Origin of the sequence: Xenorhabdus sp. TS4 (genome assembly GCF_014467265.1) — a bacterium.
Lineage (GTDB): Bacteria > Pseudomonadota > Gammaproteobacteria > Enterobacterales > Enterobacteriaceae > Xenorhabdus > Xenorhabdus ehlersii.
The window spans coordinates 1-57,671 of sequence record NZ_NKHQ01000082.1 but is presented as its reverse complement, the minus strand read 5'-3'; the positions used below and the strand labels follow the sequence as shown (position 1 = coordinate 57,671).

Below are 57,671 nucleotides of genomic sequence, written 5' to 3'. Positions count from 1 at the left end.
ATAAATTTAATTTGGCTGGTATCTAATTACTGGCTAAATCTATTTATCGTTAGTTTGGTTTTAATATCTGACGGTAACCTATTGCAAATATCACTCTATTGGAGTACTAATAGGGTGATTTTTATTTTGACTCGGGGCGTTCTTTACTGAACTGAGAAGTACCCGTATTACCTGATCTGGATAATGCCAGCGTAGGGAAGTCATGGTATCTCTTATTCCGATACCGCTTTTCTTTAGCTGGTGGTAGGAATCACCATAATGAGAATTAACTCACTGACTATCGCAGGAACCGATCCTAGCGGTGGTGCCGGCATCCAGGCCGATTTAAAAACCTTTTCCGCGCTTGGGGCTTACGGTACGACAGTTGTTACTGCGTTGGTTGCACAAAATACACTGGGCGTACAATCCGTTTATGAGCTTGATCCCCTTTTTGTTGCTGCTCAGTTAGAATCAGTACTTTCAGATGTCAGGATAGACAGCACCAAAATTGGTATGTTGTTGAATGCAGCCAATATCGCTGTAATAGCAGAGTCGTTTCATCGTTATCCTATTCCCTACATTGTATTGGATACAGTCATGGTGGCGAAAAGCGGTGATCCCTTGTTATCACCGGAGGCCATTACCGCAATGGTAGAGCAATTGCTGCCACTTGTTTCTCTGATCACCCCTAATTTGCCGGAAGCGGCAGCCATATTGAACAGTGATCTTGCTAATACTGAAGATGAAATGTTACAGCAGGGCAGAGCATTACGTTCAATGGGATGTCAGGCGGTTTTATTGAAAGGCGGACATTTGAATAATGAGGAAAGCCCGGATTGGCTTTTTACCCCGGAAGGGGAGTGGCGTTTTACCGCACCCAGAATAAATACATGGCATACTCATGGGACTGGTTGTACTTTATCTGCGGCACTTACTGCATTGCGTCCACGTTATTCTGATTGGCAAAGTACGTTACCGGTTGCCAAAACATATTTACAAAATGCGCTGATACAGGCGGATAGTTTGCAAGTTGGTCATGGCATTGGACCCGTCCACCATTTTCATCAATGGTGGTGAATTTTTGGATAATGGGGATGCAGAGATCCCCATTTTGAACGTACTAAATCTAATTGATTAGGCGATGGTAATTTTCTTATCGAGATAAACATCCTGTACGGAGTGGATTAACTCAACGCCCTCTTTCATCGATTTCTTGAACGCCTTGCGGCCAAGGATCAATCCCATCCCTCCGGCACGTTTATTGATAACGGCAGTGCGGACAGAATCACTTAAGTCATTGTTCCCAGAAGCACCACCTGAATTGATTAATCCAGCGCGTCCCATATAACAGTTAGCAATTTGATAACGAACGAGATCAATCGGATGTTCGGTGGTCAAATTGCTATAGACGCGTTTATCCGTATGCCCAAATCCAATAGCAGTATAACCACCATTAGTTTCAGCCATTTTTTGTTTAACGATATCGGCCCCGATCGTTGCAGCCAGGTGATTTGCCTGGCCGGTTAAATCGGCGCTGGTGTGGTAATCAACCCCATCTTTCTTGAAAGCGGAATTACGCAGATAAGCCCACAACACAGTGACCATGCCGAGTTCGTGAGCACGTTCAAAGGCGGCTGAAATTTCTTCTATTTGGCGGCGTGATTCGGGCGATCCATAATAGATTGTTGCACCTACCGCAACTGCACCCATGTTAAATGCCTGTTCGACACTGGCATACAAAGTTTGATCATATTGGGCGGGATAGGTCAAAGTTTCATTGTGATTAAGCTTAACCAGAAACGGGATCTTATGAGCATAACGGCGAGAAACAGACGCCAGGACACCGTAAGTAGAAGCAACACAATTACAGCCTGCCTCAATCGCCAGTTCAACGATATTTTTGGGATCAAAATAGAGAGGATTGGTAGCGAAAGAAGCGCTGGCGGAATGTTCAACCCCCTGATCTACTGGCAAAATTGAGAGATAACCCGTACCGGCCAAGCGTCCATGATTCAATAAGGTTTGCATGGAGCGAAGAACAGTATTGGGGCGGTTATTTTCGAGCATGACTCTATCAACGAAATCTGTACCTGGAAGATAGAGATTTTCACGTGGAATGGTATTACATTGATGTTCCAATAAACTCTCTGCGTCTTTTCCTAACAACTTAACGATATCAGTCATGATTAACTCCAGTTTGCAAAAGGCGCTACTGATTGTTGTTTATATTTGAGCTGATCACAAGGCAAGTGGAGAGGGAAGCAGCAGTGGATCGCTTCAGTTAATACAAATATTGCTAAAATTTAACCATTTTATATGACTATAAAGTGAAATAATATTTATCTGGTGTGGTGATAAATATTGAAGTTATTCAGAAATTGGATAATTTGGTTTATTTTTTCTCAAAATTTCCTTCATTAAACTGAATAAATCCTAACATTATTTATCAAAAGATGGTTTTTTTGATTATTATAAATACGGTTACTAATAAAAGACTAATAGATATCCTGTTAGGATTTGGAAACATTAATTAATTTAATGATTTTTAAAGATGGTTTTTTTATTAATCCTTTGAATTTATTGAATTTTTATTTTTTGCGCAAAAGAAAAGGCCAGCCCAAGGGAGATTGAGCTAGCCAAGGAGGTGGTTCCTAGTCTTACAGTAAAAATTTTTTAGTTCTTTATTTTTCAGAACTGATAATACGAGAAATAAATTAGCATTGATGTGATCTATTTCTAAAAAAATAGATCAATTTCTTTAAAATCCTATTTCGGATTATTTCGCTTGTCATTCATATGGATGAGGTGCTCTGGTATTGCCACCTTTTAAGTTTCGCACAAGTAAAGCATAATCCAGCTTAATTTCTTCAGGAATAGGAAGATAAACGAGATGCCCATCACCCGGCGCAATTTCCACGGCCTGGCCTTTTTTATTTGTCATGGATTCTAACGTGAAGTTAATATTTCCCGATGGAGTCATGAGTTCCAGATGATCCCCGACAAGAAATTTATTCTTCACGGCAACTTCTGCCAGTCCGTTGACTCGATTGCCAGTAAATTCACCAACGAATTGTTGAGTGTCTGATACGGAATAGCCGTATTCGTAAGTTTGGTAGGCATCATGGGTATGACGGCGCAGGAAACCTTCTGTATAGCCACGGTGCGCCAAACCTTCTAATGTGGTCATCAATGTTGGATCGAAGGGTTTTCCAGCAGCAGCATCATCTATGGCACGGCGATATACTTGGGCGGTGCGGGCACAATAATAAAAAGATTTGGTGCGGCCTTCGATTTTCAGTGAGTGAACCCCCATCTTGGTTAATCTTTCCACATGTTCAAGAGCCCGTAAGTCTTTGGAGTTCATGATATAAGTACCATGTTCATCTTCAAACGCTGACATATATTCGCCAGGACGCTTGGCTTCTTCTATCATGAAGACTTTATCCGTTGGTGCTCCCTGGCCCAGTGTTGGTTCAATGTTCTTAACAGGAATAGGGTCATGCATATGGACAATATTGCCAACACTATCTTCCTTGCCTTCCTGCACATTGTACTCCCAGCGACAGGCATTGGTGCAAGTGCCCTGATTAGGATCGCGTTTGTTGATATAGCCCGATAACAGGCAACGACCAGAATAAGCCATACAAAGTGCGCCATGCACAAAAACCTCAAGTTCCATATCAGGCACTTGCTGACGGATTTCAGCAATTTCTTCCAGTGAGAGTTCACGGGAAAGAATGACTCGCGTCAATCCCATCTGTTTCCAGAATTTGACCGTAGCCCAGTTAACCGCATTGGCTTGAACTGAAAGATGAATATCTATTTCAGGAAATGTTTCGCGCACCATCATAATTAAGCCTGGATCAGACATAATCAAAGCATCAGGTCCCATTTCTACGACGGGTTTTAAGTCACGAATAAACGTTTTCAGCTTCGCGTTATGTGGTGCGATATTGACAACGACATAAAAACGTTTGCCTAATTCATGTGCCTCCTTAATGCCTTGTGCCAATGTCTCATGATTAAATTCATTATTACGAACGCGCAAGCTATAGCGAGGTTGTCCGGCATAAATGGCATCTGCGCCATAAGCGAATGCGTACCGCATGTTTTTCAAAGAGCCGGCAGGAGAAAGTAATTCTGGAGTAAACATATTTTTTAACGTTCTCGGTCTGAGTTCAAGTCAGCCCTTACCCGGTCTTGATATCATTACTAAGGGTAAGGTTTAAGGGGGGGGATTTTAACGCCTATTTTATCATTAGCACAAATATATTATGGAAAATACAGAAAGCGCGCCGGGGATACGGCGCGAGTCATTAATTATACCTGCTAATTTTGCTTGGTGAGGTCACGAATACTTTCTGTTGGCCCGATTTTCATGACAGACTGGATAGATTTCTTCATGTTTGTTTCATTGGTATGAGTTTCACTGATAGCGATAATTTGGTGGTTTCGGGCTTTCAGGACAAAATAAGGTTTGCCTGATTTGTTTTTTCTCACTTCATGGCGAGTTTTATCGGGAGAATTAACTTGCACAGAGTGAATACCTTTATTGGCAGCAGCCTTGGTGGTATACATTTCACTGCTCAGAATAATGTCACCGTTTGCCGCCACCAGATTGAAATAAAATTGCCCGTTCTTTGTTTTCTTAAGATCATAATGCCCAGTAGCCATAAGAAATTCTCCTGATTGGGTAATTATCAGCTTAAGTTTAGCTTGAATTTTATACAGTCAAGGGGTTTGATGAGAAAAATTTATCCTCTGTCCCGCTATCTTATAGAACATGATGACTATTTTGTATGAGGCGATTAATTTACAACTACTTCCAAATTGGCTTTTGCACGAATATATTACAGTTTCTCTCAGAGATAACGACACACCGTTGCAATATAACTCGATTAATACAGCCTATTATTAGGAGTTCTCCATGCCTGTAGCTATTTGGGCTCTAGCCATAGCGACATTTGGGATCGCTACAACCGAATTCATTGTCGCTGGTTTACTTCCTGAAATCGCAACCGAATTTAGTATTTCAATACCAACCGCGGGGTATATGGTAACCAGTTATGCGCTTGGTGTATTTGTTGGAGCGCCTGTTCTAATCATATTGGGGGGAGGTATAGAAAGGAAAAAGATGCTTTCCATGTTAATGATATTATTTATTATCGGAAATGCACTGACCACCTTTTCCCCAACATTTTATTTGGCAATTATTGGCCGGATTGTGGCCTCCTTAACCCACGGCGCTTTTATGGGAATTGGTGCAATTATTGCTGCTGAGCTAGTGCCAGAAAATAAAAAAACCACTGCTATTGCATTTATGTTTAGTGGAATGACACTGGCTAATTTGGTTGGCATACCACTTGGAACATGGGTAGGAAAAGCGATTTCCTGGCGTATCACTTTTGCAATAATTACGGTTATTGGCATTATCGCATTAGTTGGGATTTTAAAGTTATTACCTAAATTCGAGCAAAAAGCGCCTGCCAGTATTAAAAAGGAATTGCAGGCGTTCACCAATATCCATGTTCTTTTGGCTATGGGGATCACAGTCTTAGGCCCTGCCGCATTTTTTACGACGATTACTTATATCGCGCCATTGATGATCAATATTGCAGGATTCTCTGAAAGCGCAATAACATGGCTCCTGCTGGTGTTGGGGCTAGGGTTTTTCTTTGGCAATATTGTAGGTGGAAAACTTGCAGATAAGGCGATGATGCCATTGTTATATTGGACGTTAGGACTACAATCCTTAATTCTATTTATCTTCTGGGTTTATGGTGACAATCAGTTCGTTGCTTGTTTGAGTATATTTTTAATGGCAGCATTGGGTTTTGCCACCGTATCGCCAATCCAGCGTTTGGTGATGGATAAAGCTCAGGAGGCTGGTGCACCTAATCTTGTTTCCTCTGTCAATATTGGATTCTTTAATTTGGGTAATGCAGTTGGAGCATGGTTGGGGGGTGTAATCATCGCATCTCATTATGGCTATACCTCCCTCAATCTGGCAGGAGGTTTATTAGCCTCACTGGCATTGTTATTAGCTGTCATTTCAGGTTTGCTTGATGGTAAAAGAACTTTGAACGTTGAAAAAAAGCAATCATAAGCATGTGACGAGAGTTACAGCAGTAACTGGCATGGTTAATGCCGGTTACTGTGTCACATCAAACGACAGATTTCAGCTTCCCAACGATAACCTAATCCATAAATGGAACGGATAAAAGATTTATCCCCATCCAGTTGCTCCAGTTTTCGGCGCAAATTTTTAATATGGCTATCAATAGTACGGTCATTCACAATGCGATGATCGTTATAAAGGTTATTCAATAGTTGATCACGGGAAAAAACCCGCCCTGGTTGGCTGGATATAATTTTGAGCAGACGGAATTCAACCGGCGTTAATTCAAGCGCCTGTTCAAAATAACGCGCCTGAAAGTGTTTTTCGTCAATGGTCAGTGCATTTTGCTCACTGATGATCTCTTTCGGACGGTAACAACGGCGTAAGATTGTCTTTACTCTGGCTATCATTTCCCGCGGACTATAAGGTTTACAAATATAATCGTCAGCCCCAATTTCTAAGCCGAGCAGTCGGTCAATTTCTTCCGTTTTTGCAGTCATCATGACAATCGGGATATCTGAAAATTTACGCAGTTCCCGACAGATCGATAATCCGTCAAGACCGGGCAGCATAAGATCAAGCAAGATAATATGAGGGTGGTATTTTTGCACATGAGCGATGACTTCATCGCCACGTTTGAGCCATTGGGTTTGGTAATCTGCGGATTGTAGATAATCAACCAGTAGTTGCCCCAACTTTGGTTCATCTTCAACGATGAGAACAGTATATTGTGTAAGGTGTGTACTCATTGTGTTTCAAGTTCAGACGATGTAATCAACGGTAATTCTACGTGAATTTTAATACCACCTAAAGGTGAGCTTTCTGCATGAATTATTCCATTATGGGCTTCAACAATGTTATAGCAAATCGCCAACCCAAGCCCTGAACCTCCGCTTGCGCGGTTACGGGAAGATTCGCAACGATAAAAACGTTCAAAAACATGCTGGCATTGTTCAACAGTTAATCCAGGTGCACTGTCCTGCATATCCAATATCCATTTTTGCTGATTTGAATATCCACAAATAATGACCTTTCCATGCTCATTGGTGTAACGCAGGCTATTTTCCAGCAAATTATTAAATAATTGTGTTAGCCGATTTGGATCAGCAAGCAGTATTATGTTTTCTTTTAAATTCAATGCTAACGTGATTTGCTTATCTGCAAAACGACCATGATAATTCGCTACGGAGAATTGCAATAATTCACTGACATTAACAGACTCTTTTCTATAAGCTAGCGAACCACGATTAGAAAGGGATAATAAATGTAGATCGTCTACCAGTTTTGTTAAGGTAGTCACTTCCGCAAGCAAGGAATGGATAGTTTCCTGTGTTGGTTTCCGTACACCATCTTGTAAGGCTTCCAGTTCACCACGCAGTACAGAAAGTGGAGTACGCAGTTCATGGGAGATATCGGCCATATAATCACGGCGCATCTGTTCATTTTTTTCCAGCGTGCTGGCAAGTTGGTTAAAATTCATTGCCAATTTACCGATTTCATCTTTACTGGATGGAACGACACGAATGCTGAAATCGCCTGCCGCGAGTTTATGTGTACCTTCCACTAGCCGCTTAACCGGTCTTAAAAGGCCACGTGAGAGAAGAAAAGTGGCGATTAATGCCAATAGGGTGGAAAAACCGACAATAGCCCAACTGGTGAATTGCTGCTGGTGGGCAAAGCTAATATCAGCCTGACGGGTAATTTTGTCTGATGCACTGACAATTACCCAACCGACAATATTATTTTTATAGGTGACCGGTTCGCGATAACTTTCTATCGGAATATCATTAGAATGTCCGACCAAACGATGCATGTGAGTGTCTACAACCCAAAATTGGGGACGCCAACCATGAGGTTTGGTTTTCTGATGAGGAATGTCACTCTGCTCAATCGTACGGATAATTTGAAATATCGCGCGATCATTCTGGGTCAAAAAATGCCAATTGCCATATTGCTGGTATTGTTCTGTCAATGCTTGTGCCAGCATATTTGCCCTATTTTGGCTATTTTGTTTAATGTAGCCAATAAAGCCATGCTGAAAGCTAAGATAAATGCCCCAATGCATTGTGACCAATACCAGCATACAAGTGGCAAAAATTGCCAGAAAAAGTTTACTGCTGATACCCATTTTTATCCTGAATTTCATTCTGGTTCAGCTAGTTGGGTCTACTATCTGAGATGGTGTTGCTTTGCGATGGCGCCATTTTTCACGCAATCGGTCAAAAAACAGATACACCACCGGCGTGGTATATAGAGTGAGAAGTTGGCTTACCACCAGGCCACCAACAATCGTGATCCCCAGCGGGAAACGTAATTCTGCGCCATCCCCATTGCTCAGTACTAAAGGTAAAGCACCAAACAGGGCGGAAAGCGTCGTCATCATGATCGGACGGAATCGCAATAAACTGGCCTGAAAAATCGCTTCCTGAGCACTGAGTTTACCGTTTCGTTGAGCTTCAAGGGCAAAATCCACCATGATAATGGCATTTTTCTTGACAATACCAACCAATAGCATAATCCCAATCATGGCGATTAGGCTGAAGGGAGTATTGAACAGTTCCAGAGCCAGCAAAGCACCTATACCCGCAGAAGGTAGGGTAGAAAGGATGGTCAGAGGGTGAATATAACTTTCATAGAGTACACCGAGCACCAGATAAACAGTGACTATAGCAGCCAGAATCACCATGAGTTGGGAATTCTCACTCTCTTGAAAATCCTGTGCTGTGCCGGCAAAAGAGCTGCGTACTGCTGAAGGAACACCCAGCTCAGTTATTGTTCTTTCTATTGCACTGATTGCATCAGACAGCGTATAGCCTGGTGCCACATCAAAGGCAATGGTAGAAGAAGCTGAAAGTTCTTGATGATAAACGTCCAATGGTGCATTGGCAGGGCGCCATTGGGCAAAGTAGGAGAGAGGAATGCGTTCTCCTTTGCTATTAAGGACGAACATTTTCGCCAATGCACTGGGATCTTGGTTATATTGCGGTGCAACTTCCATGACCACTTTATACTGATTCAAAGGAGCATAAATCGTGGAAACCTGTCTCTGCCCAAAAGCGTTGTTGAGCAAATTATTTGCTTCGGCAACATTGATGCCTAAACGGGCCATCACATCACGATCATAGGTAATTGCTATTTCAGCGCCTTTAGCCTCTTCGTCTTCATCGGCGTTTACATCCACCAATTGAGGTAATTTTTCCAATGCTTTCTTGACGATAGGACTCCATTTGCGCAGTTCGTCAAAATCATCCGACAGCAAATTAAACTGATAAGTCGATTTACCTCCTTGTCCTCCACTTCTCAGATCCTGAACCGGAACTAAATATAGACGTGCACCCGCTTCATTGGTCAGTTTACTTCTTAAGCGGGTGATAACTTGTTGGATACTTTCGCTACGCTCTTTCAATGGCTTTAGCGAAACGAACATAAAGCCCGTATTGATGCTGTCACCACCAGTAAAACCCACGACATTATCGACGGTTGGATCATCATTGACGACCTGCATAAAGCGTTTCATTTTTTCATGCATGGCCTGAAATGAAATGCTTTGATCAGCAACCACAAACCCTAACATTTTCCCAGTATCTTGTTGCGGGAAAAATGTTTTCGGAATGCTGATATAGAGCCAGATATTCAGGACGATAATGCCAACTAATGTCAACAATACCCAGCGAGTATGATTGAGTATCCATTTCAGTGAACGGGCATAGCCTTGTTGAATTCTCAACAATACCTTACCGAATCCCCGTGCCTGTTTCTGGGCATTTTTAGGTGTGGATTTGAGCAGATGTGCACACATCATCGGGGTTAAGGTCAGTGAAACTAACAGAGAAATCCCAATGGCCGTTGCCAAGGTAACAGCAAAATCCCGGAATAATCTGCCGAGTAATTCATCGATCAATACAAGGGGAATAAATACCGCAATAAGTGATAAGCTCATAGCCAGCACAGTGAATCCAACTTCCCTGGTTCCTTTGAGAGCAGCTTGCATGGGTTTTAACCCTGCATTCAAATGGCGGGAAATATTCTCCAGTACCACAATGGCATCATCGACGACAAATCCGGTGGCAATAGTTAACGCCATCAGAGAAAGATTGTTTAAGCTGAAACCACATAAATACATGGCAGTAAAAGTACCAATCAGCGATACCGGAACGGCAATTGCCGGAATCAGCGTAGCCCGGCCAGAACGTAAAAACAGAAATACAACCAAAATAACCAAGGCAACGGCAATAGCTAATGCACGTTTTACTTCTTGCAGAGAAGCGTGAATGGTCGGTGAACGATCCTGAGCAACGTTTAACTGAATATTGGCAGGCAGAGAAGCTCTCAGGACAGGAAACTGATCACGAATGCGTTGAACGGTAGAGATGATATTTGCACCGGCTTCACGGCGGATAATAAGCGAAATTGCAGACTTATTTCCAGACATGCCTGCTGCGCGGATATCCTCGACAGAACTCTGAACATTTGCAACATCCTGCAATCTGACAGGTGCTCCATTATTATAATGAACAATAATTGAGCGGTAACTGTCAGGTGTTTTCAATTCATCATTGGTGTGTAGCTGCCAAATCTGATTATCGGAATCAATATGACCTGTCGGGAGCCGGACATTCGCATTATTGATGGCATTACTGACATCGTTAAGAGAAACACCTTGATTGAAGAGTGCATTAGGGTTTAGTTCAACACGTATAGCGGGTAATGAACTACCACCGACACTGACTTTGCTGACACCTTCTATCTGAGAAATTTTTTGAGCCAATCGGGTGGAAGCAAGATCATACAGTTGGCCCTCACTATAATTGTCTGAGGTGAGGGTTAAGATCATGATTGGGGCGTCTGATAAGTTAGCTTTATGATATCTTGGCTTGTCTGGCATACCAGAAGGTAACAAGCTTTGAGCGGCATTGATGGCGGCCTGGACATCCCGTGCTGCGCCATTGATATCCCGATTGAGATCGAATTCCAGGTAAATATAAGAACTTCCCAGTGAGCTGGCAGAAGACATCTCTTTTACCCCAGATATCCTGCCCAATGCGCGTTCCAGCGGTGTCGTTACGGAAGACGCCATCGTTTCCGGTGACGCACCGGGCATGGAAGCCTGAACTGTTATGACAGGAAAATCAACTTGTGGCAGCGGCGATACAGGCAGCAGGACAAAACTGAGCGCACCACACAGAGTAATGGCTAAACTCAGCAATGTGGTGGCAACTGGCCGCTGGATAAATAGGGCGAAGAATTTCACAGCGGCTCCTGATGATTAACTGAGGATTTATCCAGCCTTATTTGTTTATCTTTCTTATTGTTTTTATTTCGACGGTAGTGTGCTAACTGATCAAACAGCAGATAAATTACAGGGGTTGTGAACAAGGTTAGGATTTGGCTCATAATCAGACCTCCCACCATACTGACGCCTAAAGGACGGCGCAACTCTGCACCAATACCGGTACTCAACATCAGTGGCAGTGCGCCCAGCAATGCTGCCATGGTTGTCATTAATATCGGTCTGAAACGTAACAGACAGGCTTGGTAAATAGCTTCATAAGGAGTCATTCCTTTTTCCCGCTCGGCGGCCAGAGCAAAATCGATCATCATGATGGCGTTTTTCTTGACAATACCAATTAAGAGAATGATCCCAATGATGGCGATAATATCTAGCTCGTACCCGCCAGCCATCAACGCCAACAATGCGCCAACTCCGGCGGTAGGTAAGGTTGATAAGATTGTGACAGGGTGAATAAAGCTTTCGTACAAAATACCGAGCACGATATACATGGCGACAACAGCAGCTAAAATCAGCCAGAGGGTATTACTGAGCGCGTCCTGGAAAGCCAACGTTGCTCCTTGAAATTGGGTAATGATGTCTTTTGGCATTTGGATCGCTTGTTCTGCCTCTTTGACGGCATTGACAGCTTGTTCAAGGGACGAATCTTTCGCTACGTTGAATGAAAAAGTGGCAGCGGGAAATTGTTGTAGATGGTCGATAGACAAGTTCCCCAGCCGCTGTTCGACGGTGGCAATGGTTTTAAGAGGTACCATTTTTCCATCAGTACCGGTCAGATAAAGATGGTTTATCGCTTCCAGCCCCGATGAATTCTTCGTATCTTGCTCAAGGATAACGCGATATTGATTTGATTGAGTGTAAATAGTCGAAATCAAGCGTTGGCCGAACGCGTTATACAAAGCATTATCTACGGCAGCCATAGAGATCCCAAAACGGCTGGCCATATCCCTATTCACATCAAGGTAAGCCACTAGCCCCTGATTTTGCCAATTGTTACCGATATCTATCAATTCTGGTCGTTGTTTCAGCGCATATTGCAATTTGGGAACCCATATAGCGAGTTCATCAAGTGAAGTCGCTTGCAACGTAAATTGGTATTGCGTGCGTGATATTTGGGTATCAATAGTCAAATCCTGGGTTGGTTGCAGGTACAATTTGACGTCAGGGACTTTAGCAATCCGCGTTTGCAGGCGTGGGATCACCTCGTCAATACGGTCGTCACGCTGGCTGAGTGGTTTCAACGTGATTTGAAGACGTGCATTATTCAATGTTGGATTGTTACCATCGACACCAATAAAGGTAGTGACATTGTCCACGGCAGGATCTTTTAATAACAGAGCCGTAACTTGTCGTTGCTTATCTGCCATTGCATTGAATGAAATGGATTGTGGTGCTTCCAGTGTGCCCTGAATCAGGCCGTTGTCTTGCAAGGGAAAGAATCCCTTGGGGATCATGATGTAGAGTAGGGCGGTCAGAGCCAACGTACCGAATGCGACACCAAGCGTCATCCAAGGGTGATTCAGCACCCGTTTCAGGAAGACAGCATACACGGCAATCATGCGTTCAAAGAAGCGTTCGCACGCCTGTTCGAAGCGATTGTGTTTAATATTAGCTTCGGGTTTCAGCATCCTTGCACACATCATCGGTGTGAGCGTCAATGAGACAACGGCGGAAATTAAAATGGCGACAGCGAGGGTAATGGCGAATTCCCTGAACAACCGCCCGACGATATCCCCCATAAACAGCAGAGGGATCAAGACGGCGATTAGCGAGAAAGTCAGGGAGATAATCGTAAAGCCGATTTCTCCCGCTCCTTTTAGCGCCGCTGCCAGCGGTTTTTCTCCCCGTTCAATGTAACGGGAAATATTTTCTATCACCACAATAGCATCATCCACCACGAAGCCGGTTGCGATAGTTAATGCCATTAAAGTGAGGTTATTGACGGAAAAGCCGCAAAAATACATCACAGCAAATGTACCTACCAGCGAAAGCGGTACGGCAATACTTGGGATCAGGGTTGCCGTGACATTGCGCAGAAACAGATAGATCACCATGACAACCAGTGCAATAGCCAGCAACAGTTCAAATTGAACATCCTTGACTGAATGGCGGATTGAGACCGTACGATCTGTCAGCATTTCCACATTGACAGATTTAGGCAGGCTGTTGATCAAGTCTGGCAACATGATGCGGATATTATCCGTAGTTTCAATAACATTTGCTCCAGGCTGGCGCTGAACATTGATGACGATGGCTGGTTTTTCATTTGCCCATGCGCCCAATTTGCTATTTTCCGCTCCCTGTTCAATGGTGGCGATATCACGTAAGCGAATCGGAGCATTATTTTTATAAGCCACGATTAAATTGCGATAATCATCGATAGATTTCATTTGATCGTTGGAGGATATGGTGATGGAGCGAGTGGGTCCGTCAAAACTGCCTTTTGCCGAATTCACATTGGCTTTCATGATGGCAGAACGGATCACGTCGCTGTCTAATCCTTGTGCAGCCAAAGCCTGTGCGTTCAGTTTCACGCGCACAGCGGGGCGTTGTCCGCCCGCTAAAGTCACCAAACCGACACCACTGACCTGGGAAATACGCTGGGATATGCGCGTTTCTACCATATCTTGCACCTGACTCATTGGCAGGGCATCAGAGGTTACGGCCAGCGTCAATATAGGCGGATCAGCCGGATTGACTTTGCTGTAAATTGGTGGATAAGGCAGATCATCGGGCAATAGATTGCTGGCCGAATTGATCGCCGCCTGTACGTCTTGCTCTGCCACATCCAGAGGCAGGGAGAGCTGGAATACTAACGTGATAACAGAAGCTCCACCGGAACTTCTGGATGACATTTGCTTTAAGCCGGATATTTGACCAAACTGGCGTTCCAGCGGTGCAGTTACAGCGGATGTCATCACATCTGGATTGGCGCCAGGATACAGTGTTACCACTTGAATAGTGGGATAATCCACTTGCGGCAATGCAGAAACTGGCAGCATCCGGTAACCAATTAGCCCAGCCAGCAAGATCGCAATCATAAACAGTGTCGTGGCAACAGGGCGCAGGATAAACAGGCGGGATGGCCCTCCGCCTGTCATTGGAGAATCAGATTGCATCAGGAATTCTCCATCTTACCGTTTGATTGTTCTGGATTTTTCTTATTTTGATCCGCATCGAGTGCTTCGATTGTCAAAGGTTTGACAATCTCAACTTTGGTGCCTTCGGTCAGGTGATCAATACCATCAGTGACGACATGCTCGCCTGCTGACAGTCCACTATTGATGACCGCCAATTGATTATCTTGCAGGCCTGCAACGACCTTATGCTTACTGACTTTGTTCTCTTTATCCACTTTCCAGACGAAATTACCGCTATTTCCCATTTGTAATCCAGCCGTAGGGATCACGACGACATCGCTCAGCGTATTGACTTTCATCTGAATATTGACGAATTGATTAGGGAACAACACATTATTTTGATTATTGAATTGGGCCTTCATCTTGATCGTGCCAGTAGTAACATCAATTTGATTATCGATACTGATGAGTTGTCCTTGTGCTAAGGGCTGCTGATTATTGCGATCCCACGCAATGACAGCCACATTTTTATGATCTTTTTGCGCTTTTAACACAGCACCAATATCGTTTTCAGGCAGGGAAAACACGACATCAATAGGATCGACTTGCGTAATGACCACGATTGGCGTTGCTCCTCCACCAGATATGTAGTTGCCGATATCAATGCGTTTTAATCCGACGCGACCGGAAATCGGTGCTGTAATACGGCTATATGCCAATTGCAGTTTGGCTTCGTCAATATCTGCCTGGTCGGCCTGTAAGCTGGCTTCGCTCTGGCGAACCAAAGAAATTTGTTTATCCAGATCTTGCTGAGAGATAAGTTTGCTTTTCGCCAATTGCTGAAAACGGAGTAAATCCTGTTTAGTGTTGGCTAATGTTGCTTGATCTTTGGCATATTGTCCCTGTGCTCTTGTCAGTTTGACTTGAAAGGAACGAGGATCGATTTCTGCCAGCAAATCCCCTTTTTGGACGTATTGACCTTCATTAAAATGCAGGGCTATTAATTGACCTTCCACCTGGCTGGTGACAGTGACGGTATTTGCCGCCAGAACCGTTCCTAATCCTCCTAAGTAATGGGGTATCGATTTGATTTCAGCCGCCGCTACTTGCACTGGTGGTTGAGCGGGATTAGGTAAACTCTGTTTTGATTCTGAATTCTGAGAGTCACCTGCTGATGAAGGTACGTTGAAGTATTTCCACGCAAAGAAAACTACCCCGACGATCACGGCTAGCACCGCAGCGAGTCGGAAAAAGTAGGAACGGCTTTTATTATTCATTTGCTCGACATTCTCTTAGTGTTATAGCGGTAACCAATCATGCGGCATCTTATGCTAAGTTAGATGCAAGAATATATTATTAGTGTAACCAACAGGAATTCGTCAATAATGAAGAAAATATGGAGGTTATGTCAAAAAGATAATGTTTCTGGTAGTGTTTTTCCATGGTATTTGTGATGAGGTATCCAATAGGGTACAGGGAATTATGTTAAGAGGATTTGTAAAATCGCAAGATAAATCATCACTATGATTAATGACGGCGATTATAAAGACATTATTTATTATTTGTCGCCACCATATAATCGCAGGAACGTCTTTAATTGAATTAAACTAAAAATAGCGTTGCCAATCCCAAAAAGATAAAAAAGCCACCTGTATCGGTAATTGCAGTAATCATTACACTGGAGCCGATGGCGGGATCTCTTCCCAATTTCATCATAATAAACGGGATTAGGACTCCCATCAGCGCAGCCATCAGTAGGTTTAATATCATTGCCATTGTCATGACTCCCCCCATAGCAAGGTCACCATAGAGCAAATAAGTGATGACGCCCATGATCCCTCCCCAAATAATGCCGTTGATAAAGGCAACACCAAGTTCCCTTAATAGCAGATAAGAAAAACTCCCCGTCTGGATTTGATGGAGTGCGAGTGCGCGGACGATCATGGTGATGGTCTGGTTACCGGTATTGCCACCAATGCCTGCTACGATGGGCATTAAAGTTGCAAGAGCAACGAGTTGGGAAATAGTATGCTCAAAGAGCCCGATAACTCGTGATGCCACGAATGCGGTGCACAAATTGATGGCAAGCCATGTCCAGCGGGTTTTGACGGCCTGACCAACCGGAGCAAAAACATCTTCTTCGCGGCTTAAGCCCCCCATGCGGCGAATATTGGTATCAGTTTCTTCACTTAAGGTATCAACAATATCTTCAACAGTCAGGCGTCCCATTAGGCGCCCGTTATTGTCTACCACGGCGGCAGAAATCAGGTCATAACGTTCAAATGCACTGGCGGCATCTTCACCTTTTTGCTCTGGTAAGAAAGTAACGGTATCCGTGTTCATGACTTCGGAAACTAATTTATCCGGTACGTTTATCAGCAAAGCAGTGAGTGGCAGCTCTCCCTGTAGACGATTTTTGCGGTCAATAACAAAGATCTTATCTGTTGTTTCAGGAATGGCGTATCGGGAACGTAAAAAGCGCTGAACGGTGCCGAGTGTAACGTTGCTTCGTACTGTCACGAACTCGAAATCCATCATTTGGCCGATACTGTCTTTGTGGTACTGCAATACTTCTCGGATACGATTGCGTTGGCCCGGCTCTAAATAGGTCAGCAAGCGTCGAGTGGTATCACGGGGAAGATGTTCTGCAATATAAGCTTGTTCATCTACGTGCAGTTTACCGATGGCACGTAACAGCTCAACTTCAGTCATATCCTTGATTAGATTATCCCAAACGGGAATGGAGGCTTCTACCAGAACCTCACCGCGCTGGTTATTGTCGATCAAGCGCCATAAAGCGAGACGTTCATCATAAGGTAAGGCTTCCAGAATGTCGGCAATATCGGCGGCATGTAGGCTGGTCAGCAGCGCGCTGACTTCCTCTATTTTCTCCAATAACTGTTCGTCACTGATTGCTGAATGTTCATCAGCCTGACCTAATAATGTATCGACAAATAACTTATCGTGGGTAAATAGAGAAAGCAGGCGTTGACGAATATGTGCCAGTTTTTGGGAATGCTGGTTGGCAATAGTTGGAGTATCAGGTGTAAAGGTCGATTGTGACATAGTAAACCTTTAAGGCAGAAAATAGGGCTAACAACCGGCGATTGCAATAATATCGCCATAAATTTAACAGCTATTGGGTATTATATTCTGTTTTCGAACCAGTTGGAGGCGTCACCAATTGCTGCTGGGTTTGCTGATGATGCTCCAATGCTGCCATAAATGAATAGATAAAGCGCCCAAAGAAAATAAAGAAGCTGATAAACAGTACTAATTTTATAATTTGAACAGTTTTCTTTTTCTTTTTCATAACGCGATATCGTTAAGTCGATTCCTCTTCAATGTGTAAGTGCCAGCCAGCCACATCATTCCAGTAGCTTTGCTCTTGCTCCAAATCGAGCAACACAAGCGCATTTTGTTTTAGATAGTTTTTAGGTAAGTAGAGCGTCCAATGACTATGATCAGTTTCTAGCTTTAGTGTATCCGGTGTCGTGGTAGCCTGGCGTTGGTTATTCAACAAGGTTGCCAATCGCAATATTTTAAGCATGGGAAGATACTGTTTTTTCTTAAACAGATAGAAGCGGGGATGTTCATGTACTTTAACCGCTTTGCGGTGGTAACGTACTAATGTTGCCAGCAACGATTGCTGCTCTTGGGTAAATCCTGGTAGATCGGTATTTTGCAGGATGTAAGCTGAATGCCGTTGCAATCCACTCAGATTGATGCTTAAACCGACTTCATGCAGCATGGCTGCCCACAGTAGAATGGATTCCAGTTGTGGATGTATTCGTTTGGGATTTTGCTCTGCCCATTGGTCATAAAGGTTTTTGGCGGTACTCCAGACGCGGGCTGCTTGTTCTCGATCGATATTATAGTGTTTGGCAAGGCTTTTGGCAGTTCGTTGGCGAATATCTTGATGGCGGAAACGATCTTCCATTTCATACAGTACACCTTCCCGCAATGCGCCATGAGACAAGCGGAGTTCTTGAATATGTAAGGCATCAAAAATACCGCACAAGATTGATAATCCAGGAACAAAAGTTTGTTTACGGTCATTAGATAATCCAGGCAATTCCAGCGCCTTGAAATTTTTGTATTTCAGGACACGTTTCACCAGCATGTTTAGGCGCTCTGGGGTGATCAGGCCATCTTTCTCACCCAATTCGACCAATAGTTCGTGTATTGCCTTGATCGTTCCCGACGCACCTAAAGCAAAATCCCAGCCTTTTGTCCGAAATTGCCAGACGAGATTTTCCAATTTTTGCGCCGCCTGGAGTCGTGCCTTGCGAAAATTAGGCTCATTAATGATACCGTCTGGAAAGAACTGGCGAGAAAAACTGACACACCCCATACGACGGCTTTCAATCAATAGAGGTTCAAAGTCTTCACCAATGACCAATTCTGTCGAGCCGCCGCCAATATCAATCACCAATTTCCGGCCTTTTTCTGGCTGTGTATGCTCAACCCCCATGAAAATCAGGCGAGCTTCTTCATGACCAGAAATAATTTCAATGGGATAGGGGATAACTTCTTTTGCCTGTTGCAGAAATTGTTGTACGTTGGTCGCTTCACGTAAACTATGCGTTCCCACCAAACAGACATTACCTGCGGAAAAGCCTTGCAATCGCTCAGCAAACAGAGCGAGGCATTTCAGGCCGCGGTTTATGGCTTCTTCGCTTAACTCATTTTTATTGTTTAAACCATCAGCAAGATAAACCCGTTTCTTTAAACGCCCAATAACCTGTAATGCACCGTTTACGATACGGGCGATGACCATGTGAAAGCTATTGGAACCCAAATCAATAGTGGCAATTTCTTGCGGTTTGGGCATTGGGGTATCGTGTTTCAACGGCATAGATCAGGCTCTTGGTTCCGGTTGTTCAAGGTTTTTCAAATAATCATAAACAGCAAGCTGTGCGCGGATTTTACGCTTATTTCCTCGCGGAACATAGCGATTGCTCAATTCCTTATCGATATATCGTGCCTTGACGGTATCACTGAATTGTAGTTCAAGGATATCCATAACTTGTTGTTTTAGCCCGGGGTCGAGCAGACAAACTGCCACTTCAATGCGATAGTCAATGTTACGGGTCATCCAATCGGCTGAAGAAAGGAAAACTTTTTCATTGCCTTTGTTGATGAAAACATAAACGCGATCATGTTCCAGGAAACGATCCACAATACTGGTGACTTGAATGTTTTCACTAAAGCCAGGTTGATTGGGAATCAAAGAGCACATCCCTCGCACCAGAATGCGGATCTTGACGCCAGCTTCAGAGGCATCATACAGGCGATCCACCAACTCCTTATCTACCAGGTTATTGATTTTCAGAGTGATGCCTGCCAATTCACCGGCTTGTGCATTTTCGATTTCCTGAGTAATCAGTTGATTGAGCATAGCCCGCGAATTTTGGGGCGATACCATTAAATTATCAAATGTGACGGGCCGATAAGGGTTTTCAATAAAGTTAAACACTCGGCGAACTTCATTGGTGACTTCAGGTTTAGCGGTCAGCAGAGAATAATCGGTATAGAGCCGCGCCGTTTTTTCGTTGAAATTTCCTGTACCAATATGGGCATAACGGATAATTTCTTCCCCTTCCAGACGCGAAATGATGAATAGTTTTGCGTGAATTTTCAGGCCAGGAGCGGAGAAGATAACATGTACACCTGCTTCAGTGAGGCGTTTCGCCCAATGAATGTTAGCTGCTTCGTCAAAACGTGCCTGCAACTCCACCACGACAGTGACTTTCTTGCCGTTGTATGCGGCGTGGATCATGGAGTCAATAATGCGTGAGTCTTTTGCGACGCGGTAGATATTAATCTTAATCGAGAGCACACTGGGATCGAAAGAAGCCTGACGCAGCAATTCCAGCACATGTTCGAATGTGTGATAAGGATAATAAAGCAGAACATCTCTTTCACGGATAGCGTCGAATCCGTTGCGGAAATGGTCGAACCAAGTATGGCGCAGTCGCGGCATCGGTTTATTCTGGAGATTCCGATTTCCTTCATTGGGGAATTTGATGAAATCTTTAAAGTTATGATAACGGCCACCTGCAATCACCGAGTCATCATTGGATAGCCCCAGCTTGCTACGCAGTAGTTCCACCATTTCGTCAGACATATCACGCTGATAGACAAACCGTACAGGCTCTGCTGTCAGTCGCTGTTTCAGCGTGGAAGACATCAATTCCAGCAGGCTGGATTCCATCTCTGTTGCCAGATCATATTCGGAATCACGGGTCATTTTCATCGAATAGACGTTCAACGTGTCGTAATCGAAAAATCCTTTGAAAATTTCATCCAGCGTGTAACGCAGAATATTATCAAGTAATATCATTGACTTGCGTTTTTTTGGCATCTCTGGAGGCAGATTGACGAAACGCGGGACTTTATCTGATGGAATTTCTAACAAAGCATACTGCGTTTCTTGCCCATGAATAATTTCAACGGCCAAATAGGTGTAATCATCTTTGAGAAACTCAACTAAATTAGTTTCTGGGTTGATGACGATGGGTGTGATATGTGGTCGCAAATGCTGGCGAAAATATTGCCGCAGCCAGATTTGTTGATTCGGGGATATCTGCCGTTCATTGATCAAGAAAATCTGATTACGTGCCATTTCCAGCAGTAGATCGTTATAGAGGGCATCGAATTCTTGATCGATCTTGGCAACCTTAGTCTGAATCTTTTTCAATAATTGGCGGGCAGTAGTGGCTGAACCTTGTTCTTCACTGATAAGAATACGCCGCTTTACATCGGCAAAGCGCACTTTATAAAACTCATCTAAATTATTGGAGTAGATCCCTAAAAACCTCATTCTTTCAATCAGCGGGTTACTTTTGTCAGCCGCTTCCTGAAGTACACGTTCGTTGAAAGAGAGCCAACTGAGTTCTTTCTCGGTATAAAGACGATCGTGGGACATTACTACTCCTTACTACTCCACTGAGTTTTTCACTTAGTTTAAGGGTTGGCGTTTAACGAGTCGATGTGCTGGTTTGGGCTTCACGGGTTTTATTGGCGAAATAGTGGTGCTGGAAAGTACACATCCTGATAGCTGTATGATAAGAACCGTTTACAAAAAACTCATCGATTAATTCACCTTCAGTATAGAATCCCAATTTATTGTATATATGAATTGCTTTCGTATTCTCTTTATCAACAATCAGATACAACTTGTAAAGATTTAAGACAGCAAAAGCGTATTCCATTGCAAGTTTGACAGCTACCGCTGCGTAACCTTGTCCTTGATAAGCTGGGGCGATGATAATCTGGAATTCTGCGCGACGGTGGACATAATCAATCTCAACCAGTTCCACCAAACCGACTTTGGAATTCAGGCTTTCTATAATAAAACGGCGCTCACTTTGGTCATGAATATGCTTATCATAGAGGTCGCATAATTCAACAAAGGCTTCATAAGGCTCTTCAAACCAGTAGCGCATAACGCTGGCGTTATTATCGAGTTGATGAACAAAAGGAAGATCTTCTCGTTCAAGAGGACGTAAATTTACCGATGGATTTTCCGAACCACTGGACATTGGATACCTCAGTGTTTTGTGGTGAAATTTATAGGGTATAAGTGTATTTGATGTTGAATAATGTTCGAATAAATAATCATTGCCAGGTAAATCAATCCAAAATAGCAACTTACAGCAAAGTGTTACTGGAATATAGCACTTAAAAAATATTATAACAAAATCTGCTAACACAGAGCCGTAAGTTGAAGCCAGCGGGTTAAATTATTCTGATGCGTAACCTTGTGGCGGCAGAACCTTGCCATCCATAATTGCGTTATTGCTTTCCATCATCAAACGTTGATCTAAAAACCAGCTGATGACCAGAGGATAAATATGGTGTTCCTGGGTTTGTACACGCCCGATGACTTCTTCTTCTTTATCCCCCGCAAAAATCGGCACCTTAGCCTGTAAAATAATAGGGCCGCCATCTAATTCTTCAGTCACGAAATGGACGGAAGTGCCATGTTCTTTATCACCGTTCTCAATGGCTTTCCGATGGGTATGCAGACCGGGATATTTAGGCAAGAGAGAAGGGTGAATATTGAGCAGGTGTCCATAATAGTGCTGGACAAATTCGGGTGATAAGATCCTCATGTAACCTGCTAAGACCACTAAATCGGGTTCATATTGGTCAATGGCTTTGAGTAGGGCGATATCATAATTTGTACGATCCGCATAAGCTTTCGGGTTGATAAAGTAGGCAGGGATATCTGCTTGTTCAGCACGTTGCAAGCCATAGGCATCGGCATTATTACTGAAAACGGCAGCAATATATCCATTAATTCGGTTTTGTTGGCAGGCATCTATGATGGATTGAAGATTGCTGCCATTGCCGGAGACTAAAACGACAATTTTTTTCATAACGGGTTTTCACTGAAGAAATTCATTGATTAATAGGCTCTTCATTTTTCAAGCTACAGCTTTATTAGCTGTAACTTGAAATCAATCAGACAAAATATTTATTTTGTAATAACGACTGGTTGCTCATCGGCATTAAGTTCGACAATTGTACCGATTTGCCATGCATTTTCGCCTGATGTGGTTAAATACGAAATCGCCTGCTCTACCTGAGATTGAGGAAGTGCGATTATCATACCGACTCCGCAGTTAAATGTGCGGTACATTTCATGTTCGCTGACATTACCAGCTTGCTGTAACCAGGTAAAAATTGCCGGCCATTGCCAACTGTCAGCTTTGATTCTGGCTTGCATGTTTTCTGGCAGAACACGAGGAATATTTTCCCAGAAGCCGCCACCAGTCAGATGTGCAATCGCATGAACATCAACTTTTTCAATCAGTTCAAGAATGGATTTGACGTAAATTTGGGTTGGGGTAAGTAAGTGATCGGCGAGTGGTTTCCCTTCAAGCTCGGTAGTTTCTGGATCAACCTGACTTACCTCAAGGATTTTACGGATCAAAGAATAACCATTGGAATGCGGTCCACTGGATGCAAGTGCAATCAGGGCATCACCAGTCTGAACCTGACTGCCGTCAATAATTTCCGATTTTTCAACAACACCAACGCAAAAACCCGCGACATCATAATCTTCACCGTGATACATGCCGGGCATTTCTGCGGTTTCACCACCGACTAATGCACAGCCTGCTTGTTTGCAGCCTTCTGCTATTCCTGTGATGACACTGGCGGCTGTATCAACATCCAGTTTGCCAGTAGCATAGTAATCAAGGAAGAAAAGAGGCTCGGCGCCTTGCACAACCAGATCATTGACACACATGGCAACCAAATCAATTCCGATAGTGTCATGGCGCTTTAAGTCCATGGCCAGACGCAGCTTAGTACCAACGCCATCTGTACCGGAAACCAACACCGGTTCGCGATATTTCTGTGGTAAGGCACATAATGCACCGAAACCACCTAATCCTCCCATCACTTCGGGGCGACGGGTCTGTTTTACGACACCTTTGATACGATTGACTAAGGCATTACCGGCATCAATATCGACACCAGCATCTTTATAGCTAAGAGAGGTTTTGTTGGTCACTGCGTAGCTCCCAGGCGGTTGCATTTTTATGAATAAAACAGAACGGTGACAATTCTAACAGTCTAAGCAAACGTTTGCGATAGCTTTATATCGGTTTCCTGCTAGATCGGGATCGAAGAAAATAACTCTTTAGTAATAAAAATTAACAGATTGGTAGTGGTTTGATACGGAAAAGGAGTTATAATCCCGCGATTTTTTTATCTGCCGGCTATGAGGAGAAACCCATGAAGATCGTTGAGGTTAAACACCCGCTAGTTAAACATAAACTTGGCCTGATGCGAGATCATGATATAAGCACTAAACGCTTCCGTGAACTGGCTTCAGAGGTGGGGAGTCTTCTGACATATGAAGCAACTGCTGATTTGGAAGTCGAGAAAGTGACCATTGACGGATGGTGTGGTCCGGTAGAGATAGATCAGATTAAAGGGAAAAAGATTACGGTAGTACCTATTCTGCGTGCGGGCTTGGGCATGATGGATGGTGTACTGGAAAATATTCCTAGTGCACGAATCAGTGTTGTTGGTGTGTATCGTGATGAAGAAACACTTGAGCCAGTGCCTTATTTTCAGAAATTAGTCTCCGATATTAATGAACGCATGGCATTGGTTGTCGATCCAATGTTGGCAACCGGTGGCTCCATGATCGCTACCATTGATTTGTTGAAAAAAGCGGGATGTCCTGCCATTAAGGTATTGGTTTTGGTTGCTGCGCCGGAAGGGGTCGCTGCACTGGAGAAAGCTCACCCTGATGTTGAATTGTATACCGCGTCGATTGATAAATGTCTAAATGAGCATGGATACATCGTCCCTGGTTTAGGGGATGCAGGTGATAAAATATTTGGCACTAAATAACATTGATAGCCGGCTGGAAAGTCGGCTTTTTTTTGGTTTCTAGCAAGGTGATATAAGAGGATATCAATAATGACTCGTCGAACTATTGGAGTAGAAGAAAGACCTCCTTTGGCACAGACTATTCCTTTAAGTTTGCAACATCTATTTGCCATGTTTGGCGCAACCGTTTTGGTTCCCATTTTATTTAAAGTGAATCCGGCGACAATTTTGTTATTCAATGGCATTGGAACATTACTGTATTTGGTGATTTGTAAAGGAAGAATTCCGGCTTATTTAGGTTCCAGCTTTGCTTTTATTTCGCCTGTATTGTTGTTACTGCCTTTGGGATATGAATTGGCATTAGGTGGATTTATTGTCTGCGGTTTGTTGTTTTGTCTGGTTGCCCTGCTTGTAAAAGTTGCAGGAAGGGGATGGATTAATGTGATGTTTCCTCCGGCAGCGATGGGAGCGATTGTTGCGGTGATCGGCCTGGAGTTGGCTGGTGTTGCTGCTGATATGGCGGGGTTGCGTCCAGCGGTAGGTACTGAAATTAATATGACCAACCTGACCATATCTATGGTTACGCTGGGCGTGACTATCTTGGGATCAGTGATATTCCGTGGTTTTATGGCGATTATTCCGATTCTGATTGGTGTTTTGGTAGGGTATGTGCTGTCATTTTTTATGGGAGTTGTAGATTTAACGCCAGTACGTGAAGCGCCGTGGTTTGCATTGCCGACGTTCTATACACCGTGTTTTGAATGGTTTGCCATTATGACAATTTTACCTGCGGCGCTGGTGGTTATTGCAGAACACGTTGGGCACTTAGTGGTAACGGCAAATATTGTGCAGAAAGACTTATTGAAAAATCCAGGTTTGCACCGCTCAATGTTTGCCAATGGTTTTTCAACGATGATTTCGGGTTTCTTTGGTTCAACACCTAACACGACTTATGGTGAAAATATTGGTGTTATGGCGCTTACCCGTGTATACAGCACATGGGTGATTGGTGGCGCTGCGGTGATGGCAATATTGCTTTCCTGCGTTGGTAAATTGGCGGCAGCGATCCAAATGATCCCAATCCCTGTGATGGGAGGTGTTTCCCTGTTACTGTATGGTGTGATTGGTGCATCAGGCATTCGAGTTCTGATTGATTCGAAAGTTGATTACAGTAAGGCACAGAACCTGATCCTGACCTCCATTATTTTGATTATTGGTGTTAGCGGAGCGAAAATTCAGATCGGTTCGGCAGAATTGAAGGGTATGGCGCTTGCAACTGTTGTGGGGATTGGTTTAAGCCTGTTTTTTAAACTGATAAGCTTCATCCGTCCAGAAGAGCCATATATTAACTCCTCTGTGGAATCAATCAGAAATGATAAGAAGAGCGAAGTGGTGGAATAAAAGACATTAATGAAATTTATTGGAAAGGGTTTTTTAAAAGCCCTTTCTGTTTTTAAAAATTATTTTCTCTATCATTTTACTTTGTCATTTATAACGATAAGTTTTTCCTTTACCAATAATATCTGCCGTCAATCGCTATTGAAAATAACTTAAGAGAGATAAGTTAAAATCTTCGGCAATACAATATATTTTTACTCTTGGTTTTTACTTTTTACTATTGTCAATATTGACTATTGATAGTATGAGATTATCAAATATAAGAATTTTTATTCTAGGGTGGGTTATTTCTAGCTTGCGCAAGAAATACGAGTGGTTTTGTTACTGGTCGTAATCTATCCATTTTATGGGGAAATATGCTTTGATGATAATCTCCTACTTTAAACAAAGCATTCGTTTCATTTATAGAGACTTTTTGTGGTAGACTTAGCGCTGTTCGTTATCCATTCTGTTTGAGGTGCTTCTGAATACACCGTCGCAGCTTTCACTACCATTATATTTGCCCGATGATGAAACTTTTGCCAGTTTCTTTGCAGGTGAGAATACTTCCTTATTAGCTGCAATAAAATTGGCTATAAGTCAGTCACACGGCAGTTATATCTATTTCTGGTCCCGCGATGGCGGGGGTAAGAGCCATTTGCTTCACGCAGCCTGTGCCGAATTATCCCAACAGGGAGAAGCTGTAGGGTATGTACCACTGGATAAGCGCGCCTATTTTGTCCCTGAAGTCCTTGATGGTATGGAACATTTATCATTAGTGTGCATCGATAATATTGAGTGTATTGCGGGTGATCAGGAATGGGAGATGGCTATTTTCAATCTTTACAACCGCATTGTAGAAATTGGCCGAACTTGTCTTTTAATCACAGGTGATCGTCCTCCACGGCAAATTAACCTGACGTTACCGGATTTGGCATCTCGTTTGGATTGGGGGCAAATTTACAAATTACAACCTCTGTCAGATGATGAGAAAATCCAGGCATTGCAACTACGGGCAAAATTACGGGGTTTCGAACTGCCTGAGGATGTGGGGCGTTTTGTGTTAAAGCGGCTCGATAGGGAAATGCAAACGTTGTTCAGGACCTTGGATGAGCTTGATCGGGCTTCCATTGTGGCACAACGCAAACTCACGATCCCATTTGTAAAGGATATCCTTGAGCTTTGAGTGAATAAAGCAGTAAGGAAATGAGATCAGAATAAAAAAGTGATAGAGAATATATTCCTGTCACTTTTTTATTGAAAACGTTCTTAGTGAAAAATAGTTACAGCAGAATTTCTTTAACCTGTTCAGGGGGACGTCCCAAACGAGCCTTATCACCGACAACAACAATCGGGCGCTCTATCAATTTGGGATTTTCAGCCATCGCCTGGAGCAATGCGTCTTGGGATAACGTGGTATCGTCCAGGTTTAATGCTTTGTAGAGCTCTTCTTTAGTACGCATTAATTGGCGGGCATCTTTGAAACCGAGCTGTTGTAACAGTACGGCAAGCTGTTCTGCTGTAGGTGGTGTATCAAGATAGTGAATGATTTCCGGTGTAATACCGAATTCTTCAATCAGCTTGAGGGTTTCACGGCTCTTTGAACAGCGAGGATTGTGGTAAAAAATCACTTTTCGTGTATCAAGATTTTGCATGTAAAAAATCCTTTATTTTTTATATTGGTCATAACTTTGTTGCAGTTGGCGCAATTGATCAATACGGGCATCATATCGCTCTTGTTCATAACTGCCTAATTTGGCCAACGCACTGGCTTTGCTAAGTTGTTCTATAGCGGAGCCAAAATTACCTTGCAATGCCATGATTTCCGCATAGGCGGCTAATTCATCATTGTGTTTTCCCTGTGCTCCGGCAGTTTTTCTTAACAGTATCCAGCCAGTAAGATCGTCAGGATGATTGAAAGTATAACGAAACAGAAGTTGTGATGCCTGAGAATACTTTTTATCCATAAGATAGGTATTTGCGAGGTTAATTTGCAATACCGGATTGTTTTTCAGTTTCTTGAGTGCATCCTGCAAGCGAATGATGGCGTTGGTATACTGTTTTTGCCCGATATCAATATCCGTCATGGTATCAATAAACCAAATATTATCCGGTTGTTTATCAAGCAATGGAGAGAGTATTGCCCTGGCCTCGGCATACTTTTTATCTTCAGAAAGCAAAATAGCCCGTCCATAGGCAGCAGCCAGCTGTTCTTTGGCGGTTCCCTGGCTGTATTTCTTTAGCCATTGATCAATGTAGGGACGTTGATCAGTTGAATACATGGTTAGAATACGGACACGGGCGAACAGAAAATCTTGGGATTCTGAAACGGCTTTAGTTGAATATTGATTGGCCCGATTACGGGCGTCAGCCAGACGGCTGGCAGGTAATGGGTGAGTATATAGCATTTCAGGTAGTTTGGAGCTATAGCGAGATTGATCTACCAGTACTTGCATAAAATCAGGCATACCGTGTGGATCAAATCCCGCTCGACTGAGCGTTTGTATTCCAATACGATCAGCTTCTTGCTCATTCGATTGGGTAAAACTGATCATGCCTTGTTGGACGCCCGCCAGTGTGCCACTGAGTGCAGCCATGCCGGCTTGTGGATTAGCTATCATAAGCAAAATAGCGCCCAATGTGCCGGTCCATGCCAGAGGGCTGGTACGTTTTTGTTCTTCTATCCATCGTGCTAAATGCCGCTGAGTAACATGGGAAATCTCATGCGCCATGACAGAGGCCAGTTCACTTTCATTGTTACTATAGCGAAATAAGCCCGAATGAAGAACAACATTACCACCAAAAAATGCGAGGGCATTAATATTAGGGTTATCTACCAGATAGAAATGGAAAGGTGTTTTGACTGAATCGGCGTGAGTGACTAATTTTTGGCCTAACTGATTAATATATTGAGTTAGCAGAGGATCATAAATCAGAGGAGCCTGGGCTCTTATCGAGCGTATATATAAATCACCCATAGCCATTTCCTGGTTGATGCTGAGGGTTGCTCCCGCTGTGGTGCCGATATCAGGTAGTGAATCTTCAGCCGGTGCGGAGAATACAGGAGGGTTCCCCAATAACAACAGGCTGATAAAAATAGTCATCAAAGATTTTCTGGGTGTTTTTCTCATAAAGCGATTCTCATAAAATAGTGTGCTCCGTTTTAGCTATCAATTTCATGAATACTTTTATGACAAAGAGTACCTTAAAACTATTAATCATAATAAATTTTAGTGAAAAATACTCATTAAGTATTGTCGAAAAGGAGTTGTATTTATGTTGGATATGATTATGCAATGGTATCGTCGCCGTTTCGCTGATCCACAAGTTGTTGCATTATCAGTTATTTTATTGGTTGGTTTTGGGATCATCTACTTTTTTAATGGAATTCTGGCACCTGTCCTTGCAGCTATTGTGTTGGCTTATTTGTTGGAGTGGCCTACGACACAATTAGGTAAGCTGGGATGTAGCCGTACACTCTCTGTTGCCGTTGTATTAACGGTATTTATGGGAATCAGTGCGTTGATAATCTTGATTGTAGCCCCAACCGTCTGGCAGCAAGGTTTAAATTTATTCTCCGATCTTCCCAATATGATTAATCGGTTTAATGAGTATGCGCTTACTTTTCCCTCCCGTTATCCTGCGCTGGTTGATGTTGGCATTATCGATATGGTTGCTGATAATCTGCGTAGCAAACTCTCTTTGGCGGGGGAGTCCGTTTTCAAATTTTCAGTTGCATCACTGATTGGATTATTGACTCTGGCGATTTATCTGATCCTTGTTCCCTTGATGGTGTTCTTTCTATTGAAAGACAAGGACCAAATAGGGGCGGCATTGCGGTGTGTATTGCCACGTAATCGTAGTTTGGCGGGGAAAGTGTGGCGTGAAATGAACCAACAGATTACCAATTATATCCGCGGTAAAGTGACCGAAATGGTTATACTGACTATCTGCACGTATGCTGTATTTGCCTTCTTTGGATTGCATTATTCGCTATTGCTTGCGGTTTTGGTCGGTTTGTCTGTGTTCGCTCCTTATATCGGCACCGTACTTGTTACCATTCCAGTTATTGTTGTGGCGCTGTTTCAATGGGGGATTGGGGCTGATTTCTGGGGGCTGTTTGTCGCATATCTGGTGGTACAGGGGTTAGATGGTAACCTGCTTGTGCCAATCTTATTTTCGGAAGCAGTCAATCTTCATCCGCTCGTTATCATCCTTTCTGTCATTATTTTTGGTGGATTATGGGGGTTCTGGGGTGTTTTCTTTGCTATTCCACTCGCTACATTAATCAAAGCAGTTATTCATGCCTGGCCGGAAGAAAAAGAATGATAACGGCCAATATTGTAAATGTTTGTAGTGAAGGATGTTTAGGTTCGCTTTGAATAACAATGCAATGGAATAAATACCAAGCGAGTAAACTAAGTTGCCGCTTTATTGATTAAGCGGCAACTCAAAACTTATTGTGTCTATGCTGACATTAATGTTGGTTTAGGTAATCCAGCACAACTTGGTGATGATCGCTGGTTTTGAATTTATTAAAAACGTGTTCAATTTCACCTTGTGGATTAATTAAGAAACTGATGCGATGAATGCCATCATAGGTTTTCCCCATGAACTGCTTTTCTCCCCACACACCAAATTGTTCAGCAACTTGGTGGTCAATATCAGAAAGCAGTGTGAAATTCAGCATCTCTTTTTCTACAAAGCGGAATAACTTTTCTGGTGCATCTGTGCTAATACCCAGTACTTCAACATTGGCACTTTTCAGTTCATCTATCGAATCACGTAAGCCACACGCTTGAACTGTGCAGCCTGGTGTCATTGCTTTGGGATAAAAATAGACTAAGACACGTTGACCTTTGAAGTCAGATAAATTAATGGGCTCGCCATCTTGGTCAGGAAGGCTGAATTGAGGGGCCTTATCACCGGCTTTCAATGGACTCATCACTTATTCTCCGTTTAATCGTTTTGATTTAATTGATCTTGTACGATAATACTGCCTTGTGCATTTAATTCTGTACATAGATGATGAAAATTTTCTTTAAATATCGTGCCATTATCATCAACTGGGTTGTGACCAGTGATTTGGATTTGCAGACGAGCAGGGTGATTTCCTTCGGCTGGGTGAGTTTTTGATACCAGTTCCGCGATATTAAGATCTTGGGCTGTGAATAAACTGGTAAAACGTTCAACAATTCCCGGTGAATCAACTACGTCTACCTTAACGGTGATGGTAGAAGGAAATTTTTTCTGGACACCGCATCGGGTACGTTTCATCACTATGAGTAATTCAAGTTCTGCGCCCTTTTGTGGCAAAGTGGATTCGATCAAAGTAATGGCGTTCCAGCTACCAGATAGCAACATGATAAAAGTAAATTCTTCGCCAAACATAGCTAAACGGCTGTCTTCAATATTACAGCCACATGTGCTGACAAGGCGGGTAATGGTATTGACAATGCCGGGACGATCGGTACCTAGGGCAGTGATCACTAAAAAATGCGGTTCTGATGTTGGCAAAGCGATTTTCCTTTAATTTTAGTTGGTGTTTGCTGTGTATGTTGTGTTTTAACATAAGAAATGATCAGGAGAAGGTCAATCGCCTTTGTTAAGGAAGCAAAATTATAATTTATGTTTAATCGGCTACACTTGATATTAACAAAATTCATTGAAATCGCGTGGTTAAAGAGTTTTCTTCTGTATAGCAAGAAAGTACCATGAACCTCTCATTTGCAGTTTTAGGTTTAACTAAGGGGAAATGGCAATGGTAAGCACTCATTCTGGTTTTACAGGCAGTATAGTTGCATTGATAACTCCGATGGACTCAGCGGGTCAGATTGATAAGGCCAGTTTGAAAAAATTGGTTAATTATCATATCGCCAGTGGCACATCTGCGATTGTGTCTGTTGGAACAACAGGCGAGTGTGCAACACTTAACCATGACGAACACGTTGATGTTGTACTGACAACACTGGATATGGCTGATGGGCGTATTCCGGTGATTGCAGGAACAGGAGCAAACGCTACAGCAGAAGCCATCTCTCTGACCAACCGTTTCGAAAACACGGGGGTTTTGGGTTGCCTGTCAGTCACACCTTATTATAATAGACCATCACAGGAAGGTTTATATTTGCACTATAAGGCAATAGCTGAGAATACTGACTTACCACAAATTCTGTATAATGTGCCATCTCGTACCGGATGTGATTTATTGCCACCGACTGTCGCTCGTTTGGCGAAGCTGAAAAATATTGTTGCACTTAAGGAAGCGACAGGGAACTTAAGTCGTATTAGTCAGATCCAAGCATTGGTTAGTGATGAAGATTTCATTCTTCTAAGTGGTGATGATGCAAGTTTTGTCGATTTCATGCAGCTTGGTGGTAAAGGGGTTATTTCTGTCACTGCAAATATTGCGGCAGCGGAAATGGCACAGGTGTGTGAATTGGCTGAGCAAGGTGAATTTTTGCAAGCTCGTGAACTGAACCGCCGACTGATGGAATTGCATCATCAATTATTTGTTGAACCTAGCCCGACGCCAGTTAAGTGGGCTTGCCGTCAATTGGGATTGATTGCCGATGATACATTGCGTTTGCCAATGGTTCCGCTAACGCAGGAAGGGCAAATTCCAGTTGGTAGTGCCTTGAAAATAGCTGGATTACTGTAAAACTTTAGGGAATTTTAATGGCAACATTATTGCAAAAATCGAAGGTCATGAAGATTGCTGGTCTGTCATTGGTGGTTTTTTTAGCTGCCTGCTCCAGTGATCAGCGCTATAAACGCCAAGTAGGCGGGGATCAATCCTATCTTGACACGCCGCCAATGAAACTATTGAACGTCCCCGCGGGAATGACATTACCGCTGCAAAATGGTGAGTATAATATTCCGACAACAACGGCAACGGGGGCTGTGGGTGAAGATTTGGACATACGTCCTCCGTTGCAAGCTCTTGCATTGTTGACGGGTTCCCGCGTTGAAAATAGTGCTAACAGCAGTAAGTTGTTGCTTGAAAATACTCCGGAATACAGCAATTTATGGTCTCAGGTAAACAATCTGTTGGCGGAAAAAGGGTATAAAATCAGCCATAAAGATGATGCAGCACAGACCCTGGCGACAGATTGGGTTACATGGCAACGGGCAGATGAAAATGTTCCTTATCAGGGGCGTTACCGTATTTCAGTTACTAAACAGGATTACCAAATAGCGCTATCTGTTGCGAATGAAGGTTTGAAACAGGGAGAAAAGGAAATTACCGATCCGGTACAAATCCAGCGTTATAATGTCGTGATGCTTAATAAATTGGCGGGTGACTTAAGCCAGCAACAAGAAGCTGCGAGCCTGAGCAGTGCTAAAAATTCAGGTCCATTATCTGTACAAAGTGGTAGTGATAATACTGGATTGCCGCAGATCATCGTGCGTGCACCCTATAACGTGGTCTGGAACAGATTGCCGTACGTGTTGGATAGCATAGGCATGGAAGTCACGGATCGTACACGCTCTACAGGCGCAATAGCGGTGACTTATAAAGGACGCAGTTCCTCTGATTGGAAAGCAATAGGGGTAGACGCGCCTTCTATCAGCGAAGGAAATTACAAGTTACAGGTGGGTGATTTGGATAACCGAAGCAGCCTGCAATTTATCAGCGACAAAGGCAAGCCGTTGACTCAATCTGAAAATGATCAAATGGTGGCTGCGCTGGAAGCCGTATTTAGCCAATCCAAAGATAAGTAATATATAAAAGGGGCTCAGGCCCCTTTTATATTTTTGGTGCGTTTTTTGTTTAATCCTTTACGTTTAAAGATGTCATATTTCTGGAGTGTAAAATGCAGAAGAAAGCTGAGTTGTATCGTGGAAAAGCAAAAACAGTGTATACCACTGATAATCCTGATTTACTGGTACTGGAATTCCGTAATGATACATCAGCATTGGATGGTGAACGCATCGAACAGTTCGATCGCAAAGGAATGGTGAATAATAAATTCAATCATTTCATTATGAAAAAACTGGAAGAAGCGGGTATTCCTACGCAAATGGAACAACTGTTGTCAGATAATGAATGCTTGGTGAAAAAACTAGATATGGTGCCTGTTGAATGTGTTATTCGTAACCGTGCCGCAGGTTCCCTGGTTAAGCGTTTGGGAGTGGAAGAGGGGATGGTGCTGAATCCGCCATTGTTTGACCTGTTTCTGAAAGATGATGCCAAACACGATCCTATGGTTAATGAATCTTATTGTGAGACATTCGGCTGGGTGAGCAAAGAGCACTTATCTGAAATGAAACGCCTGAGCTATAAGGCCAATGAAGTATTGAGCAAACTGTTTGACGATGCGGGTTTAATTCTGGTGGATTTTAAGTTGGAATTTGGTTTGTTCAAGGGCAAGGTCATATTGGGAGATGAATTCTCACCGGATGGTAGCCGCTTATGGGATAAACTGACGATGGATAAAATGGATAAGGATCGTTTTCGCCAAAGTCTCGGTGGCTTGATTGAAGCGTATGAAGAAGTTGCGCGCCGTATTGGTGTTATTTTGGACTAATGACGCAAACGATTACTTAAAAAATATAATGTAAAATAGGCAGGATGCTCCGATAACCAAAAGGGCATCCTGTCCCTGTTTTGCACGTTAAATAAACTTTAAAGTAGGGATTTAGTTATTTGTTTCCAGCCCTTTTGGTGCATACAGTCGTAATAAAATTCACTTCTAGAACCCTCATTGACATCTGTCACATAGCTTTCGAGCATGGGAACATTTTGACTATAGTAACCGCTTTTTCCACATTGCTCTTTATTGATACAAGGTTGCTGCACCATTTGCAGTGTTGATCTTTGGGCTACTTCATTTTTGATAGGAAATTGTTGTAATGCTGACAATCTGCATTCAACTTTTGCTTCGCTGAAAGGAACCGGATTACTGGTTGCAGGTACCCATTGAGTGGTGCAACCCGCTAAGGAGATACAGATTATTATGGAGGATGTTAATTTTTTCATATTCATATCGCTTATACGAACACATATTAGCTGCAAGGCATTTCTTACAACCTTTCTGCATTCACCTTGATAAAAAGTGTTGGTGTTTAAAGAGTACACTATCAAGAAACAAGATTGCGTCTTGATTTGTATGAGTAATTATTTATCAATGTTATTGTTTAAAGCAAGAATGTTAACAAACTACCTGTTGTCGCGCTATTACCCAATTTTGGGATGGCTCTTTATGAATATTTTTGATTAAGTGTAAAAATTTTAAGTTATCATCTTTTCCATACCAGAATTTATGCTGCCTGGTTTAAAAATAATCAAACATTGTTCTATTGGAGTTTACAGGAAATAAAAACTCATGAGCCATATTGATCCTACTTTACTTATTTTGCTCGTGCTTGCAGGGCTTGGTATTATCAGCCATAACATGACAGTGACACTTGCCATGTTATTTCTATTGGTAGTTCGTATCACACCACTGAATCAGTTTTTCCCTTGGGTGGAAAAGTACGGCTTGACGATAGGTATCCTGATTCTGACTGTAGGAGTCATGGCACCTATCGCAAGCGGGAAAATCTCCGCTCAGGAAATTTTTAGCTCGTTCTTAAATTGGAAATCACTGTTGGCTATTGCTGTTGGTGTCCTTGTGTCATGGTTGGGAAGCCGTGGTGTAACTTTAATGTCTGGCCAGCCTTCTACGGTGGCTGGGTTATTGGTCGGCACTGTGTTGGGAGTAGCTCTATTTAAAGGCGTTCCGGTAGGCCCTCTGATTGCCGCTGGTATTTTATCGCTCATGATTGGTAAATCGTGATCATGCGGGTAGCCATTTTAACCATCAGATACTTCACATGTTATACATGTTTATTTTATGGATAATTCGCACTATGTATAGCGTATGGGCAATGTTGCAGGCACAGATGCAACAACAAGGACAGCGCCGTTTAGTTGTTTTGAGTGGTGATCCGCAATGGAGTGAATTGATTGTCAATCAACTGACAAAACAGTTTCACGGGGATTGGTTAACGGTTTCAGCCCATGTATCTGGTGCTATTGATCCAACAAAAGCCGTCAGCTTGCTTGGGCGTGAATTCTTGCATGGTGTTTTTGATGCTACTCAAGGGCTTAATGCTGAAGCATTGGCGATACTGGCTGGTACACTGAAAGCGGGAAGCTGGTTGGTGATGCGTGTACCAGTCTGGTCACAATGGCCAGAACAGCCTGATGAAGATAGTTTGCGTTGGAATGAATCGGCAGGCATTATTTCGACGCCTAATTTTATTCGCCATATTCAGCAGCAACTCCTTGCATTCCCTGAAGTATTATTATGGCGTCAGGAAATACCGTTTCAGATATCTCAGATACCACCATTGCCTGCAACCAGAGCATGGCAGATGCCAGATGGTAACCCAACGGTAAGCCAGCAATCCATTCTTGAAGAATTGCTACAGGCCACGCGAGGCGTTTGGGTGATCACCGCACCACGGGGGCGAGGAAAATCGGCTTTGGCAGGAATGTTGGTACGATATTGGCAAGGAAAATGCTGGTTATGTGCCCCTGCAAAAATAACCACAGAAGTTATTCGGCGTTACTCTAGTATCCCAGATTCTGCTGAACAAAAGTCTTTGGAACAAGAAACACCTTTTTGGTCAGTAGACCATTTGTTGAAATATTGCCGAGCGAAAAAAGGTAAACAGGAAAATAAAGGCGATGCTGATTGGTTATTGATCGACGAAGCAGCCGCGATCCCAACGCCACAATTAGCAGAATTGATCCGCTATTTTCCACGAGTATTGTTGACCTCAACAGTCCAGGGTTATGAGGGAACGGGACGCGGTTTTTTGTTGAAACTCTGTGCTGAATTGCCTGATTGCCATATTCGTGAATTGAAAACCCCAATGCGCTGGGCTGAAAATGATCCATTGGAAGCATGGCTGGATAGTGCTTTGTTGTTCGATGATAAACCGTTCATTGATGACACACGATTAAACGCGGAAGCATTGCATTTTCATCCGATCTATCAACCTGAGTGGTTACAACACTCCACATTATTGCGCCAATTTTATGGCTTATTAACCAGTGCGCATTACCGTACGTCTCCCCTTGATCTGCGGCGATTAATGGATGGTAACGGGATGACATTTTTGTCTGCTATTTCTGGGATGCCAGAGCATAAGCAACAATTGATTGGCGCTTTGTGGATGGTGAATGAAGGCGATTTGTCACAGACATTAGCACATGAGATTTGGGCAGGACGTCGGCGGCCAAGAGGTAATTTGATGGCTCAATCTCTGGCGGCACATGGCGGTTTTCCGCAAGCTGCCACTTTGCGATCACAGCGAATTAGCCGTATTGCTGTGCAAGCTCAATATCGCCGTCGGGGTATCGCCCAACATTTGATCATTCAGCAATGTCAGGAAGCCAGTAAACAAAAATTGGATTTCATCTCTGTCAGTTTTGGTTATACCGCTGAACTGTGGGCTCTTTGGCAAAAATGTGGTTTTCGTTTGGTGAGAATGGGGACTCACCAAGAAGCAAGTAGTGGTTGTTATACCGCGATGGCTGTTTTGCCTTTGAGTGAGCAAGGGGAACGATTTGCCCAATCCGCACAACAGCGATTATCCAGAGATGCCAGAGGATTAGAATCGTCACTCGGTTTTGCCTTGCCAGTTGAGCATGATTGTGACGAACAGCTCAATGACAGTGATTGGCAGGAGTTGGCTGGGTTTGCATTTGCTCATCGTCCTCTGTCAGCGTCTTATTTTGCATTACAGAGATTATTGTTGAAGAGCAATCTGGCCTTGCCTGCGTTGAGAAAGCATCTTCAACAGCGGCTAAGTATCGAACAATGTGTTAGTGACTTATCGCTGAGTGGTCGTAAAGCCCTATTAACACACTGGCGTGAAGAGACTGCCGATGCATTGGCAAGCATCGATAAAATACTTGCCAAGCACTGGAGAGATTGGGTTATTTCTTGCGATCCCGCTGCGGCCAATCATCTTCATCATCCCATTGATCATTAAGATCTCGGTGCGGGGGCAATTCGGGTTTGTTATCTAAGAAAGATTTCTTATCGACGCGGCTTAGTGCTTTTACTGCATTAACGATAATGCCGACGAGCACTAACAGAACAATCCACCAATAATCTATCAACCAATGCATGGTATTTTCCTCAGAATGTTTAGAGCCTCTTCCATGAGGCTCAGGAGCCTAATGAATTATTTCTATCTGTTAATTATTTTCATGACCAGCTATTTTGCTGAACTGTTATTTTCCTGATTTATAGTTTTCTTAATCTATTATCCTGATGTATTTTTCAAATATATAGGATAGATTGGTTTTTAACCAGTTTATGCCGGCAATATCACGATATTTCCAAGCACTCAATAGAATTTGTTCATCGAATAAATTTTCAGCTTCATGGGATAATGGCCAATAGCTGATATGCCACGGTTCATAAGCTACACCTGCATCGTGGCGCGTAAAGGGACGGTAGAAATCATAGTGAGACATGTTTTCTGTCAGCCAGTGGGTTAATGGTTCAAAGTACCCGCCGTTTTCATACTCCCACGGCTCTAGCTGCAATTTTTTACCTTCTGGTAGCAGAAAGGGATCGTAAATATCCAGCTCCGTACCCCAATGATGACGGCTTGCTCCTGGCAGAGCTGACCAGCGGAGAATAGCTTCACAACGTTCCCCTTCATCCATTTTCGAGATATCAAGAGGCTGGCTATTCTCATCTAATACTGGACGCTGACCACGGAATTTCTCATTCCAGATAGTTTGCTGGCGTGTGAAATCGCGGAACGAACTGGCAGGTTGTAGCTTAAAACCTGCTTTGGCAGCTTCTTTCTGCATGGCAAGAAACGCTTTGGTGGCATTAAACTGCAAACGGTGATTGCCGGTAAGAGTGATCAGGTGATCAGTGGACAGGCCGGTCAAAGCTTCAGGTGTCATCATTTGATTAATTGCTCCATGATACGTTGATAAATCAGGCTCAATTCTTGTAAATCAGTTACCTTGACACATTCATTGGTTTTATGGATGGTGGCATTAATTGGCCCCAATTCCACGACCTGAGCCCCCATCTTAGCAATAAAACGTCCATCTGATGTACCGCCACTGGTTGATAGCTCTGGTTTATATCCACAATAGTGCTCAATAGATTCAACTACAGTGTCAACAAGAATCCCCTTGCAGGTGAGGAAAGGCTGGCCTGATAACCACCAGTCAATCTCATATTTTAGATGATGCTTTTTCAGCATATCTTCAACCTGTTGGCGGATCTCGCTATCTGTCAGTTCAGTGCTGAAACGGAAATTAAATTGCACCCACAATTTACCAGGAATAATGTTATTACTGCCGGTTCCCGCCTGAATATTGGCGATTTGCATACTTGTAGCAGGGAAAAATTCATTGCCGTTATCCCACTGAGTATTGATGAGTTCTTGCAGAAAAGGCATTGAACGATGGATAGGGTTATCTGCCAACTGTGGATAAGCAACATGTCCTTGGGTGCCAAAGCTAGTTAAGCTGGCAGTTAGCGATCCTCGTCGTCCGTTTTTGATCATATCCCCAAGGCATTTCTGGCTGGATGGCTCTCCCACCAGGCAATAATCCAAACGTTCATGGCGGGACATTAACTCTTCAACCACCTTAACTGTACCATTGGTGGCTTTAGCCTCTTCGTCGGAGGTGATCAGAAAAGCCAGACGGCCTTTGTGCTCAGGATTTTCTGCGACAAAACGTTCAGCGGCAACAACCATTGCAGCCAGAGAGCCTTTCATATCTGCGGCACCACGGCCATACAGCATTCCGTCACGAATAGAGGGTTCGAAAGGCGGAGTTTGCCATTGTGAGATATCGCCGGCAGGAACGACATCGGTGTGCCCAGCAAGGGCAAAAGTGACTCCGGTTCCACGATAAGCCCAGAAGTTCTCGGTATCGCCAAAAGGCATTCGTTCTATTGTAAAACCAATGTCTTGCAGGCGCTGGATAAGCAGTTCCTGACAACCTTGATCATCTGGGCTGATAGAAGGACGTTTGATTAACTGCTGAGCAAGGTCAATTACCGGACAAGCCATGATACTCTCCTCATCTAGTCATGCGAGAAAAATTGTTGATATTGTTCTGCCTTGAAACCGAGTAAATACTTTTCTATCCCCTCGCTTTTTGAACTTTCTGAGCCTGAGACCAATAGAGGGCGTTTTATGATTGAAGGGTGCTCCAGCATGAGTGCCTTGGCCGCGTCTGCATTGTTAATAGCTGCTTTTTGCTCGTCGGGTAATTTGCGCCACGTTGTGCCACGGGTATTCAGGAGAGATTCCCAGCCAACGTGTTCAATAAATGATTGAAGTAGCTCAGGGGAGAGACCATCAACCCGATAATCATGGAATTGATAAGGTATTTCTTGATCTTCTAACCAACGACGCGCTTTTTTTATGGTATCGCAGTTTTTGATACCGTAGAGAATGGATATTTTGTGAGAAAGGGTATCTGGATGAAAAGGGGTATTTGACATGATGAGTGCCTTAGTTTTGTCTTGTTCAACATATCCGACATAATGCGGGAAACTGGCTATTTTATCCAGATAACGTATTTTTGCGCAGACTTTCTGTCTGCTTTTTCCTGGCATTGAAGTTACGGATGTTTAAATTATCGACAAAAACAGATTATCTTCATTTAAAGTAATAAATTTATAGATAATATCCTTATTTATTATATGTAAAATTAATTTATTCCTAATTAATTTATAATTCTTGATAACCCACAATTTCCCCATTGATAAAAATGAGGGAAATTGTGTTTCGTATTGGGGCGTTAAGCAACAAGCCAATGTTAAATGAACTCTGTTTTTCTGTGTTTTAGGTAGATGATAGTGGCTTCGAGACGGGAACGTGATTTAAGTTTTTTCAATAAGTTACGGGTGTGAACTTTCACCGTTTCTTCTGAAATAAAAAGGAAATGAGCAATTTCTTTATTTGTCATCCCTTCTGCAATTTCTTTTAAAACATCTAACTCACGTTTGGTTAATTTTGATAATGGATCAACATAAAGATGGCGAGTGGATAAATATTGATGGATTTTTTCACTGAACACTGCATGACCATCTATGGCTTTTTTTATGTTGTTCAATAGAGAGGTAAGCTCGATATCTTTTAATAAATAACCATTCGCACCGGCATCAACTGCATCGTAAATATCACTTCTGTGATCTGAATCGGAAAGTACCAGTATATAGGAATCAAGCCCTTTGCGGCGGAGAGATTTAATCGTATCAATCCCTGAAAGACCATTGATTTTCAAATCTATCAGAATAATGTCAGGTTTTATTTGGCAAGCGATATTAATTGCGTCTTCGCCATTGCCAGTTTCGGCAGTCACAATGAGTTCTCGTTCTAATTCAATCAACCCTTTTAAGCCGTGACGAATGATAGGATGATCATCAACTATCATGACGGAATGATTATGCATATTCTTTCTCCCATATAGAAATGCAGATTTATGTTTAATAAAACATAAAAGACAGGTTTCTGCTTTATGTTAAATCGCTGTGTGATTTTTATGGAGTATATTGAATCATCGTTAATGAGATTCTGAAAATATATCCTGATATAAAAATAGAAATGGCGCAAACAGGTTTAACCACTCAGATGAAATGAAATTCACTTTCATAAGAAAATGTGTTTCCTTAATTGCTAATAATTTTCCAAATAAATTTGGATGAATATTTTATAGATTAAGTTTTGTTTTTGTAAACTTATTTTAAATGTTAATTTTAAAATCCATCTTTAATTAATTTATCAGGTTATTAATTTGAGATGAAATACCCCTATGTGGGTATCATTAAGATAATATCTATATAATATTGATTAACGTAACGTCATCATTTGTTTGTTTTTTGCACCTTGATTTTAAAGATTATGAACAAAATGTTGCTGACATCATGATTTAACCTTCCGTAACTATTATACTGAAACGGTTTTCACTAAGACATGACGCGTAAAGGATCTGATGATGGATGAAAAATTAAAACAAAGCGCTCTTGATTTTCATGAGTTCCCACAACCTGGAAAAATTACGGTTACACCAACCAAACCCCTGACAACGCAACGTGATTTGGCATTGGCATACTCACCGGGTGTTGCTGCACCTTGTCTTGAAATAGCAGAAGATCCTTTGGCAGCTTATAAATATACTGCACGTGGCAATCTTGTTGCGGTTATCTCTAACGGCAGCGCTGTCTTAGGGTTGGGTAATATCGGTGCATTAGCCGGTAAACCTGTTATGGAAGGGAAGGGCGTTTTATTTAAGAAATTCTCTGGTATTGATGTTTTTGACATCGAAGTGGATGAATCCAATCCTGATAAATTGATTGATATCATCGCAGCGCTGGAACCCACTTTTGGTGGTATCAACCTTGAAGATATTAAAGCACCAGAGTGTTTCTACATTGAGCAGAAACTCCGTGAGCGCATGAAAATTCCTGTATTCCACGATGATCAACATGGTACAGCCATTATCTGTACCGCAGCCGTGCTGAATGGATTGCGGGTAGTTAATAAAGACATTGGCAAGGTGCGCATGGTGGTATCGGGAGCTGGAGCTGCCTCAATTGCTTGTATGAACCTGCTGGTAGCATTGGGTTTGAAACGTGAAAATATTGTCGTCTGTGACTCAAAAGGGGTTATTTATCGTGGTCGCGAAGAGAGCATGGAAAAGACCAAGGCGGATTATGCTATTGAAGATAATGGCAGCCGTACATTGGCAGATGTGATCCCTGATGCTGATATTTTCCTTGGTTGTTCTGGGCCAGGCGTATTGACACAAGACATGGTAAAAACCATGGCAAAAAATCCGCTCATTATGGCATTAGCCAATCCAGAGCCAGAGATTTTGCCACCATTGGCAAAAGCAGTACGTCCTGATGCAATTATTTGTACTGGTCGTTCTGATTTCCCTAATCAGGTGAATAACGTTCTTTGCTTCCCGTTTATTTTCCGTGGCGCATTGGATGTTGGGGCTACAACCATCAATGAAGAAATGAAACTTGCCTGTGTGCATGCCATTGCTGATCTTGCACTGGCTGAGCAAAGTCAGGAAGTTGCTTCTGCCTATGGCGATCAAGACTTGTTCTTTGGCCCTGATTACATCATTCCAAAACCGTTTGATCCTCGCTTGATTGTAAAAATTGCACCGGCGGTAGCGAAAGCGGCGATGGAATCAGGTGTGGCAACCCGACCTATTACCGATTTCGGGGCATATATTGAGAAACTCAATGAGTTTGTCTATAAGACCAACTTATTTATGAAACCAATCTTTTCCCAAGCCAAAAAAGAGAAGAAACGGATTGTATTGGCAGAAGGGGAAGATGTTCGTGTACTACATGCGACACAAGAACTTGTCTCCCTTGGGCTGGCATTCCCTGTCCTGATTGGTCGCCCTGGCGTCATTGAAATGCGGATTAAAAAACAGGGGCTGCATATTGAAGCGGGTAAAGATTTTGAAGTGGTGAACAATGAAAATGATCCACGTTTCAAAGAATATTGGCAAGAATATTATCAAATGATGAAGCGCCGTGGTGTTTCGCAAGAGCAAGCACGTCGGGCAGTGATTGGTAATCCAACGCTGATAGGTACAATCATGGTGCACCGTGGTGAAGCAGATGGCCTGATTTGTGGCACTGTTGGCAGCTACAGTGAACATTATCAGGTCGTGAAAGATGTCTTTGGTTTCCGTCAGGGAGTGCATACTGCAGGTGCCATGAACGCTTTGATGTTACCGACGGGAAATACGTTCATTGCCGATACTTATGTTAATGAAGATCCAAGCCCAGAAGAGTTGGCAGAAATCACGCTGATGGCGGCTGAAACTGTTCGCCGTTTTGGTATTGAACCTAAAGTAGCCTTGCTATCACGCTCAAGTTTTGGCTCTTCTGATTGTGACTCTGCGCAAAAAATGCGTAAGACATTGGCATTGGTTCAGCACATGGCACCATCGCTTGAAATTGATGGTGAAATGCACGGTGATGCTGCGCTGGTGGAAAGTATCCGTCGCGATATCATGCCGGATAGCCCGTTGAAAGGCTCAGCAAACCTGTTAATTATGCCGAGTATGGAAGCGGCTCGTATCAGCTATAACTTGCTGCGTGTGACCAGTTCAGAGGGTGTAACTGTTGGCCCAGTTTTGATGGGGGTTGCAAAGCCCGTTCATATCCTGACACCGATTGCTTCTGTACGTCGTATCGTGAATATGGTGGCATTGGCGGCTGTTGAAGCACAAACAGATCCACTATAAAAATAACTCCCCACTCTAATCGTAAATTTGGGATAAATCGGTGAACTACCCTGTTAGGCTTATGCCTGGCAGGGTTTTTAAATTTGTAAATAATTCTCATTATCTATAGTATGCGGGCAATTTTTCTTTTGATGATTACTTTTTTAATGACTAACAGTTATGCAAACATCTACCCGTATAAAATCGACTTTTTTAACCAGTTCTCTCCTGCTTGGCGGTTGTTTTCTCGCAGGTTGTACCGCAGCTCTAAACAACGCTCAAAATAGCTCTCAGGTAGTGCAGCAAACTCTCCCTGGCGAGTTGATGCGATCTGGTGCGGTGCTTGATATGACAACAGGCAAAGCGATCACGCCAGATCAACTGCTGGAGCTATTGGCAAATTACCCTCGTGTCATTGTTGGTGAAAAACATGACAATCCTTACCATCACCAAATCGAGTTATGGTTAGTTCAGCAACTTGGACAAAAGCGTCCCCAGGGTGCCGTATTACTGGAAATGATTAACCCAAACCAGCAAGAAAAAGTGAATAAGGTGAAAAGCTGGTTGCAAGGTGATCCGATCGTCAGGGAAGAGCGGATTCAGAATTTATTGGCATGGCAACAGGGCTGGCCGTGGAAATGGTATGGTGATTTAGTTATGCAACTGATGAGAGCACCTTATCCTCTGTTGGCAGCAAATTTGGATCGCAGCGAAATTGAACAAGCGTATAAAAATCATGATGTAGAAGATAAAAATTCACTGGTTTCTGATGAGGTCAAAAAGCTGATTGAAGCCACAATTAAAAATTCCCATGGCGGAAATATAGAGCCACAACTTCTTTCTGGCATGACTAAGATTCAGCAAATGCGGGATCAACGGATGGCCGAGCAGCTAATTAAGGCTCCATCACCTGCCTTACTGTTTGCCGGAGGATATCACGCGGTAAAAGCCATGGGGGTTCCTCAGCATGTCAAAAAAATAGCGCCAAATGAAAAAATAGCCGTCTTTGTCATCGCGGAAGAGGGCGTTTCGTTAGATAGCGAATATGCTGATTTTGTCTGGTTTACACCCAAAGTAAGCGAAAATATAACTAAATAATAGTAGGTATCACAAGGAAGTGACTAATTAACAAATAAAAATAGTTTTCATTTATATATTGAATTGATTATCATTCATCTCCATTTATTATTGACATAATGTGCTATAAGAAATGTTGACGTACACCACGTATCAAAATGCTCACTCTGGTCATGTGACAAAATCCTTTCTCGCTGCGATCACACTTCATGCCTTGTTCGTAGGATGGCTGGTCTACAAACCAAAGGATGTGGATCTTGAGGAGCTTCTTCCTCCGCCGGCGGTGATGGTGGAACTGTCAACGCAGACAGAAGCGCTACAAAAAATACAAAAACAGCCAATTGGCATTGAGCAGCAGCTATCTGTTGCCAGTCAGCAGCAGGAGAGCAAAGTTGACGAAATTAACATGCCAAAATTGGATGTAAATGAAAATGCCTTACTTTTGGTGGATAAGCAGAAGAAAAAAAAGAAAGAACAAGATGCACCGAAGAAAACTCAGCCTGTTAAGCGAGTGAAAGCAAAAGAGCAAGAAAGTGAAAAATCCCAAAGTAGTGCTGCGCCAACAACCAGTAATACGACGGCCGACAATGTGACCGCTCGTACCGCTGCCTCCTATGAAAGCAATTCTGATGCCATTGCCGATGCCAAAGCCGTTTGGCAGGCAGAAGTAGCCGGACATTTAAACCGCTATAAAAAATATCCAGAAGATGCCCAGAGAAGAAGACGAATAGGGCGTCCGATGGTGAAATTTACGGTTAACCCATTGGGTGTCGTAATTAACAGTGAACTCACTCGACGTTCAGGAACTAACTCACTGGACAGGGAAGCAAGGATGGTGTTGGAAAGGGCACAGCCTTTACCTAAGCCACCTGAAGTTGTTTTAACTAATGGTAGTGTTACGGTTGAACTGCCGATAGATTTTTATTTATCTCAATAAAAATATAGGGTTGATGGCATGTCACAGCATAAGGCGGCGTTTTCATCAGATACGAAAAGGTCGAATAAAGAAAAGGTAGTTTGCAGTAATACGATATGCAGTAAGGCAGTGCGCGGTAAAAGAGTAATGCTTGGCTTGTTGCTCAGTGGCAGTTTATTGAGCCACAGTTTTGCGACTACTGCAATGGAGGAAAATATGGTGCCACCTATGGCCACAAAACAGCCGCATAAAATGGAACTCCACGGAGATGTGCGTGTTGATAACTATTATTGGTTGCGCGATGACAACCGTCAGGATAAAAACGTCATTGATTACTTAACGGCTGAGAATCAATACGCCGAGCAGATGCTGAAATCAGGTGAGGAGTTGCGCGAAACTCTCTATAAAGAAATGGCTGATAGAATGAACAAAGAGGATCAGTCTGTTCCTTATACCTATAATGGGTATATTTATCGTACTGTTTATGAGGCAGGAAAAGATTTTCCAATCTACCAGCGCAAGCCCGTCGATAATTCAACCGATTGGCAGGTCATGGTTGACGGTAATGAGCGGGCAAAAGGCAATAAGTTTTATCAACTTGGTGGTTTTGCGGTTTCATTGGATAATAAGCGCATCGCAGTGGCAGAGGATACCCAAGGGCGTCGTAACTACAAGATCTCATTTAAAAATTTCAGTGATACCGATTGGCAAAATAATGTCATAGAAAATACTTCTGGCAACATTGTGTGGGCAAATGATGGCGAGACGCTGTTTTATGTGCGTAGAGATCCACAAACGTTGCTGCCTTATCAGTTATTCCGTCACCAATATGGCACTGATAGCCAACAAGATAAAAAGATCTATCAAGAGGAAGATGAACGCTTCTATCTGTCGATTTCAGAGAGTACTTCACTTGATTATATTTTGATTTCGAGTACCAGTTACACGAGTTCAGAATATCGATTGATTGATGCTAACAATCCACAATCAGAGCCGCAGGTTTTTTCTGCTCGTCAAGCCGAGCGTGAATATGATTTAGACCATTTCCGTGGGCAATTTTATATCCGCTCTAATCACGAAAACCCATTATTTGGCTTATATCGGACAGATACCATTAATAAACCTTGGGAAACCGTGATTGCTCCACAGGAAAATACCGATCTGGAAAATTTTGCTCTGTTCAACGATTGGTTGATTGTACAGGAACGCACGAAAGGATTGTCGTCGATCCGCCAGATTGATTGGAAAACCCAGCAGGAAAAACGGGTTCAATTCGATGATCCGGCATATATGGCATCATTGGGTTACAACCCAGAGCCCGATACCCATTTCTTGCGCTATAGCTATTCATCGATGACCACACCAAGTTCAGTATTCCAGTGGAATATGCAAACAGGTGAGGGTGAGTTGTTGAAGCAACAGGCAGTAAAAGGATTCAACAAAGAAAACTATGAAAGCCAGCGCATCTGGGTAAAAGCTCGTGATGGCGTGGAAGTCCCTGTTTCTCTGGTATACCACAAGTCTTTGTTCAAAAAGGGTGAGAACCCGATCCTGATTTATGGTTATGGTTCTTACGGCATCAGCATGGACCCTTATTTTAGTTCTGCCTTGCTGAGTTTGCTGGATCGTGGTTTTGTCTATGCCTTGGTGCATGTCCGTGGTGGTGGTGATTTGGGCAAAAATTGGTACTTGCAGGGTAAACTCAAAAATAAGATAAACAGTTTCCACGATTTTATTGATGCGACCAAAACCTTGATTGCAGATGGGTATGGTAATAGCAAGCGCGTTTATGCCGAAGGTGGCAGCGCGGGTGGTTTATTAATGGGTACGGTCATTAATCAGGCGCCAGAATTATACCGTGGTGTGATTGCAAAAGTGCCTTTTGTGGATGTTTTGACAACTATGCTTGATGCCTCTATTCCATTAACAACGGGTGAATATGAAGAGTGGGGTAATCCAAATAATAAAGAAGATTACTTCCGTATTAAATCCTATAGCCCTTATGACAATATTCAATATCAACGTTATCCTCATTTGTTAGTTACGACAGGTTTGCATGATTCCCAAGTGCAATATTGGGAACCAGCAAAGTGGATAGCGAAATTAAGGGAAATGAAACAGGGCAACAGTCTGTTATTGTTAGAGACTAATATGGATACGGGGCATGGTGGAAAACCAGGGCGTTTTAATCGCCTGAATGATATTGCCTTTGATTATAGTTTCTTATTAATGTTAGATGACGCTAAAACCTATTTTCCAGAATTAAAAGATTAATAAAAAATAGCTGATTATCACTCAGGGTGCTGATAGTTTTATCAGCGTCTTGGGTGTTTTATTGCACAAATTTGTGAAGCAATGTGAGTGGTAATAAATATTCTTCAATATTAGGATAATATATTAATGAAAACTGTGGCAAAAATAGCTGGAGCCAGCGCAATGCTGATTGGGCTTCAGGGCATCGCTTATGCTGAAAATGGCAATGACGATAAAAAAGAGAAAGTCATACGATTCAGCAGCCTGAAAGTTTCAGGCTCCCAGGATAATCATAATTCTCCTCAGATTGAGGCCATGGAAAAACCAGGGGCTTATAGCTCTGTGGGGGAAGATCATAAATTAGAATCCGTAGATAGCATATTGCGTAGCTTGCCAGGTACTTATACCCAGATGGATGCAAGTCAGGGGCAAGGGGTCGTGAGTGTTAATATCCGTGGTTTAAGTGGCTTCGGCCGCGTTAATATGATGGTGGATGGTGTCAGCCAGACCTTTTATGGTACGGTACCGAATGAATTTGCACATGGAGGCCAGCCTTATAATCAGTTTGGTGCTTTGATTGATCCCAATTTTATTGTTCGGGTTGACATTGCCCGAGGGCAAACTGATGACGCTGACTCTATTAATGCCTTAGTTGGAAGTGCTAATTTCCGTACTATCGGTGTTGATGATGTCATATTCGAAGGTAATAATCTGGGAGTTCGGACTAAATGGACATATGGTAACAATGGTATCGGTCGAAGTGGCATGATGGCTGTTGCAGGAAAAACACAGGCATTCAGTTCGGAAGGTTCTTTAGGTGCCTTATTCGCTTTCAGTGGGCATAATATTGAATCTCATTATCGAAATGCGGATGGTATCAGTAGTGAAGAGTTTGGTACCAGAAAGACATTTAAACAAAAGCCAAATTCTCAATTGATGAAGCTCAATATTAAACCCAATGATTTTCATGATCTGGAATTAAGTGGCCGTTTTTACCATAATAAATTTAACAGTCGTCATGTTGATAATAATGATTATTATTTGAAATATCATTACACACCATTTAGTGAATTGGTCGATACCAACATTTTGCTTAGTAAGGCAAATGGAGATCAACGTTTCCTGGATAATAAATTAAGTGGTTTGGGTAAAAGTGAATCGCATAATAAATCTAAATCTATTGATGTTAGAAACACGAGTAGATTTAATTATGTTGATACTGATTTTGCATTTACTCTTGGTAGTAAATTGATGCGTACTAAATATAATAAGAAAACAGGTATAGATCTGGCTGAGGGATATAAATCCACAGAAGAAAATAATTCCTTTGCTCCAAGTGGTGAGCAAAATATTGCCAGTATTTACACTAGGTTGAAAATTGAACGTGGCATTTATACCGCTAATCTGGGGTTAAATTATTTGGATTATAGTATTAAAGGATTCAAACCAGCCTGCGAAGAACGTGTAGAGTGTTTCCCACAAGGGGAGGCGCAATTAAACCTAAAAGAGCGTGGATTTAATCCAAATATCTTATTATCGGCAGAAATCATCCCTGAATTTCAACCGTTTATAAGTTATACCCACTCAATGCGAGCACCAAATGCTCAGGAAATTTTTCATTCCAATGACGGTGGTACTTCTATTAATCCATTCCTGAAAGGTGAAAAAGCGGATACCTATCAAATTGGATTTAATAGCTATCGTCCGAATTTAATTGTCGATGGGGATACATTTCGCTTAAAAGCAACGTTATTCCATACCAAAATTAAAAATTACATGAGTAGTGATCAGTATATGCTTTGTACTGGAAAGAAACTGTGTAAACTTGATGGAAAATTGACCGCCGAAGAAGAGGGTTCACTTAACCCGAATGTTAGCGCTTATATCTATACCAATAGCCTGAAACCAGTAACTATGAAAGGTTATGAGATTTCTGCTAATTATGATGCGGGTATGTTCTATAGTTCATTGGCATATAGCCAACAGAAAACACAGCAACCGACATCATTAACGACCCATTATATGGGAGCAAGCCCGGAATCTCAATTACCAGAACGCTATTTGACATTAGATACAGGTGTTCGTTTCCTGGATGAAAAACTTCGGATAGGAACTATTATAAAATATACAGGGCAATCTTATCATCAGAGTCCTGGAGATGAACGGGATGATAATAATAAAATCATAATGGAAAAATCAGATAAAATTCCAACAATAATTGATTTGTATAGCGATTATCAGATTAATAAAAATTTATTGATTAAATTCTCTGTGCAGAATTTAACTAACCGAAGCTATTCTGACGCATTGAACCGTATGAATACGTCACCTATGATGGCGGATCAAGATACTAAAACGCAAACTGCTCGTGGCAGAACCTATGTTATGGGTGCAGAAATTCGCTTCTAATTTCTCTAATGGAAAATAGCGTTTAAATAACCCTATAACGATAGCGGTGAAAATTCACCGCTATCTTATTAAATCTACTTTAATTTCTTTCTCTTATTGACTTTTGTAACCTGCGTTACCTGACTCTCAACCCAGCCATCCTGCAACCGCGTTTTCAGCCTGTCACCTGCTTTTACTTGATCAACCTGCCTTAGCAACTTTCCATCAGGAGCTTCGCTAATACTATAACCACGACTCAACGTTGCCAGTGGGCTAACAGCCTCCATGCGCGAACAGGAAATGGCAAATTTTTCCCGATAATGCCCTAATTGCCGTTCAATGGACTGTCTCAAACGAAAGTCAAGTTGCTGGATAGATTGGTTATAACGCTGAATTTCCCGCTCAGGATGGATTTGCAACAATCGCTGATTCAACTTCTCATATGAAACTGAGCGCTGTTTTAGGTAACGTAAAAAACTATCAATCAACTTTTGCCGTAACTCAGCTAAATGATTCTGCTGACGCGCCAATTGCAAATCAGGACGTTGCTGCTGGAGGCGGTGCTGCAATACATTAAATCTCTGTTGTTTTTGAGCAAAGAAATAATCCATTGCCATTTCCAGGCGTTGTTGCAGGGATTGTATTTGTCGTAATAACTCTATTTGATTGCGGCTAACTAACTCTGCTGCCGCAGAAGGCGTCGGTGCGCGTAAATCAGCGACAAAATCCGCAATGGTGACATCGGTTTCATGGCCGACAGCACTAACAATGGGAATATGGCTTTGGAATATTGCCCGTGCCACTTGTTCATCATTGAAACACCACAAATCTTCCAAAGATCCTCCACCACGTCCGACAATCAAAACGTCGCACTCTTGTCGCGCATTTGCCAGTTCAATTGCCTGAATAATCTGTAATGGCGCTTCGGCTCCCTGAACAGCTGTGGGATAAATGACAATTGGTAAGGAAGGATCACGGCGTTTCAGGATATGCAGAATATCATGCAGTGCTGCGCCGCTGGTGGAAGTGATGACACCGAGTTGTTTTGCAGGAGAGGGGAGTGATTTTTTATGAATTTGATCGAACAAGCCTTCGGTGGAAAGATTTTGCTTTAACATTTCAAACTGTTGTTGAAGCAAACCATCTCCGGCAGGCTGGATACTTTCTACAATCAGTTGATAATCACCCCTGGGCTCATACAAGGTGATTTGTGCCCGAACCAATACTTGCTGACCATTTTGTGGCCGAAACGTTGCCCTCAAATTGTGACTGCGAAACATGGCAGCACGAACTTGTGCTCGCTCATCTTTTAACGTGAAGTACCAATGCCCTGACGATGGCTGAGAAAAATTGGATATTTCGGCGGATAACCAAATTCTGCCCATTTCCAGCTCAAGTAACTGACGAACAGTCTGATTTAAACGGCTAACAGAAAAAATTCCGGTATTGGTTGGTAGTGACATGTGAGCTAGATCAAACTTCAAAACAATGACTTAATTGACTGATATTAATCCCATCATATTACTAATCAAGAATTTTTTTTAAAAAATGCTGGAGGCAACCGATTTCGGCCTGTATAATGCCGCGGCAATATTTTATCCCTCTTATTGCTCCATAGCCTGGTGAGATATTGCCCATGTTACGAATTAAAAAAGAAGCATTAACTTTTGACGATGTATTGTTGGTTCCTGCCCACTCAACAGTCTTGCCTAACACAGCAGATTTGTCCACTCAATTAACTTCCACTATTCGCCTGAACATACCTATGCTTTCCGCAGCCATGGATACTGTGACGGAATTTTCACTGGCAATCGCACTGGCACAAGAAGGGGGCATCGGCTTCATTCATAAGAATATGTCGATTGAACGCCAGGCTGAAGAAGTCAGCCGCGTGAAGAAACATGAGAGTGGCGTGGTAACTGATCCTGTCACTGTCACGCCACAAACGACCTTGCGCGAAGTCCATGCACTGGCCGAACGTAATGGTTTTGCAGGTTACCCAGTGGTAACAGGAAAGAACGAACTGGTAGGTATCATTACGGGTCGTGATGTGCGCTTTGTTACTGATCTGGAACAACCTGTGACTGCGGTGATGACGCCTAAAGAACGTTTGGTGACGGTAAAAGAAGGCGAAGCCCGTGAAGTTGTTTTGCAGAAAATGCACGAACAACGTGTTGAAAAAGCGCTGGTTGTTGATGATAACTTTCACTTGCTTGGCTTGATTACGGTGAAAGATTTCCAGAAAGCAGAGCGTAAACCAAACGCATGTAAAGACGAGCAAGGCCGTCTGCGTGTTGGCGCTGCGGTGGGAGCAGGTTCTGGCAACGAAGAACGTATTGATGCATTGGTTGCTGCGGGGGTCGATGTACTGCTGATTGACTCTTCCCATGGCCATTCTGAAGGTGTGTTGCAGCGTATCCGTGAAACTCGCGCTAAGTATCCTGATCTGCCAATCATCGGCGGTAACGTAGCGACGGGTGAAGGTGCTAAAGCACTGGTAAAAGCGGGTGTGAATGCAGTTAAAGTGGGTATCGGTCCTGGATCTATTTGTACAACCCGTATCGTTACTGGTGTTGGTGTTCCTCAAATCACGGCTATTGCAGATGCAGTTGAGGCACTGAATGGCACTGGTATTCCTGTTATTGCAGACGGTGGTATCCGTTTCTCTGGTGACATTGCTAAAGCAATTGCGGCGGGTGCATCATGTGTGATGGTTGGCTCCATGCTGGCAGGAACAGAAGAATCTCCGGGTGAAATCGAACTTTACCAAGGCCGTTCGTTCAAATCTTATCGCGGCATGGGTTCTTTGGGCGCGATGTCCAAAGGTTCTTCTGACCGTTACTTCCAATCTGATAATGCAGCTGACAAACTGGTTCCTGAAGGTATCGAAGGTCGTGTGGCTTACAAGGGCCTGCTGAAAACCATCGTTCACCAGCAAATGGGCGGTTTGCGTTCCTGTATGGGGCTGACTGGTTGTGCAACCATTGATGAACTGAGAACTAAAGCTGAATTCGTTCGTATCAGTGGTGCAGGTATTCAAGAAAGCCACGTTCATGATGTGACTATCACCAAAGAATCACCAAACTATCGTTTAGGTCTGTAATCTTATTTAGAGTGGCCCATTATTGGGCCCCTGACTTTTTTTATCTTTTATTGCCACTTGTTTTTGGAATTCACCTCAAATGACAACTAATATCCATCAGCATCGCATTCTTATCCTTGATTTTGGCTCGCAATATACCCAGCTTATTGCTCGCCGTATTCGTGAAATCGGTGTTTATTGTGAACTTTGGACATGGAATGTCACTGAAGCACAAATCCGTGAATTTAATCCGAATGGTATTATCCTTTCTGGTGGACCAGAAAGTACGACTGAGCACAATAGCCCACGTGCGCCGGAGTATGTTTTTAATGCAGGCGTACCTGTGCTGGGTATCTGCTATGGTATGCAAACCATGTCTATGCAATTGGGCGGCCAGGTTTCCAACTCTGATGAGCGTGAATTTGGTTATGCACAGGTTGAAATCAAGAATAATTGCGAACTATTCCGCGATATTCAAGATGGCCTGAGTGAAACGGGCAAACCTCTGCTGGATGTATGGATGAGTCATGGTGATAAAGTGACGGCGATCCCTGCTGACTTTACAATCATTGCCAGCACTGATACTTGCCCGTTTGCTATCATGGCTAACGAAGAAAAACGCTTTTATGGCGTGCAGTTCCACCCAGAAGTGACTCATACTCACCAAGGCTTGAATATCCTGAAACGCTTTGTTCTGGATATTTGTCAATGTGAAGCGCTGTGGACTCCTGCTTCGATCATCGACGATATCGTAGAACGTCTGCGTACGCAGATTGGTGATGATCATGTTATTTTGGCTCTGTCTGGCGGTGTAGATTCCTCAGTTACCGCATTGCTGTTAAACCGTGCGATTGGTAAGCGTCTGACTTGCGTTTTCGTCGATAATGGCTTGCTGCGTTTGAACGAAGCGGAGCAGGTGATGGAAATGTTTGCAGGTAAATTTGACCTGAACATCGTACATGTTAAAGCGGAAGACCGCTTCCTGTCTGCACTGGCAGGCATTGATGAGCCAGAAGCTAAACGTAAAACCATCGGTCACGTATTTATTGATGTGTTTGATGAAGAAGCATCGAAACAAACTCAGATTAAGTGGTTAGCACAGGGCACGATTTACCCAGATGTTATCGAGTCAGCCGCATCTGCAACTGGCAACGCCCATGTGATTAAATCTCACCACAATGTCGGTGGCTTACCAGAAGATATGAAACTGGGTCTGGTTGAACCGCTGAAAGAGTTGTTCAAAGACGAAGTACGTCGTATCGGCCTGGAATTGGGCCTGCCATATGACATGCTGTATCGTCATCCATTCCCAGGTCCGGGCCTTGGTGTTCGCGTATTGGGCGAAGTGAAGAAAGAATATTGTGACTTGCTGCGTCGTGCTGATGCTATCTTTATTGAAGAACTGCATAAAGCGGATCTGTACCATAAAGTCAGCCAGGCATTTACCGTGTTCCTGCCAGTGCGTTCTGTTGGTGTTATGGGTGATGGCCGTAAATATGACTGGGTTGTTTCTCTGCGTGCGGTAGAAACCATTGACTTTATGACCGCTCATTGGGCGCATCTGCCATATGACTTCTTGGGTCGTGTCTCGAACAGAATCATTAATGAAGTTGATGGTATTTCGCGGGTAGTCTATGACATCAGCGGTAAACCACCAGCGACAATTGAGTGGGAATGATTTAGAGCCTCACCAAGCCTCACCAAATCATGATGATTTTATATTTAAGGCCCTGATTTCAGGGTCTTTTCATATCCAAACCTCACCAAGCCTCACCGTATCAGCATGTGATTATTGACGGTATTTTTGACGGTATCGTAATATACTTTATAGTATCATGCTTAAAATACCGTCAGGTTTTTTTGTGAAATTGACGGTATCAGATCGATAAAAAGGATACTGTTATGCTGACAGATACGAAGCTAAAAAATCTCAAACCTACCGATAAATTATACAAGATTTCTGACCGTGATGGACTCTATGTAGCCGTTACAAAAGCAGGCACAGTCTCGTTTCGTTACGATTACCGAATTAACGGGCGACGCGAAACTGTTACGCTTGGGAAATATGGCGCTGACGGTATTGCGTTAGCAGAAGCTCGGAAAAGATTAGTTGAAGCAAAAAAAATGATTTCCGATGGCTTATCTCCATCCACAATAAAGAAAAACGAAAAAAAACTATCTAATAAATCAAATACATTTTCTGCATACGCTGAACTCTATTTTAAGAATATTAAACTTGCTGATAGCACTAGAAAGATGAAGATGTCGGTATTAGAAAGAGAAATCATGACGGTATTAGGACGGTATTTAATGACAGAAATAAATACCGTCATGGTCAGGGATTTATGTGAGAAGATTAAATCGAGAGGAGCCAGAGCTACTGCACTGCAAGCAAGGGAAATAATACAGTCAGTTTATAATTTTGCCATATCTCGCGGAGAAACATTTCAAAACCCAGCGGCAAATATTCGAGCCTCATCTATTGCGACTTTTGAGGAGAGGACCAGAACATTATCCCAGAAAGAAATTGGGTTTTTTTTGAATGCGCTGGATGAAATAGGGGCAATGCCAACTGTAAAAGCAGCTTTACGCTTGGTCTTTCTGACTTTAGTAAGAAAAAGTGAATTGATTAAAGCCGAGTGGGACGAAATTGATTTTGCTGGAAGCGTATGGACTATTCCAGAAGGAAGAATGAAGGCTCGCCGCCCGCATAACGTATATCTATCAACGCAGGCATTAGATTTATTTATCGCATTAAAAACATTTTCCGGTGCGTCAGAATTCGTGTTGCCGTTACGCTATGAGTTGCGGCGCCACATGTCTAACGCAACATTAAATAATGCAATAAGTACAGTTATCATTCATATTAATAAAAAAGGGCATGCATTTGAACATTTCACTGTTCATGACATCCGCCGGACAGGGTCAACCTTATTACATGAGTTGGGGTTTAACACTGATTGGATTGAAAAAAGCCTTGCTCATGAACAGAGTGGAGTGAGAGCGGTGTATAATAAGGCTGAATATGCCGTACAGCGAGCCGATATGCTGCAACAGTGGGCTAACATGCTTGACTCTTGGAAGGCAGCATACCATCTCTAAGCATGTTATATGTAGTCCCTGTTGATGGCTCAAGTTCATATTCTCTAGCTTGTTCTTTGACGGCAACCATCCATTCTTCCACTTCTGCTTCATCCCATACAACTTTTTTGGATACTAGAGGGAAGCGAGCCGGAAATAATCCGGCTTTCTCCAGTCGATCTACCTGAGTCATTGATAGCTTGGTTTTCTTAACCAGTTCTTTTTTGTCTAAGAAATTCATTTCATCTCCTGTTGAATCATCCGCACATAATACGCCAGCACTGATTTAGCGCTAAATCGCATATGGTTGAGTGGTTTAAATTTGGGGGTGTATTTATCGAGAATTGCGGTTACTGCGATATCGTCGTATTTGGGCAGGGCGGTTAATTCTTTCAGGCAATCCCTCGCCACCTTCCTCCGTGCGTTC

General features: G+C 42.8%; 47 protein-coding genes and 1 riboswitch. Of the genes, 19 read left to right on the top strand and 28 right to left on the bottom strand.

Annotated features, from left to right (window positions below):
* Positions 1–122: 122 nt before the first annotated feature.
* Positions 123–215: riboswitch (TPP riboswitch) on the top strand.
* A gap of 43 nt (positions 216–258) precedes the next feature.
* On the top strand, positions 259–1,056 hold the full coding sequence (thiD, locus tag Xets_RS18190) for a bifunctional hydroxymethylpyrimidine kinase/phosphomethylpyrimidine kinase (RefSeq protein WP_222941649.1): 798 nt from the start codon (positions 259–261) through the stop codon (positions 1,054–1,056).
* 57 nt (positions 1,057–1,113) lie between these two features.
* Here thiD and fbaB read toward each other — a convergent pair whose 3' ends face one another.
* From fbaB to Xets_RS18175, 3 genes are all read right to left on the bottom strand, one after another.
* Entirely contained in the window at positions 1,114–2,163 is a 1,050-nt protein-coding gene (fbaB, locus tag Xets_RS18185) for a class I fructose-bisphosphate aldolase (protein WP_099131375.1), read from the bottom strand.
* Between the two features lie 604 nt (positions 2,164–2,767).
* The gene (gene yegQ, locus Xets_RS18180; RefSeq protein WP_099131374.1) at positions 2,768–4,132 is read right to left on the bottom strand and encodes a tRNA 5-hydroxyuridine modification protein YegQ; all 1,365 of its coding nucleotides are present in this window, start codon (positions 4,130–4,132) and stop codon (positions 2,768–2,770) included.
* A gap of 176 nt (positions 4,133–4,308) precedes the next feature.
* Positions 4,309–4,653 carry a YegP family protein gene (locus tag Xets_RS18175; RefSeq protein ID WP_099131373.1) on the bottom strand — a complete coding sequence of 115 codons (345 nt, stop codon included), beginning with the start codon at positions 4,651–4,653 and terminating at the stop codon, positions 4,309–4,311.
* 253 nt (positions 4,654–4,906) lie between these two features.
* Here Xets_RS18175 and Xets_RS18170 point away from each other — a divergent pair, with 253 nt between their 5' ends.
* Positions 4,907–6,085, top strand: coding sequence for an MFS transporter (locus Xets_RS18170; protein WP_099131372.1), 1,179 nt, complete (start codon positions 4,907–4,909; stop codon positions 6,083–6,085).
* A gap of 53 nt (positions 6,086–6,138) precedes the next feature.
* Here Xets_RS18170 and baeR read toward each other — a convergent pair whose 3' ends face one another.
* From baeR to purM, 12 genes are all read right to left on the bottom strand, one after another.
* Complete coding sequence (gene baeR / locus Xets_RS18165) at positions 6,139–6,846, bottom strand: two-component system response regulator BaeR (RefSeq protein WP_099131371.1); 708 nt, start codon at positions 6,844–6,846, stop codon at positions 6,139–6,141.
* Positions 6,843–8,231, bottom strand: a complete 1,389-nt coding sequence (gene baeS / locus Xets_RS18160; RefSeq protein WP_187652304.1) for a two-component system sensor histidine kinase BaeS — start codon at positions 8,229–8,231, stop codon at positions 6,843–6,845. The genes baeR and baeS overlap by 4 nt, the downstream gene beginning before the upstream one ends.
* A gap of 18 nt (positions 8,232–8,249) precedes the next feature.
* On the bottom strand, positions 8,250–11,348 hold the full coding sequence (gene mdtC / locus Xets_RS18155; RefSeq protein ID WP_187652272.1) for a multidrug efflux RND transporter permease subunit MdtC: 3,099 nt from the start codon (positions 11,346–11,348) through the stop codon (positions 8,250–8,252).
* A complete protein-coding gene (locus tag Xets_RS18150) occupies positions 11,345–14,506 on the bottom strand; it encodes an MdtB/MuxB family multidrug efflux RND transporter permease subunit (RefSeq protein WP_187652271.1) in 3,162 nt (1,053 codons plus the stop codon). Before Xets_RS18150 ends, mdtC begins: the two co-directional genes overlap by 4 nt.
* Positions 14,506–15,744, bottom strand: coding sequence for an MdtA/MuxA family multidrug efflux RND transporter periplasmic adaptor subunit (locus tag Xets_RS18145; protein WP_187652270.1), 1,239 nt, complete (start codon positions 15,742–15,744; stop codon positions 14,506–14,508). The genes Xets_RS18150 and Xets_RS18145 overlap by 1 nt, the downstream gene beginning before the upstream one ends.
* A 325-nt stretch (positions 15,745–16,069) precedes the next feature.
* On the bottom strand, positions 16,070–17,533 hold the full coding sequence (gene mgtE / locus Xets_RS18140) for a magnesium transporter (protein WP_099131366.1): 1,464 nt from the start codon (positions 17,531–17,533) through the stop codon (positions 16,070–16,072).
* 70 nt (positions 17,534–17,603) lie between these two features.
* Positions 17,604–17,780, bottom strand: a complete 177-nt coding sequence (locus Xets_RS18135; protein WP_099131365.1) for a YfgG family protein — start codon at positions 17,778–17,780, stop codon at positions 17,604–17,606.
* Positions 17,781–17,792: 12 nt separating this feature from the next.
* A complete protein-coding gene (ppx, locus tag Xets_RS18130) occupies positions 17,793–19,325 on the bottom strand; it encodes an exopolyphosphatase (RefSeq protein ID WP_187652269.1) in 1,533 nt (510 codons plus the stop codon).
* A gap of 3 nt (positions 19,326–19,328) precedes the next feature.
* Positions 19,329–21,398 (bottom strand): polyphosphate kinase 1, encoded by a 2,070-nt coding sequence (ppk1, locus tag Xets_RS18125; RefSeq protein WP_099131363.1) that lies wholly within the window; start codon positions 21,396–21,398, stop codon positions 19,329–19,331.
* 52 nt (positions 21,399–21,450) lie between these two features.
* Positions 21,451–22,014, bottom strand: coding sequence for a spermidine N1-acetyltransferase (gene speG / locus Xets_RS18120; RefSeq protein ID WP_099131362.1), 564 nt, complete (start codon positions 22,012–22,014; stop codon positions 21,451–21,453).
* A 201-nt stretch (positions 22,015–22,215) separates the two neighbouring features.
* Positions 22,216–22,854, bottom strand: coding sequence for a phosphoribosylglycinamide formyltransferase (gene purN, locus Xets_RS18115; RefSeq protein ID WP_099131361.1), 639 nt, complete (start codon positions 22,852–22,854; stop codon positions 22,216–22,218).
* A gap of 98 nt (positions 22,855–22,952) precedes the next feature.
* A complete protein-coding gene (gene purM, locus Xets_RS18110) occupies positions 22,953–23,996 on the bottom strand; it encodes a phosphoribosylformylglycinamidine cyclo-ligase (protein ID WP_099131360.1) in 1,044 nt (347 codons plus the stop codon).
* Between the two features lie 224 nt (positions 23,997–24,220).
* Between purM and upp the strand changes: the two genes are divergently transcribed.
* The 3 genes from upp (at position 24,221) to hda (ending at position 27,389) form a co-directional block, all read left to right on the top strand.
* Positions 24,221–24,847 carry a uracil phosphoribosyltransferase gene (gene upp / locus Xets_RS18105; protein ID WP_099131359.1) on the top strand — a complete coding sequence of 209 codons (627 nt, stop codon included), beginning with the start codon at positions 24,221–24,223 and terminating at the stop codon, positions 24,845–24,847.
* A gap of 69 nt (positions 24,848–24,916) precedes the next feature.
* The gene (gene uraA / locus Xets_RS18100) at positions 24,917–26,227 is read left to right on the top strand and encodes a uracil permease (RefSeq protein ID WP_099131358.1); all 1,311 of its coding nucleotides are present in this window, start codon (positions 24,917–24,919) and stop codon (positions 26,225–26,227) included.
* A gap of 454 nt (positions 26,228–26,681) precedes the next feature.
* Positions 26,682–27,389, top strand: coding sequence for a DnaA inactivator Hda (gene hda / locus Xets_RS18095; protein ID WP_074019532.1), 708 nt, complete (start codon positions 26,682–26,684; stop codon positions 27,387–27,389).
* Positions 27,390–27,486: 97 nt separating this feature from the next.
* Here the strand turns inward: hda and arsC are convergent, their stop codons facing one another.
* On the bottom strand, positions 27,487–27,858 hold the full coding sequence (gene arsC, locus Xets_RS18090) for an arsenate reductase (glutaredoxin) (protein WP_099131356.1): 372 nt from the start codon (positions 27,856–27,858) through the stop codon (positions 27,487–27,489).
* Between the two features lie 12 nt (positions 27,859–27,870).
* The gene (locus Xets_RS18085) at positions 27,871–29,334 is read right to left on the bottom strand and encodes a M48 family metallopeptidase (protein WP_187652268.1); all 1,464 of its coding nucleotides are present in this window, start codon (positions 29,332–29,334) and stop codon (positions 27,871–27,873) included.
* A gap of 145 nt (positions 29,335–29,479) precedes the next feature.
* Between Xets_RS18085 and Xets_RS18080 the strand changes: the two genes are divergently transcribed.
* Positions 29,480–30,532 carry an AI-2E family transporter gene (locus Xets_RS18080; RefSeq protein ID WP_099131354.1) on the top strand — a complete coding sequence of 351 codons (1,053 nt, stop codon included), beginning with the start codon at positions 29,480–29,482 and terminating at the stop codon, positions 30,530–30,532.
* A 148-nt stretch (positions 30,533–30,680) separates the two neighbouring features.
* Here the strand turns inward: Xets_RS18080 and bcp are convergent, their stop codons facing one another.
* Both bcp and Xets_RS18070 read right to left on the bottom strand, forming a co-directional pair.
* Entirely contained in the window at positions 30,681–31,148 is a 468-nt protein-coding gene (gene bcp, locus Xets_RS18075; RefSeq protein ID WP_099131353.1) for a thioredoxin-dependent thiol peroxidase, read from the bottom strand.
* A 14-nt stretch (positions 31,149–31,162) separates the two neighbouring features.
* The gene (locus Xets_RS18070; RefSeq protein ID WP_099131352.1) at positions 31,163–31,720 is read right to left on the bottom strand and encodes a glycine cleavage system transcriptional repressor; all 558 of its coding nucleotides are present in this window, start codon (positions 31,718–31,720) and stop codon (positions 31,163–31,165) included.
* A gap of 244 nt (positions 31,721–31,964) precedes the next feature.
* Here Xets_RS18070 and dapA point away from each other — a divergent pair, with 244 nt between their 5' ends.
* The 3 genes from dapA to purC all read left to right on the top strand — a co-directional run bounded on the left by dapA (position 31,965) and on the right by purC (position 34,734).
* Positions 31,965–32,864 carry a 4-hydroxy-tetrahydrodipicolinate synthase gene (gene dapA, locus Xets_RS18065; protein WP_099131351.1) on the top strand — a complete coding sequence of 300 codons (900 nt, stop codon included), beginning with the start codon at positions 31,965–31,967 and terminating at the stop codon, positions 32,862–32,864.
* Between the two features lie 17 nt (positions 32,865–32,881).
* The gene (bamC, locus tag Xets_RS18060; protein ID WP_187652267.1) at positions 32,882–33,928 is read left to right on the top strand and encodes an outer membrane protein assembly factor BamC; all 1,047 of its coding nucleotides are present in this window, start codon (positions 32,882–32,884) and stop codon (positions 33,926–33,928) included.
* A 92-nt stretch (positions 33,929–34,020) separates the two neighbouring features.
* Complete coding sequence (gene purC, locus Xets_RS18055; protein ID WP_187652266.1) at positions 34,021–34,734, top strand: phosphoribosylaminoimidazolesuccinocarboxamide synthase; 714 nt, start codon at positions 34,021–34,023, stop codon at positions 34,732–34,734.
* Between the two features lie 98 nt (positions 34,735–34,832).
* Here purC and Xets_RS18050 read toward each other — a convergent pair whose 3' ends face one another.
* A complete protein-coding gene (locus Xets_RS18050) occupies positions 34,833–35,186 on the bottom strand; it encodes a hypothetical protein (RefSeq protein ID WP_187652265.1) in 354 nt (117 codons plus the stop codon).
* A 346-nt stretch (positions 35,187–35,532) separates the two neighbouring features.
* Between Xets_RS18050 and Xets_RS18045 the strand changes: the two genes are divergently transcribed.
* Complete coding sequence (locus tag Xets_RS18045) at positions 35,533–35,985, top strand: DUF441 domain-containing protein (protein ID WP_099118539.1); 453 nt, start codon at positions 35,533–35,535, stop codon at positions 35,983–35,985.
* A gap of 73 nt (positions 35,986–36,058) precedes the next feature.
* On the top strand, positions 36,059–38,194 hold the full coding sequence (locus Xets_RS18040) for a tRNA(Met) cytidine acetyltransferase TmcA (protein WP_187652264.1): 2,136 nt from the start codon (positions 36,059–36,061) through the stop codon (positions 38,192–38,194).
* On the opposite strand, the gene Xets_RS18035 is transcribed toward Xets_RS18040, so the two are convergent.
* The 5 genes from Xets_RS18035 to Xets_RS18015 all read right to left on the bottom strand — a co-directional run bounded on the left by Xets_RS18035 (position 38,139) and on the right by Xets_RS18015 (position 41,645).
* Positions 38,139–38,333 carry a YpfN family protein gene (locus tag Xets_RS18035; protein ID WP_072059750.1) on the bottom strand — a complete coding sequence of 65 codons (195 nt, stop codon included), beginning with the start codon at positions 38,331–38,333 and terminating at the stop codon, positions 38,139–38,141. The two genes, Xets_RS18040 and Xets_RS18035, sit on opposite strands and share 56 nt — an antisense overlap.
* 129 nt (positions 38,334–38,462) lie before the next feature.
* Complete coding sequence (locus tag Xets_RS18030) at positions 38,463–39,131, bottom strand: M15 family metallopeptidase (RefSeq protein WP_099131345.1); 669 nt, start codon at positions 39,129–39,131, stop codon at positions 38,463–38,465.
* Entirely contained in the window at positions 39,128–40,255 is a 1,128-nt protein-coding gene (dapE, locus tag Xets_RS18025) for a succinyl-diaminopimelate desuccinylase (protein ID WP_187652263.1), read from the bottom strand. Before dapE ends, Xets_RS18030 begins: the two co-directional genes overlap by 4 nt.
* 14 nt (positions 40,256–40,269) lie before the next feature.
* Entirely contained in the window at positions 40,270–40,692 is a 423-nt protein-coding gene (locus Xets_RS18020; protein ID WP_187652262.1) for an ArsC family reductase, read from the bottom strand.
* A gap of 317 nt (positions 40,693–41,009) precedes the next feature.
* On the bottom strand, positions 41,010–41,645 hold the full coding sequence (locus Xets_RS18015) for a response regulator (RefSeq protein ID WP_099131343.1): 636 nt from the start codon (positions 41,643–41,645) through the stop codon (positions 41,010–41,012).
* Positions 41,646–42,188: 543 nt separating this feature from the next.
* Here Xets_RS18015 and maeB point away from each other — a divergent pair.
* The 5 genes from maeB (at position 42,189) to Xets_RS17990 (ending at position 51,102) form a co-directional block, all read left to right on the top strand.
* Entirely contained in the window at positions 42,189–44,468 is a 2,280-nt protein-coding gene (maeB, locus tag Xets_RS18010; RefSeq protein ID WP_099131342.1) for an NADP-dependent oxaloacetate-decarboxylating malate dehydrogenase, read from the top strand.
* Between the two features lie 159 nt (positions 44,469–44,627).
* Positions 44,628–45,545 (top strand): ChaN family lipoprotein, encoded by a 918-nt coding sequence (locus Xets_RS18005; RefSeq protein ID WP_099131341.1) that lies wholly within the window; start codon positions 44,628–44,630, stop codon positions 45,543–45,545.
* 112 nt (positions 45,546–45,657) lie between these two features.
* Positions 45,658–46,461 (top strand): energy transducer TonB, encoded by an 804-nt coding sequence (locus tag Xets_RS18000; protein ID WP_099131340.1) that lies wholly within the window; start codon positions 45,658–45,660, stop codon positions 46,459–46,461.
* Between the two features lie 183 nt (positions 46,462–46,644).
* On the top strand, positions 46,645–48,714 hold the full coding sequence (locus Xets_RS17995) for a S9 family peptidase (protein WP_244208762.1): 2,070 nt from the start codon (positions 46,645–46,647) through the stop codon (positions 48,712–48,714).
* A gap of 126 nt (positions 48,715–48,840) precedes the next feature.
* Positions 48,841–51,102: a TonB-dependent receptor domain-containing protein gene (locus Xets_RS17990; protein ID WP_187652260.1), complete on the top strand. Its 2,262-nt coding sequence runs from the start codon at positions 48,841–48,843 to the stop codon at positions 51,100–51,102.
* Between the two features lie 74 nt (positions 51,103–51,176).
* Here Xets_RS17990 and xseA read toward each other — a convergent pair whose 3' ends face one another.
* The gene (gene xseA / locus Xets_RS17985; protein WP_099131338.1) at positions 51,177–52,544 is read right to left on the bottom strand and encodes an exodeoxyribonuclease VII large subunit; all 1,368 of its coding nucleotides are present in this window, start codon (positions 52,542–52,544) and stop codon (positions 51,177–51,179) included.
* A gap of 173 nt (positions 52,545–52,717) precedes the next feature.
* Between xseA and guaB the strand changes: the two genes are divergently transcribed.
* The 3 genes from guaB (at position 52,718) to Xets_RS17970 (ending at position 57,265) form a co-directional block, all read left to right on the top strand.
* Positions 52,718–54,184, top strand: coding sequence for an IMP dehydrogenase (gene guaB / locus Xets_RS17980; RefSeq protein ID WP_099131337.1), 1,467 nt, complete (start codon positions 52,718–52,720; stop codon positions 54,182–54,184).
* Positions 54,185–54,263: 79 nt separating this feature from the next.
* Entirely contained in the window at positions 54,264–55,841 is a 1,578-nt protein-coding gene (gene guaA, locus Xets_RS17975; RefSeq protein ID WP_099131336.1) for a glutamine-hydrolyzing GMP synthase, read from the top strand.
* Positions 55,842–56,065: 224 nt separating this feature from the next.
* The gene (locus tag Xets_RS17970; protein WP_187652259.1) at positions 56,066–57,265 is read left to right on the top strand and encodes a site-specific integrase; all 1,200 of its coding nucleotides are present in this window, start codon (positions 56,066–56,068) and stop codon (positions 57,263–57,265) included.
* Here Xets_RS17970 and Xets_RS17965 read toward each other — a convergent pair.
* Positions 57,225–57,485, bottom strand: a complete 261-nt coding sequence (locus tag Xets_RS17965) for an AlpA family transcriptional regulator (protein WP_187652258.1) — start codon at positions 57,483–57,485, stop codon at positions 57,225–57,227. The two genes, Xets_RS17970 and Xets_RS17965, sit on opposite strands and share 41 nt — an antisense overlap.
* A partial coding sequence (locus Xets_RS22635; RefSeq protein ID WP_222941647.1) for a hypothetical protein occupies positions 57,482–57,671 on the bottom strand: 190 nt, incomplete at its 5' end. The genes Xets_RS22635 and Xets_RS17965, both read right to left, overlap by 4 nt.

Coding starts and splice junctions, on each gene's coding strand:
- thiD (WP_222941649.1), top strand. CDS start 259: ATGAGAATTAACTCACTGACTATCGCAGGAACCGATCCTAGCGGTGGT.
- fbaB (WP_099131375.1), bottom strand. CDS start 2,163: ATGACTGATATCGTTAAGTTGTTAGGAAAAGACGCAGAGAGTTTATTG.
- yegQ (WP_099131374.1), bottom strand. CDS start 4,132: ATGTTTACTCCAGAATTACTTTCTCCTGCCGGCTCTTTGAAAAACATG.
- Xets_RS18175 (WP_099131373.1), bottom strand. CDS start 4,653: ATGGCTACTGGGCATTATGATCTTAAGAAAACAAAGAACGGGCAATTT.
- Xets_RS18170 (WP_099131372.1), top strand. CDS start 4,907: ATGCCTGTAGCTATTTGGGCTCTAGCCATAGCGACATTTGGGATCGCT.
- baeR (WP_099131371.1), bottom strand. CDS start 6,846: ATGAGTACACACCTTACACAATATACTGTTCTCATCGTTGAAGATGAA.
- Xets_RS18150 (WP_187652271.1), bottom strand. CDS start 14,506: ATGCAATCTGATTCTCCAATGACAGGCGGAGGGCCATCCCGCCTGTTT.
- Xets_RS18145 (WP_187652270.1), bottom strand. CDS start 15,744: ATGAATAATAAAAGCCGTTCCTACTTTTTCCGACTCGCTGCGGTGCTA.
- mgtE (WP_099131366.1), bottom strand. CDS start 17,533: ATGTCACAATCGACCTTTACACCTGATACTCCAACTATTGCCAACCAG.
- Xets_RS18135 (WP_099131365.1), bottom strand. CDS start 17,780: ATGAAAAAGAAAAAGAAAACTGTTCAAATTATAAAATTAGTACTGTTT.
- ppx (WP_187652269.1), bottom strand. CDS start 19,325: ATGCCGTTGAAACACGATACCCCAATGCCCAAACCGCAAGAAATTGCC.
- ppk1 (WP_099131363.1), bottom strand. CDS start 21,398: ATGTCCCACGATCGTCTTTATACCGAGAAAGAACTCAGTTGGCTCTCT.
- speG (WP_099131362.1), bottom strand. CDS start 22,014: ATGTCCAGTGGTTCGGAAAATCCATCGGTAAATTTACGTCCTCTTGAA.
- purN (WP_099131361.1), bottom strand. CDS start 22,854: ATGAAAAAAATTGTCGTTTTAGTCTCCGGCAATGGCAGCAATCTTCAA.
- upp (WP_099131359.1), top strand. CDS start 24,221: ATGAAGATCGTTGAGGTTAAACACCCGCTAGTTAAACATAAACTTGGC.
- uraA (WP_099131358.1), top strand. CDS start 24,917: ATGACTCGTCGAACTATTGGAGTAGAAGAAAGACCTCCTTTGGCACAG.
- arsC (WP_099131356.1), bottom strand. CDS start 27,858: ATGCAAAATCTTGATACACGAAAAGTGATTTTTTACCACAATCCTCGC.
- Xets_RS18085 (WP_187652268.1), bottom strand. CDS start 29,334: ATGAGAAAAACACCCAGAAAATCTTTGATGACTATTTTTATCAGCCTG.
- Xets_RS18080 (WP_099131354.1), top strand. CDS start 29,480: ATGTTGGATATGATTATGCAATGGTATCGTCGCCGTTTCGCTGATCCA.
- bcp (WP_099131353.1), bottom strand. CDS start 31,148: ATGAGTCCATTGAAAGCCGGTGATAAGGCCCCTCAATTCAGCCTTCCT.
- dapA (WP_099131351.1), top strand. CDS start 31,965: ATGGTAAGCACTCATTCTGGTTTTACAGGCAGTATAGTTGCATTGATA.
- bamC (WP_187652267.1), top strand. CDS start 32,882: ATGGCAACATTATTGCAAAAATCGAAGGTCATGAAGATTGCTGGTCTG.
- purC (WP_187652266.1), top strand. CDS start 34,021: ATGCAGAAGAAAGCTGAGTTGTATCGTGGAAAAGCAAAAACAGTGTAT.
- Xets_RS18050 (WP_187652265.1), bottom strand. CDS start 35,186: ATGAAAAAATTAACATCCTCCATAATAATCTGTATCTCCTTAGCGGGT.
- Xets_RS18045 (WP_099118539.1), top strand. CDS start 35,533: ATGAGCCATATTGATCCTACTTTACTTATTTTGCTCGTGCTTGCAGGG.
- Xets_RS18040 (WP_187652264.1), top strand. CDS start 36,059: ATGTATAGCGTATGGGCAATGTTGCAGGCACAGATGCAACAACAAGGA.
- Xets_RS18035 (WP_072059750.1), bottom strand. CDS start 38,333: ATGCATTGGTTGATAGATTATTGGTGGATTGTTCTGTTAGTGCTCGTC.
- Xets_RS18030 (WP_099131345.1), bottom strand. CDS start 39,131: ATGATGACACCTGAAGCTTTGACCGGCCTGTCCACTGATCACCTGATC.
- dapE (WP_187652263.1), bottom strand. CDS start 40,255: ATGGCTTGTCCGGTAATTGACCTTGCTCAGCAGTTAATCAAACGTCCT.
- Xets_RS18020 (WP_187652262.1), bottom strand. CDS start 40,692: ATGTCAAATACCCCTTTTCATCCAGATACCCTTTCTCACAAAATATCC.
- Xets_RS18015 (WP_099131343.1), bottom strand. CDS start 41,645: ATGCATAATCATTCCGTCATGATAGTTGATGATCATCCTATCATTCGT.
- maeB (WP_099131342.1), top strand. CDS start 42,189: ATGGATGAAAAATTAAAACAAAGCGCTCTTGATTTTCATGAGTTCCCA.
- Xets_RS18005 (WP_099131341.1), top strand. CDS start 44,628: ATGCAAACATCTACCCGTATAAAATCGACTTTTTTAACCAGTTCTCTC.
- Xets_RS18000 (WP_099131340.1), top strand. CDS start 45,658: ATGTTGACGTACACCACGTATCAAAATGCTCACTCTGGTCATGTGACA.
- Xets_RS17995 (WP_244208762.1), top strand. CDS start 46,645: ATGGAGGAAAATATGGTGCCACCTATGGCCACAAAACAGCCGCATAAA.
- Xets_RS17990 (WP_187652260.1), top strand. CDS start 48,841: ATGAAAACTGTGGCAAAAATAGCTGGAGCCAGCGCAATGCTGATTGGG.
- xseA (WP_099131338.1), bottom strand. CDS start 52,544: ATGTCACTACCAACCAATACCGGAATTTTTTCTGTTAGCCGTTTAAAT.
- guaB (WP_099131337.1), top strand. CDS start 52,718: ATGTTACGAATTAAAAAAGAAGCATTAACTTTTGACGATGTATTGTTG.
- guaA (WP_099131336.1), top strand. CDS start 54,264: ATGACAACTAATATCCATCAGCATCGCATTCTTATCCTTGATTTTGGC.
- Xets_RS17970 (WP_187652259.1), top strand. CDS start 56,066: ATGCTGACAGATACGAAGCTAAAAAATCTCAAACCTACCGATAAATTA.
- Xets_RS17965 (WP_187652258.1), bottom strand. CDS start 57,485: ATGAATTTCTTAGACAAAAAAGAACTGGTTAAGAAAACCAAGCTATCA.